Source organism: Acidimicrobiia bacterium (genome assembly GCA_035651955.1).
Taxonomy (GTDB): domain Bacteria; phylum Actinomycetota; class Acidimicrobiia; order IMCC26256; family JAMXLJ01; genus JAMXLJ01.
In genome coordinates, this window is record DASRES010000043.1 from 1 (window position 1) to 55,780 (window position 55,780).

Below are 55,780 nucleotides of genomic sequence, written 5' to 3' on the forward strand. Positions count from 1 at the left end.
CTCGACCGGCCGCCGAGCGAGACCGCCAAGGTCATCCTCGGTCGCGCGAAGGCCGCGACTGCCGCGGGAACGAAGGCGTGGCAGAGCGAGGCCGCGTTCGGTCACTGATCGCCGGACGCGACTCGCTCGTGGCGACGCCACCTGATCCGTTCGCGCTCCTGCGCACCAAGCGCTATGTCGTCCTGCTCGCGCTGGCGGCTGTGCTCGGGATCCCGATCTCGGTCGTCGCGTACTGGTTCCTCGAGCTCGTCGACTGGTCGCAACGTGAGGTGTTCACGAACCTGCCGCGCGCGCTCGGGTTCGCCCACGCGCCCGTGTGGTGGCCGCTCCCCTGGCTGGCGGTCGCCGGCGCTCTCGTCGCGCTGACCGTCCGCTTCCTTCCTGGAACCGGCGGCCATCGTCCCGCGGAGGGATTCAAGCCGGGCGGCACGCCGGAGCCGAGCGAGCTGCCGGGCGTCGCGCTCGCGTCACTCGCGACGCTGGCCTTCGGCGCGGTGCTCGGCCCCGAGGCGCCGCTCATCGCGATCGGTGGAGGGCTCGCGGCGTGCGTACCGCGGTTCGCACGACGCGACTCGCCCGCGGCGACGGTCGCAGTCGTCGCCGCGGTCGGAAGCTTCGCCGCCATCAGCACGCTCCTCGGCTCGCCGATCCTGGCCGCGTTCTTGTTGATGGAGGCGACGGGCCTGGGCGGGCCGATGCTCGAGATGGTGCTCCTGCCCGGACTGCTCGCGGCGGGACTCGGCGCGCTCGTCTTCGTCGGCCTCGACGCGTGGACCGGCTTCGGAACGTTCTCGCTCGCGCTCCCGAACCTCCCGCACTTCGCGCGCCCCGACATCGCGGAGTTCGGCTGGGCGCTCGGGATCGGCGTGGGTGCCGCGCTCGCGGGAACCGCGATCAGGTGGCTCGCGCTGTCCTTGCAGCCACGCGTGGAGCGGCGGATGCTGCTGTCGACGCCCGTCGTCGGCCTGGCGGTCGCGCTCCTCGCGATCGCGTTCGGGCAGTTCAGCTCGCACAGCGCTTCCGAGGTCCTGTTCTCGGGGCAGACCGCATTGCCGTCGCTCGTCGCACAGAGCGCGACCTACTCGGCTGCCGCGCTCGCGCTCCTGTTCCTCTGTAAGGGGTTGGCGTACGCGCTCTCGTTGAGTGCGTTCCGCGGAGGACCTGTCTTCCCGTCCATGTTCGTCGGCGCCGCCGGCGGCATCGCGCTGTCCCACCTACCCGGCCTGCCGCTCGTGCCGGGCGTCGCGATGGGGATCGGCGCGATGTGCGCCGTCATGCTCCGCTTCCCGATCACGTCCGTCATGCTCGCGACGCTCTTGCTCGCCGTCGACGGCCTCGCTGTCATGCCGCTCGTGATCGTCGCAGTGGTCGTCGCGTACGTGCTGTCCGCGCGCTTGTCGCCGACGGTGCCCGGCGTCGCGTCGGCCGGTGAGACAGCCGCGCCGGCCGCGTCCGGTGCACCGGCACGGGTGCCCGTCGGCGCACCCGGTTCGTGACGACCCCGATGGCCGCGCCGACGCGCGAGCGTCGCCCGTCGGCGGACGCGCCACACGAGGACACGGGCGAACCGTGGTCCCGCCGGCGGGTGCGGATCACCCTGCTCGCGCTGGTCGGCGTCGCTGTGGTGGGCATCGTCCTCGTCGCGGTGACCGCGGTCGTTCTCGTCCCGGATTCCCCGACACGCGCCGTCGCTCAGATCGGTGATCCGAGCGCGTTGACCGAGGGGCTGTTCGTGCGCGCGACGCTCCGTACCGCGAGCCCGGAGAGCGGCGATCTCGCGGTGCAGCTCGCGTTCGATCCGAGCGCACAGCTCACGCGCGACGGGCGGCTCGTGTCGCCGGTGGTCGTGGACGTGAACGACACGCGTGGCGCGTCACCGATCACGTTCGCCACTGGCGACACGATGGCGACGACGGACGTCACCATCGTCATGAACGGATCGCGCGTGACGCGCTATCCGTTCGACCGCTACGACGCCACGCTCGTCGTCACCGCGCGCGCCGGCACCGGATCCGCAGCACGACCGATAGCGCTGCGGGTGGAGGTCGTCGGCAACCTCACGGACTTCACCGTCAAGGAAGGTTCGAAGCCCGCGTCGTCGGCCGGCGCCGTCGTGCTCCCCGTCACGGTGCGCCGCTCGATCGGGGTCCTCGTGTGGGCGCTGATGTTCCTCGTGCTCATCTGGCTGATCGGGCTCGGTACGGTCAGCATCGTCTTCCGGATCGTCGCGCACGCGACCGTCATCCCGATCTGGTCGTGGGCCGTGTTCGTCAGCGTGCTGTTCGCGCTGCCGCAGCTGAGGAGCGGTCTGCCCGGTGACCCACCCTACGGGTCGTTCGTCGACTGGGCGGGCTTCTACTGGGTCGTGACGATCGTGACACTCGGCTTCGTCACGCTCGTCATCGCGTGGAACCACGCCGAGCGCGCCACGAACGCATCGCGTTGACGGTTGCGTCGAGACGCGCGCTGTGCAGGGCCTCGTAGGTCGGAACCGCCGCGATCCCGCCCGGGTAGGCGGACCCATCGGCAACCGCAACGTGCGGCCGCCCGAGCGGCCTACGTCGGCTCCACGGTCGCGTTGACGCTGACCGTCGCGCCCTGCGGCGCGTTCGCGAACAGCGTCACACCGAGCGTGTCGTCCAGCGTCGTCGCGAACGCCGGGTCGATCGTCGCGCTGGCCTGGTTGACGGCGACCGTATCGCCCGTGGTCTTCACGCCGGACGCCACCGAGGCGAGGTGGAGGATGGTGACGGTCTGGCCGTTCACCGTCGCGGACACGACATTGCTCCCGACGTCGACGACGGGGTCGCTGACGGTGAGCGGCGCGTTGCCGCCGGTGAACGTCGCGCCACCGCTCGTCTGCACCGTGCCCGACCGGCTCGCCTCGTCGATCTGTCCCCCGGAGATCCGGAAGCTGATCCCGCCCTGCGACGGGGAGCTCGCGGGCGCGACGGGAGCGAGCTTCACGCCCGTCGCGGAGAGCTGCGACGACAACGTCGGCGCGAGGGCGACGACCACCTGCCCAGTGGTGACGCTGACGGTGCCGTTCGAGCTCGAGTGGCCCGAGGGGCTGCTGCTCCCGCAGCCACCGACCACGCACGCGAGCAGGAACGCTGCCACGACGAACGACCCTTGGCGAGATCGGCGCACGGCGACACGATCCCCGCATGCGACGACCCGCGCATCACCCGGCGCGGATGACGACGCGGCCGGTCGATGCCGCACACGCTGGGTGGAACGTCCGTCGACACGGATGCGGGAGGTCGACGTGGTCGCCACCGAGGAACACCGCGAGCTCGTTCCGCTCGGGCACACCGACGCCGCACACGCGCCGTCGCGGGCGCAGCGTGCGCTCGCCGCCGTCGCCTACTGGGGACCGGTCGTGGTGTGGGTCGGTCTGGAGATCAGATGGCGGTGGCACCAGATGAAGGCGAGGCTCGACCTCCCCTGACCCGATCGATCACCGCGACACGGGCAGCGCGCCGCCCTCGGCCGCCTCGATCTCCTCCTTGTTCGGGAGGCCACGGAGCAGCGCGATGATCATCACGGCGAGCGCGGCGCCGATGCACGGACCGGCCACGTAGATCCACCAGCCCGTGAAGTGCAGGCCCACGATGTCGGGCGCGAGCGACCGCGCCGGGTTCATCGACGCGCCGCTGATCGGGCTGGCGAACAGCCCGTCCATCGCGATCGTCGCGCCGACCGCCAGTGCGGCGTTGTGCCCGATGCTGCGGTAGCCGGTGGCCGTGTGGAGGATCACCGTCACGAGGATCGCGGTCAGGACGATCTCCATGACGAAGGACCGCCACTCGCCACCGGGCTTCGCGATCGGGTAGTTCCCGCCCGCGCTGACGTGGCCGTACATCACCTGGAGGAAGGTCGCCGCGCACAGTGCACCCGCCATCTGCGCGACGAGGTACGGCGCGACCCACGCGACCTTGAACACGCGCCGTCCCGCGAACGCGAGCGTGACCGCGGGGTTGATGTGCAGGCCGGACAAGGGCCCGAGCGCGTAGATCATCGCCATGACGACGGCGCCGGGGGCGATGACCGCCGCGACGCGGCTGATCGGCGGACTGCCACCCACGTAGTGGTTGATCACACCCGAGCCTGCCGCGACGGTCACGAGCACGAACGTGCCGAGGAACTCCACGATCACCCGCAGCCACAGGGGGCGGTGCCGCAACGTCTCCTCTTCGAAGTGGATGAGAAAGCGCGTGCCGAGGAGGTCGGCGGGCGTGGACGAGCCTTCCGTCTGCTGCGACACGGCGTGATCGTCTCCCGACCGCATGGGGCCGCCTTCACCCGTCCGGGATGAACGTGGCGCGCGTTCATCTCTCGTGGGCGATGCGACGGCGAGCGCCGGACCCGATCCTCGTCGCAGCGGCGGTGCCAACCGAGTACCTGTCCCGACGATGCCGACACGGGACCTGCCGATGTCACGCGCGCGAAACGGCGGCCGAGGTCCGCAATCGGAGAACGAGGCACGTGGGTCCCGCCGGCGCGTCGCGAACGCGGCGGCGCAGCTACAACGGACCGGGATCGAGGCCGCAACGGCCGCACGGCGCGGCGAGCTGCAGGATTGGGCTGCCGGCAAGCGCGGGCACCTCGAGCAGCACCGCGTCGCCGGGTTCGTGCTCGTGGTGTACGAGCGGTACCGGGAGATCGACGGCCGCAACTACGCGATCCTCATCGCGACGAAGCTCTTCCTGTCGCTCCTGCCCCTCGCCATCCTCGGGTTCGCGGCGACGACGGCGTTCGCGTCCTCACGGAGCTTCGCCGAGGTGATGAACGCGCAGTTCGGTCTCGGCGGCCACGCCGCCGGCGAGGTGCGTCGCGCGTTCGCGACCGCGAACCAGGCGAAGGTGGCGGTCGGCCTGATCGGGATCCTGTCGTTCGCCTACTCCGGGTACGACGTTCCCGCCACGCTGCAGCACGTCTACGCGCGCGCGTGGCGAACGGAACGCTTGTCGGGATCCAGGGCATGGGCTCGCGGCGGCCTCTGGCTGCTGTTCTTCGTCGTGATGACCGTCGCCGGTGAGCAGCTCGCGGTCGCGCGCGCGAGCCTCCCCGTGTTCGCCGTCGCGCTGACGTGGCCGGTCGCGGTCCTCGCCGCCTTCGTCATCTGGCTGCTGACACCACGGCTGCTCCTCCACCGCGCGCTGTCGTGGCGTGAGCTCGTGCCGAGCGGTCTGGTCGGGATGGCTCTGACCGCGGCGCTGCGCGCGTTCTCACGTTGGGCGATGCCACGGTGGCTTACGGAGTACGCCCGGCCGTTCGGAGCCATCGGCGTCGCGATGGGCATGGTGTTCTGGCTGCTGCTCACCTGCTACACGTGGGTGATCGTCGCGGCGGCCACCGCCGTCATGTGGGAGCGCCGGGCCAGCGCCGCCGAGGTCGAGGCGCTCGAGCAGCCCACGGACGCGGTCAACGCTCCGCCGGACGCCCCTCCTCGTGGCGCGGCAGGCTGATCGCGGCGACAAGGCCGATCAACGCGATCGCAGCCATCGTCCACAACGCGATCGTGTAGTGGCGGTTCCCGGTGACGATCGGCGACACGAGGATCGAGCCGACCAGCGCGGTGCCGAGCGACGAACCCAGGTTCGAGACGCTCCGGGACAACCCTGAGATCTCGCCCTGGTCCTTCTCGGGGAACGCGGACTGCACGACGTTCACCGATGCCGTCAGCATGACGCCGATGCCGAGGCCCATCGCGAGCAGACCGGGAGAGAACGCGAGGACGTTCGACGTCGCCCGGGCGAGGACGACCAGCAGTGCCATGCCGGTCGCGGTGACGAGGAACCCCGCCGCGACCAACGACCGCTGGGTATGGCGCTGGGCCAGGCGCTGCGCGACCGCGGACGAGACGAGGATCCCGGCGATGGCGGGCGTCAGCACGAGTCCCGTGCGGATCGCGCTGAAGTGCCGCACCGTCTGGAGATAGACGGAGACGACGAAGAACGAGCCCTGCATGATGAGCCACTGGAGGTCCTGCGTGACGAGCCCGAGGTTGGACGTCCGGTTCCGGAACAGCCGCGTGGCGAGGAGCGGTGTGACCCCTCGACGCTCGTCGGAGCGGATGTGGAGGAAGAACCACGCGAGGACCAGCCCCCCGGCTGTGAAGTACAACCAGACAGGCGAGAGGCCTCCCTCGTGGATGACGACGGTGTTCCCGATCGTGAGGTTCGCGCGCGACTTGAACCATCCGTAGGTCCCGCTCTGCAGGACGCCGAGGACGACGAGCACGAGACCGGCCGCGGACAGGACCGCACCCGCGAAGTCGAACCGCGGCGCCGCACCTTTCAGGCTCGGGTACGAGACACGCGACGCGAGGACGATGACCGCGGCGACGATCGCGACCTGCAGCCCGAACGACGCCCGCCAGCTGATCGCGCTGGTGATGACGCCGCCGATGAGCGGACCGGCGGCCGCACCGATCCCGGCGGCGGCGCTGACCACGCCGAAGAACTTCGCTCGCGTCTCGACGCCCTCGAACAGCACGGTGATGAGGATGTAGATCGGCGGGATCATCAGTGCCGACCCGACACCCTCGAAGAGCGAGTACCCGACCATCATCATCGTCAGACTGGTCGACACGGCCGCGATGACCGCGCCGGCGCCGTACACGACCAAGCCGAGCACGAAGCACCGCTTGCGCCCCCAGATATCGGTGAGCTTGCTGCCCGGGATCATCAGCGCGGCCATCGTCAACGTGAAGAACGTGATCGCCGTCTGCACGCCGCGCACGTCCGTCCCGATGTCCTTCGCGATGCTGTCGACCGCGACGTTCATCGTCGTGCCCGCGTAGCTCGCGACGAACTGCGCGAGCGCGAGCGGGAACACGAACACCCAGGGCGACACGCGCGGCCTGGCCGCGTCGACCTTCACGGCTCGGGATCCGGGGTCAGACGATTGTCGCGACCTCGACGCGACCGGCGCCGTGGTCGAGCTGGTAGTCGAGGTTCACGGCGGCGTTGATCAGTGCGAGGTGCGTGAACGCCTGGGGGAAGTTCCCGAGCTGCTCGCCACTGAGGCCGATCTCCTCGGCGTAGAGCCCGACGTGGTTGGCATACGTCAGCATCTTCTCGAACGTGTAGCGCGCGTCGTCGAGCCGCCCGGACCGGGCGAGCGCGTCGACGTAGAGGAACGTGCACAGCGAGAACGTCCCCTCCGAGCCGCGCAGCCCGTCGGGTGACGCTGCAGGGTCGTACCGGTACACGAGGCTGTCCGACACGAGCACCTTGTCCATCGCGTCGAGGGTCGACAGCCACTTCTCGTCACCGGGTGCGACGAAGCCGACGAGCGGCATGAGCACCAGCGACGCGTCGAGCACGTCGCTGCCCTCGTACTGCACGAACGCCTTCTTCGAGTCGTTCCAACCTTTCGTCATCACGTTGCGGTACACGTCGGTACGCGCGCGTTGCCAGCGTTCGAGGTTCCCCGGACGGCCGTGCTCCGTCGCGAGCCGGATGGCACGGTCGAGCGCGACCCACGTCATCACGCGCCCGTACGTGAACGGCTTCCGACCGCCGCGCGTCTCCCAGATGCCCTCGTCCGGCTGGTCCCAGTTGTCGCAGAGCCAGTCGACGATCGCGACCAGGTCGTTCCAGCCCGCGTCGCCGACCGCGGACATCGCGAGGCCCTTGTCGAGGAGCCAGATCGAGTCGAGCGCCTCGCCGAAGATGTCGAGCTGGAGTTGCGTCGCGGCCCCGTTGCCGATGCGGACCGGCCGCGACCCCTCGTACCCCTCGAAGTGGTCGAGGACGTCTTCGTCGAGGTCGGGACTTCCGTCCACGCGGTACATGATGTTGAGCGGGAGTCCGTCACCCCGCCGCGCGTTCTGCTCCGCGACGTTCCGCAGCCACCGCCCGAACGCGGCGGCCTCCTCGGTGTAGCCGAGCCCTATGAGCGCGTACACCGAGAACGACGCGTCGCGGATCCACGTGTAGCGGTAGTCCCAGTTGCGCTCGCCGCCGACCTGCTCGGGCAGACCAGCCGTCGGCGCCGCGACGAGCCCGCCGGTCGGTGCGTACGTCATCAGCTTCAGCGTGATCGCCGATCGCTGCACCGCCTCACGCCAACGACCGCGGTACGTGCCGCGCGCGAGCCACTCCTTCCAGAACCGGATCGTGTCGTCGAACAGCGCCACCAGCTCACCGTGGCCCACGGTCGTCGGCGACGTCTGCCCGCCGGACTCGACGACGATCCCGGTGATGTCGCCCGCCCGAACCGTGAAGCGCGCGCCGAGGTCGTCGCCCTCGCGCTCGAGCGGCACGAGGCCCGTGACGTTGAGCGTCAGCGATTCCGACTCGAAGATCGCGCTCGTGTGGTCGAGCTGCAGCTTGTGTGCCTGACGGCCGTAATCGAAGCGGGGACGGATCCGTGCCTCGAGCTCGACCTCGCCGCGGATGCCGCGCACGGCGCGCACGATCCTGTGACGGTCCGTGACGACAGCAGGATTCTCGATCGGCATGAAGTCGATCACCTCGGCGACCCCGTCCGGTGACAGCGACCGCGTCACGAGCACCGCCGTATCGGGCAGGTACATCTGCTTCATGACGTGGTTCGCGCCGACCGGCGCGAGCCCGAACGACCCGCCCTTCTCGCTGTCGAGAAGCGACGCGAACACGCTGGGCGAATCGAAGCGTGGCGTGCAGAACCAGTCGATCGTGCCACCCGTCGTCACGAGCGCAGCTGTCTGCAGGTCACCGATGAGCCCATGGTCCGCAATCGGCGGATACGACGGCATGGCGAGCCCTCCTCCTCGTCCCGGTCGTGGCCGAGGTCTGCAGACCTCAGAAGCGCCGCTCGCGGCGGTCGTCTCTCCGCTCTTCGCGGCGCTGGACGCGCTCGCTGACGCGCGTCGCGGTACCCGCGATCACCGCGGTGGTGACAGCTGTCCGTGCAAGGGGTCGACGTCGCAGCATGTGCGCCACCTTTCGCCGTGGCGTGCACGTGCACGCCGCACGGCGGCCAACGTCGCAGGCGGCGTCCCCGCGCTCATCATCCGGCCCGGGTGAAAGTCCGGGCGGCGCGGCTCCGTGAGCGTCGAAATCGCCCGGAGTGGACGATGGCCCCCGAGCCACCGCCGCCCACAGTCGGGCCGTCAATCGTTGACGAGAAGGAGACACGTCATGGCACTCGCGGCCGATTGGGGATCGGGCCAGGTCCTTCTGTCGATGCTCTGGTTCTTCCTCTTCTTCATCTGGATCTGGCTGTTGATCACGGTGTTCGCCGACATCTTCCGCAGCCGCGACATGGGCGGATGGGCCAAGGCGGCCTGGAGCATCTTCATCATCGTTCTGCCGTACCTCGGCGTCTTCGTGTACCTGATCGCGCGCGGCCACAAGATGGGCGAGAACGCGGCGCGCGTCGCGCAGGAGCAGGACGCGGCATTCCGCGCGTACGTCAAGGACGCGGCCGGCAACGGGTCGAGCAGCCCCAGCGCGGAGCTCGACCGGCTCGCCGATCTGAGGGCGCGCGGCGTGATCGACGAGCCCGAGTTCGCGCGGCTCAAGCAGAAGGTGCTCAGCGCGTAACGCGACCGCGATGCAGCCCTGCGCTGCCGAAGGGGAGAGCCTTCCATGGAGACGACGATCGGGCCCGTGGAGTACGTGGTGCTCGCGTTCGCGGGGAACCACTTCACCGGCGAGGTCGCGCCCGCGCTCGCCGCGCTCACGGCCGACGGGACCATCAGCATCGTCGACCTGGTGTTCCTCACCAAGGACGGCGACGGTCGCGTCGCGATGTTCGAGGTGGAGCAGCTCGACGAGCTCGAGGCCTTCATGAGCCTCGACGGTGACGTCGGCGGGATCCTCACGCCCGAGGACGCCATGCACGCCGCGGAGGCCCTCGAGCTCAACTCTTCCGCCGCGCTTCTCGTCTGGGAGGACCGCTGGGCGAAGCCCCTCGTCGACGCGTTGCGCCGCGCGGACGGCATCCTCGTCGAGGGCGGCCGCATCCCGGCCGACCTCATCAACGCGGCCCTGAGCGCGGCGACGGCCGCGGTGTGATGCCCGTGCGCGGGCGTCGTGTCTTCCTGCTCACCGTGTCGACGGTCGTCGCGTGTGTTGCAATCGCGGCGTGCTCGAGCTCGGCGAAGAAGTCGAGCTCGTCGACGACGGCCGCGGGCAAGACGTTTTCGCTCTCCACGTCGAAGGGGCAGGTGTCGGTCTCGCTCGACGGGCACCTGCCCGACCACTGGCCGAGCACGTTTCCCGTACCCGACGGCGCGAAGCCGGCCGGCTCCGGTGCCCTGCAGGGAAGCAGCGAAGGCGTCATGGTCGGGGTCTTCACGACCGGGTCCGCGCAGGACGCGTACAACTTCTACCGGACCAACAGCCAGCTGAAGGTCGACAACGCGAGCTCGGCTGGCGGGAGCAGCGCGTTCGTCGGGACGGTGCAGTTCTCCGGCGCGTACTCGGGGGCCGTCACAACCGGCAAGGTCGGATCCTCCGAGGGATTCGTCGTGATCCTCGAATCCGGAAGGTCGTCGAGCAACGAGTCGTCGTCCTCGACGGCGGCCTAGGTGGTGCCATGGCGAGCACGAGGACCAACCGCAGGACCGCCGTCGACGTCAATCTCCGCCGGAGCGTCGAGGACCGCGTCGCGACCGGCAAGGAGGCCCGGCGGGTGGTCCCCCGATCACGGCAGGCCGAGCTGCCCGCGCCGGCGGTGGGGCGAGATCCGGTCGCGCTGCTGCGCGAGCAGGACGCGACGCGCGAGCCCGATCTCGTCCCCGTCCGGCACGGCCGCATGATGGCTTCACCGTTCACGTTCTACCGCGGTGCGGCCCGGCTCATGGCGCACGACCTCGAGGACACGCCGCGAGCCGGTCTGCAGGTCCAGCTCTGCGGGGACGCGCACCTCTCCAACTTCGGGCTGTTCGCGTCACCGGAGCGGACGTTGCTGTTCGACCTGAACGACTTCGACGAGACGCTCCCCGGGCCGTTCGAGTACGACGTCAAGCGGCTGGCGGCCAGCTTCTACATCGCAGGACGGAACAACGGCTTCACCGATGCGGACTGCCGCGCCGCGGCGTCGCAGGCGGCGAGCGTGTATCGCACCGCCATGGGCGACTACGCGGGAATGAAGACGCTCGACATCTGGTACTCGCGGGTTGCGGTCGACGATGTCGTCGCGCTCCTGGAGCAGGTGGTGACAAAGAAGCAGATGGCGCGGGTCGCGAAGACAGTGGAGCGCGCGCGTCTACGCGACAGCACGCAAGCGCTGTCGAAGCTCGGCGAGATGGTTGACGGGACCTACCGGATCGTGAGTCAACCGCCGCTCGTGGTCCCCCTCCGTGACATCGCGCACGAGTTCGGTCTCGACCCGAGCGCGGTCAACGACGCCGTTCGAACACAGCTGCACAGCTACCGGACGACCCTGCCGCCCGAGCGAGCGCAACTGCTCGACCGCTTCGAGGTCGTCGACGTCGCGCGCAAGGTCGTCGGCGTCGGGAGCGTGGGTACGCGCGCCTTCATCGCGCTGCTCAAGGGTCGGGACCAGCAGGACCCGCTCTTCATGCAGGTGAAGGAAGCGACCCGCTCGGTGCTCGAGGAGCATCTCCCCCGCAGCGTCTACCGGAACCACGGCGAACGGGTCGTCGTCGGGCAGCGGACCATGCAGGCGGCGAGCGACATCTTCCTCGGTTGGACGCACGGCCTGGACGAGAACCGGCACTTCTACTGGCGCCAGCTCCGCGACATGAAGGGTTCGGTGGAGGTCGAGCGCCTCGTTCCCGCCGGCCTCGCCACCTACGCGCGGATCTGTGGTTGGGCCCTGGCGCGCGCACATGCGCGCTCCGGTGATCCCATCGCGATCAGCGCGTACCTCGGTCGCAGCGACGCGTTCGACCGGGCGATCGGCGAGTTCTCGGCCGGCTATGCCGACCGCAACGAGCAGGACTACGAGGCCTTTCTCGCCGCGATCCGCTCCGGGGCGCTCGAAGCGATCGAAGGCGTGTGACGGAGCGAGACGAGGCGGTGGTGTGATGGCAGACCACACCGGCACCGACCGGAAGCCCGAGGTCGACGTCGCCACGCTCAAGGCCGAGCTCGCCGACGAGAAGCGGCGGGCCTCGGCGCTGGCCGCGCGCAACGCCGCACTCGAGGCGCAACGACGTGGCGACGGCGAAGACGTGGCGAAGCGACCGCGCCGCCGGCACCGCATCCTCGTCGCGCTCCTCCTCGTGATCGGCTTCGTGCTCACGCCCGTCACGATCGTCGTCCTGTACGCGCACACGCAGATCACCGACACCGGGCGGTACGTCGCGACGATCAAGCCGCTCGCGAGCGACCCCGCCGTCCAGTCCTACGCCGCGGACGAGATCACGAACGAGCTGTTCGCGAACGTCGACGTCCACAAATACGTCGTGCAGGCGCTCCCGGACCGCGCGCAGTCACTCGCCGGGCCGTTGACGAGCGCGCTCAAGAGCTTCACGCACGAGGCGTCGTTGCGCGTGCTGGAGTCGAAGCAGTTCCAGACCCTGTGGGTGGAGGCGAACCGGGCTGCGCACGCGCAGATCAACAACGCGCTCAGCGGGGCGAAGAGCTCGGCGTTGACGTCGAACACGAACGGGACCGTCTCGCTGGACCTCTCGAAGGTCGCGACGGCGGTGAAGTCCGACCTCGAGAGCACCGGGATCGGTGTCTTCTCGAAGATCCCGGCCGACAAGATCTCCGGCAAGATCACGATCTTCCACTCCGCCGGGCTCTACAAGGCACGGCGCGCCTACAGTGCGCTGAACCGGATCGCGTTCGCGCTGCCGTTTCTCGTGGTCGCCGCGTTCGGCGGCGCCATCCTCCTCTCGGCGAACCGGCGGCGCGGGTTCATGAAGGCGGCGATCGCATTCACGCTCGGCGCGCTGCTCCTCGCGATCGTCCTCACCGTCGCCCGAGGCATCTACCTCAACGAAGCGACCAACGGCGGCATCCCACACGACGCCGCGGCCGCGGTCTACGACGCGGTCGTCAAGCTGCTGCACCGCTCGATCCGCACGATCCTCGCGTTCAGCATCGCCGTCGTCGTCGCGGCTTTCTTCGCCGGACCGTCACGCCTCGCGGTGTGGTTCCGGGCCAAGGTGCGCAACGCGGCGCTGTGGCTCGGCCAGCAGAGCGACACCGCGGGATGGACCGTTCTCGGACCGAGCCCGTTCGCCGTGAAGCACAAGAGCGCGCTCCGCATCGCGATCGCGGTCGTGGGGTTCGTCATCCTCTTTGCGTGGAACCGGCCGACCCCGATGGTCGTGTTCTGGCTCGTGGTGCTCGTCCTGCTCGCGCTGGCGATCGTCGAGTTCCTCGGTCGCGAGCTGGTCCGCACCAACGACATCGGCCACGCAGAACCCGCCTGATCACCACGCGTCGCGGCCGGCAGACCGCGTACCGGCAATCACCCCGGGCGGGGTGAGCCGCCCTCACCCGTCATCCGACGATCATCACGGTGTCGATGCCAAGCAACGGCGCTTCGGCATCGCGGCGGGACAGGTCGAGGGAAGGTGGGCTGCCGTGGTCACGCTCGCTCCAGCAGATTCGAGCTTCATGCAGGCGGTCGCGCCGGCCGACGACGACCGCGACGCGACCGGTGTGCGTCGCGTGCGCCTCGTCGAGCGACTCGTCCGCAGCGCCGACCGTGCGCTGGTCGTGATGGCCGCGCCGGCGGGCTACGGCAAGACCACGCTGCTGCGCCAGTGGGCCGCCGAGGACGATCGCCCGTTCGCATGGGTCCGCGTCGAGTCCGAACACGACGATCCCGCCGCTCTGTTCGACGCGGTGATCTGCGCGCTGGACGCGGTCGAGCCGGTGCGCCACCTGCACTCGAGCGCCAGTCGCAGCTTCGACGTCGTCAACATGCTGTGGGGCATGCACATCGGCGCGGCGCTCGCGACACGGCGCGTGCCGACCGTCCTTGTCGTCGACGACGTCCACAAGCTGACGAACCCGTCCGCACTCGGCGTGCTCGGCGCGGTGTTCGAGCACCTGCCGGCCGGGACCCAGCTCGTCCTCGCCGGCCGGAGCGAGCCCGCGTTCGAGCTGCTGGGTGGGTCGGCCCGCGACGTCATGCGGCTCGGCGTCGCGGAGCTCGCGCTCGACGGGAGCGAGACCCGGCTCCTGCTGTCCGCCGCCGGCGTGAGCGTGGACAACGGCGATCTCGAGCACATCATGGCCCGCACCGAATGCTGGCCCATCGGCCTGGCGTTCGCGGCAGCGGCGCTCGTGGACGGTGGCGACATCGCCGCGATCATGGGCGCCGCGGGCGCGACGACCGGGTACTTCCGGCGCGAGGTGCTCGGCCCGCTCGACGACGCGACCGTCGAGTTCTTGACCCGGACATCGGTGCTCGACGAACTGACCGGCTCGCTGTGCGACGCCGTCACCGAACGCTCGTACTCCTTGCGGGCGCTGGAACGGCTCGACCGCGCGAACGTGTTCGTCGTCGCGCTGGACGCCCGACGTCGGCGGTACCGCTATCGCGCGCTGTTCGGGGAGTTCCTGCGCGACGAGCTGAGCCGACGGGAGCCCGAGACGATTCCGGCCCTGCACCGCAGAGCCGGCGCATGGTACGAGCAGCACGGCCCTCACGACCACGCGATCAAGCACGCGATCGCGGGCGGGGACACCGACGGCGCCGCCCGCCTCCTCTGGGGCGAGACCGGCGCAAGCATCGGTCGGGGCCGCTTCGCCGCGCTCCGCGACACGCTGACCGCGCTGACCGACGACCAGATCGCACGACACCCGCTCCTCGCGCTCGCCGCGGCCGCGATCGAAGTCGCGGAAGGTCACGCCGAAGACGCCGCCAACTGGTTGTGGCTCACAGAGCACGGTCACGGCAACGCGCGTCTCACGCCCGACGACGTGCACGAGCCGCACGTTGCGTTGCTGCACGCGCTGCTCGGTGACGAGGGTCTCGCGCGCGTCGAAGCGGACGTCGACCGTTCGTTCGACGGCGACGACGAGCGGAGTCCGTGGCGGGCACTGGGTGGCTTCTACGCAGGGCTGGTACGCCACTTGACCGGGGACGCCGACAGCGCGCGAGCGCGCCTCGACGAGGCGGCCGTCCGTTCGGCGGTGCTCTGGCCAGCGATCCATGCCGCCGCCATCGCCGAGCTCGCCCTGCTCGACGCCGACGCCGGCAGGTGGGACGACGCCTCCACGCACGCCGACCGTGCTGCGCGCTACGTCGACGAGCGCCGCCTGGGCGACTACCCGCTCGTCGCGATCGTCCCCGCTGTCGCCGCGGTCACAGCCGTCCACAACGGCGACGCCGCGCACGCGCGCCAGCAGATCGCACACTCCGAGCAGCTCGTGACGGGGTTGGGACGCGTCGCGCCTGCGTTGCGCGCGGAGGTGCGGACGACGCTCGCGTGGACGCGCCTGCAACTCGGCGACACGACCGGCGTGCGTCGGCAGCTTCGTGACGTCCGGCCTCTCCTCGCCTCGATGCCGGACGCCAACGGACTGCGCGACCGCCTCGCCGCGCTGGATGCCGACGTGCAGGCGATCACCGACACGATCGTCGGGCCGCTCGCGCTCACCGTCGCGGAGCGCCGCGTGCTCTCGTACCTCCCGATGCATCTCTCGCTGTCAGAGATCGCGCAGCGCCTGTTCGTCTCACGCAACACCGTGAAGTCCCAGGCGATCGCGATCTACCGGAAGCTCGCCGTGTCGTCGCGCGGGGCCGCCGTCACCCGCGCGCAGGAGCTCGGCCTCCTCGAGGAGTGAGCTCAGGGCCCGCTCGGTGCGGCTGATCTCCTCGAGCGCCGCGTCGAGCGTCCGTCGTGTACAGGCCGGTCACCGCCGGGAGGCCGGCGAGGTGCGCGTACGCCATCCCCTGCGGGATCAGGATGGCGGCGAGGACGACGCCGGCGACCACGTCGGAGCGCAACCAGGGCCGGCGGTACGAGCGCAACGGCGCCACGCCGAGCACCGAGCGGTCGACCCACGTGTTCCGTTCCGACAGCGCCATCGCGATGGGTCATTCGACGGCACATCGCGTGGGCGCGACATCCCCCAGCCGGGGTGAAGCACGCGGCGCCGCCGATCACCCGGTTGGGGTGATGTCGACGGCCGGGCGCAGCGGTCTCATCGACGGCGCAAGAGCGCGCGCGAAGGAGGCACGACTGGTGGGACTGCTCATGCGACCCAGACGACCGCTGATGCGACTCGCGGCGGGCGCGGCGACGGCCGGCGTCGCCTACCACGCGGGCAAGAGGCACGCCGAGCAGGACGTGTACAACGAGCAGGCGAGCGCCCCGTACGCGTCCACCGCGGCACGGACGGCACCGGCACCGTCGGTCGCACCTGCCGTGCCTGCCGGCTCGACCGGCGAGCTGGAGAGGCTCGCGAAGCTCCACGACTCGGGCGCGCTCACCGACGCCGAGTTCGGCGCGGCGAAGGCGCAGCTGCTCGGCGTGTGATCCGAAAGGAGACGATCGATGAGCCCGACGTTGACCGAGCAACGCAGTGCGAACCTCCGGCGCGCGCTGGAGGTGAGCATCGTCGGCGACGCGACACTCCTGCCGACGCTGTACACGGACGACGTGCACGGGTGGTCACCCGCGCTCCTGGTCTCCTCACGTGCCGAGCTCGCTGACGAGCTCCAGACACGGGCCGGTGCGTTCACCGACGTCGTGATGAGCATCGCTCCCGTCGACATCACCGACGGCAAGGGCTACGCGGAGTGGGCGTTCGCGGCGACGCACACCGGCCCGTTCGTCATCGACGACGACGACGTCATTCACCCGACGGGTCGCCGTGTCACGCTCCGGGGAATGACCGTCGCGGAGTTCGACGGCGCGCGGATCAAGGCGTTCCGGCAGTACTGGGACGAGATCGCGCTCCTCGAGGGGCTCGGACTCCTGCCCGAGGACTGACGCCGATGACGGCGGGCGAACGGGCTGCCCGGGGCGCCGACGTGAGCGACACGCGGGCAGCGCGCATCGCGTCGGCGATCGAGCCGTTGCGCGTCAAACCGCGCTCGAGCGTGGAGCTCGAGAGGGACTTCGATCCCCGCCACAAGGCCGACTTCGTCAAGAAGAAGGAGAACGGGATCACCGTCGTGAAGCTGTTCCTCAACCTCTCGAAGGAGGCGCAGCGCTGTCGCTTCCTGAAGCGCATCGACCTGGCCGAGAAGAGCTGGAGGTTCTCCTCGAGCGACATGCTGGAGCGCAACCACTGGGACGAGTACCAGCACGCGTTCTCCGAGATGCTGTCCGCGACGAGCACGCCGTGGGCGCCCTGGTACGTCGTAGCGGCCGACCGCAAGTGGTTCGCGCGGATCTGCGTGTCGGCGATCCTCGCCCACACCCTCATCGAAATCGACCCGAAGTACCCCACTGTCGACGGCGAGAAGTTGCTGCAGCTGCGCGAGACCAGGACGCGGCTCGAGGCCGAGGCACCCGCCGGCGCGGCACCGGATCCCGTCGCTGCGAGCCTCGCGAACGGTGACGGCGACGGCGACCACTCGGGACGGAGCAAGAAGCACGCGCGCGGGCGGAAGCCTGCACGCGTGCACCGGACCGGCGGCTGACGATGACCGTCGAGGCCCGCGCGCGGCCGCGGCCACGGTCGACGGCCGCGCCTGCTACTCGTCGACGCCGAACGCCGTGGCGGCTCGCATCGGCGTGGACGTCGAACATGGCTTGGACTGGCGCTCCGCCGACGAGTTGCTCGCGCGAGACGGTCCGAACGTCCTGCCCGAGGAAGCGGCGACGCCGGGCTTGCGCAAGCTCGTCGACGAACCGATGTACTTCGTCAGGTTGACGGCCTCCGTCCTCACACCCGCGACGTTCGACAGCAAGCAGATGAACTGGGTCGCGCTGGGACAGTTCGTGCTCGCAGTCCTCACGACCCAGATGGACGCGTCCCGATCGATCCTCGGGACTGTCGACATCAGCACGAACGAGTTCGCGTGGGCGCTCCTTCCGCCGGTCGTGCTGCTGGCCGCCTGGGAAGCCGGCAACTACGTTCTGCGACGCGTCGCGAGGGAATGAGTGACACGCGCTTCGGAGGCGCGTATGCGCGAGCGCGAGATCAAGCTCGTCGTCGACGACCCGGGCTTCACGCTGCCCGACCTGGACGGCCTCGGCGGCATGCTCACGGCGCCGGTCGTCACCACCGAGCTCGTCGCGGACTACTACGACACGTCCGACCTCCGCCTGACCCGGGCGGGCGCGAGCCTGCGCTTCCGCCCGCCCGAGGGGTGGACTGTCAAGCTCCCGGCAGACGATGACGGGAACCTGCTGACACGCGCGGAGCTCCAGCTGGGCGGCGAGGCCGGTGATCCGCCCGCCGACGCGCTCGACCTCGTTCGGGCCTGGACACGCGACCAGCCCGTCGCCGTCGTCGCGCGGCTTAGGACGCGTCGTACGCGCATCGACGTCCACGACGACGCGGGCCGCAAGCTCGCGGAGGTCGTCGACGACCGCGTCCGCGCGTACAACGGATGCTCGCCCGCAACGTCGTTCCGCGAGATCGAGGTCGAGCTCGCACCGGACGCACCCGCGCGGGTCGCGAAGCGCATCGTCCGGGAATTGCGTCGAGCGGGGGCGGGCAGCGCGGAGCCCGTCCCGAAGATCGCCCGGGCACTCGGGACGGCCGCGGCCCGTCGCAGCGACGTCGCGGTTCCGCGCCCGCCAGGAAGGCGCGCGACCGCGGACAAGGTCATCCGCGCCGCGTTGGGAGCGTCGGTCGCGCGACTCGTGCGTCACGACGCGCGCGTCCGCGTCGGCGACGATCCCGAGGACGTGCACCAGGCCCGCGTCGCGACGCGCCGGATGCGGTCCGACCTCAAGACGTTCGCGCCGCTGATGGAGCGAGCGTCGACGGACCGGGCGCGCGCGGACCTCGCCTGGCTCGGCGCACTCCTCGGTCCCGTCCGCGACGTCGACGTCCTGCGCGCGCTGCTCGAGGCGAGGTCGGCGGCCCTCCCGGATGAGGACCGGCCGGTGGCACGGCAGCTGCTCGAGGCGCTCGCGGACCGTCGCGCGAGCGCGTACGGCGAGCTGCTGTCCGGCATGCGGTCGACGCGCTACGTCCGGCTGCTCGACCGGCTCGTCGACACCGCCTCGGCCCGATCGATCACCCGCGGGACGTCCAAGCTCCGGGGTTCCGACGTGCTCCCCGCGCTCGTGAAGCACCCGTGGAAGAGGCTGCGCCGGGCGGTGCGCGACGCAGGGAGCACTCCGTCCGACGCGGAGCTGCACGACATCCGCATCCGCGCGAAGCGGGCGCGTTACGCCACGGAGGCGGTCACGCCCGTCGTGGGCGGTCGCGCCCGACAGCTGGCGCGCCGGCTGCGCGACCTCCAGGACGTCCTCGGCGCCCATCACGACTCCGTCGTCGCGAGACAGTGGCTCCACGAAGCCGCCGCGACCGCCTCGAACGAGGAGGCGTTCGTGGCGGGCGAGCTGGCGATGCTGCTGCACCAGGACTCGCACGACCTGCGCGCCCGCTGGACGACCGTCTGGCGGGCGGCCCGCGACCCCGACCTCCGCCGTTGGTTCTGACACGTTTCATCCCGTCGGGATGACGTGCGCCAGTCGGTCGTTGCGCACCATCGGTGGGTGAAGCGACTCGCGGCGGCCGGCGCGCTCGTCGCGTTCGTCGCGGCGCCCGTCGCCGCGATCGTCTTCGCGGTCACACACATCGGTCTCGTCGTCGTGACGGCGATCGCGATCCTCGCGATCGGTGCTGCGGGTTGGGTCGTCGTCACGCGCACGGGCCCGCTCCGCTTCGTCGCGGCCGCGATCGTGGTGCTCGCGCTGGCCACGATCGTGACCGCGTTCGTCGTCGTGCTCCCCGTGCTCCACGCGGTGCGCGGCCTCGTGATCGTCGCCGCCCTGGTCGTGGGCGGGCTCGGGCTCGCGCGGTACGCGCTCGGCGGCGAGCGTGAAGCGCCGCGTGTCGCGCTCGTGGAGCGCGCGGGCTCGGCCCACCATCCCGTGCTCTTCATGAACCCGAAGTCCGGCGGAGGGAAGGTCGAGCGGTTCCACCTCGTGGAGGAGGCCCGTCGTCGAGGCATCGAGCCGGTCGTGCTCGCGCGCGGCGACGACCTCCGTGCGCTCGCGCTCGACGCCGTCGCGCGAGGTGCGGATGCGCTCGGAGCCGCGGGAGGCGACGGGTCGCAGGCGATCGTCGCGACGGTCGCCATCGACCACGGGCTACCGTTCGTGTGCGTGCCCGCCGGAACGCGCAATCACCTGGCCCTCGACCTCGGCGTCGATCGTGACGACGTCGTCGCCGCGCTCGACGCGTTCGCGGACGGACCCGAGCGCGTCGTCGACGTCGGCCTCGTCGGCGACCGCGTCTTCGTCAACAACGTGTCGTTCGGTGTGTACGGCGAGGTGGTGCAGTCGGACAGCTACCGCGACGCGAAGCTGCGGACGGCAGCCGAGGAGATGCCCGAGCTGCTCGGGCCGGGTGGGCGCGCACCGGAGCTGCGCTTCTCGGGTCGGGACGGCGCACCGCGCGCGACGCGCGACCTCGTGCTCGTGTCGAACAACCCGTACGACGTCGGCACCATCGGCCGCTTCGGGACGCGTCCACAGCTCGACACCGGGACCCTCGGCATCATGAGCGTCCGGGTCGAGAACGCGCGTGACGCGGCCCGCTTCACCGCGCTGGCGGCGACCGGGCGTGCGTGGGACTTCCCCGGCTGCGAGGCGTGGACGGCGCCGTCGTTCACGCTCGACGCCGACGGTCCCGTTGCCGCGGGCATCGACGGCGAGTCGGTCCGGCTCGAGCCGCCCGTGCGGTTCCGGATGCGGCCGCGCGCCCTGCGCGTCTGGCTCGCGCCGAGCGCGCCGGTGCTTCGTTCGCGCGCCGCGCGCGCCGGCCTCCGGCGGAGCACGATCGCCGCCCTGTGGAGGAAGCTCCGCACGTCGCCGCTTCCGAGGCGCGACGGCTCTCGCGACGGGACCGACGCACCCACGGGGATCGCCGCGACCTCGGCCGCCCGCCGGCGGTGAAGAGCGCGCTGCTCGTCGCCGGTGCGCTGTTCGCGATCGTGAGCGGGGTGAACGACGGCGGCGCGCTCGTCGCGCTCGGCCTCAAGGTCCCGGGCACCCGCCCCATCGTCACCATCGCCATCCTCTCGGTCGCCGTCGTCGCGAGCCCACCCGTGTTCGGCACCGCCGTCGCGACGACGATCGCCCGGAAGCTCGTTCCGTTCCACGGGCCGGACGGCCGCACCGCGGCGCTGCTCGGCATCGTCGCCTGCGTCGCGGTCGTGGGCGTCCTCGCCCGTCTCCGGCTCCCGACGAGCCTCACGCTCGCGACGGTCGGCGGCCTCATCGGTGCGGGTGTCGGCTTCGGGTTCCATGCCTCGTGGTCGACGATCGGGCTCGTCGTCGCAGTCGGCGTGATCGCACCCGTCGTCGGCGGCTGTGTCGCCTCGCTCGTCGCGACGACGTTGCGCGTCCTCTCGGTGCCCGTCAGCGGACGGACCGTGCGTGTGGCGCACTACGGCGCGTTCGCGCTCGAGTCGCTCGCGTACGGCGCCAACGACGCGCAGCGGATGCTCGCGGTGTTCGCGATCGCGGCCGGGCTGACGACCACACGCGTCCAACCCCACGCCTGGCAGCTCGGCGCGATCTTCGTGTGCTTCGCGGTCGGCGCGATCGTCGGCATGTACCGCTACGCGCGCACGTTCGGCTCCGATCTCGTACCTGCCCGTCCCCACCACACGCCGGTCGCGGAGCTCGCGGCCGCGGGTGCCTCGTTCGGCGGCATGGCCCTCGGAGCGCCGTTGAGCATCACGCAGTCGGCGTCGGCGGGGCTGATCGGTGCGGCCGGTCCCGAGCACTGGCTCCAGGTTCGGTGGCGGCGAACGGCACGGCTCGCGCTCGCGTGTGTCCTCACCGTTCCCAGCGCGTTCGCGCTCGGGCTGGCGCTCGGGCTGGTCGGGTCGTCGTTGTGATGGTGTCGTGATGGCGTCGTTGCGCCGGCTGTGGGCGGATCTCACCGGACGATCGGACGACCGGTTCATCGAGCTGCTCGACGCGCAGATCGCGGCCGTCCTCGACGCCGTGGCGATCATCCGCGCTGCCCTCTCGGACTGGCCGGGCAGCTGCCTCGCCGACGTCGAGCGGCTCGAGACTGTCGGCGACGACCGCCGCGCCGAGCTGATCAGGGAGCTGTCGAAGTCCCTCACCACGCCGATCGACCGCGAGGACCTGTTCCGGCTGTCGCGCTCGGTGGACGACGTGCTCGACAACCTGCACGACTTCGCGCGCGAGATGGACCTGTACGAGCCCGCGAACCGCGCCGGCTTCGATGCGGTGCTCGAAGCCGTCGCGAAGGGGATGGACGGGCTGCACGAGGCGATCGCGCGCTTCTCGGCGTCACCGCAGGAGGTGCTCTACGCGAGCCGGGCCGCGAAGGACGGTGCGTCGCTCGTGCGCACGCGCTACGAGGACGCGATGGCGCGCGTGCTGCACGCCGAGCTGACCACGGACACGATGCGCGAACGCGAGCTGCTCCGCCGGCTCGACGTCGTCGGGCTCCGGCTCGGCGAGGCCGCGGACGCGCTCGCGGACGGGACGCTCAAGCGCGTGCAGTGAGCGACGCCGCGGCGAGGAGCTCGGTCCTGATCTCTCGCTCCACGAGGATCGGGACGAACTCGCGGACCGGTGCACCGTCGAAGCTCGCGAAGCGTGTCCGGACGCGCGCCTCGAGCACCGTGGGCTCGACGCGGTCGGGGAACCGCTCGTGCAGCCGGCCCACGGTGCGCAGGACGCGTGCCTCGTCGTCCGTGTCGTCTCGTCGTGACATCCCGGCTAGCCCGCGTCGGGGCCGGCGTAGCGCGCGAGCGCGTAGAACACCATGACCGCGAGACCGACGTAGAGCAGCGACCACACGGGGTAGTACGGCATCCACATGATGGCGCTGATGCCGCCGATGACCGCCGCGATGAGCCCGATCCAACGCGCGAACTGCGATTGCGCGAGGACGAGCACGCTCGCCACGACGAGGACGATCCCCACGGCGAGCCAGAGCCACGCGTACGTCGTCAGGTTCGAGCCCAGCACCCCGTCCTTCAGGTTGTCGGGCAGCGCGCCCTTGTAGCTGAACGCCCAGATCGAGTCGATGATCCGCATGAGCCCCGCGAGCCCGAGCACGGTTCCGGCGAAGAACAGCCAGCCGAAGTGGGTCCGCTCCTCGGGATAGACCATCAGCCCGTCGTCCTGGGTCGTCGAAGCGACGCGGTTCCGACCACTTGTCGTCGCCACGGAGCCCTCCTCCCGTTCGGGGTCGACCAGCCCGCGATCGCGCGGGCTCGCGCCAAATCTGGCGTGCGAACCCGCCGCGCTCATCATCCGGTCCGGGTGATCAGGCGCCGTCGTCGTCCCGGCCGGGTACGACCACGCGGGCCTCGTACGCGACCGCGACCGCCTGGGCGCGATCCCGGACGCCGAGTTTCATGAAGACCCGCTTGACGTGGGTCTTCACGGTCTCGATGCCCACCGTCAGGTCGGTCGCGATCTCCCGGTTCGACAGGCCCCGCGCGATCAGGACGAGGACCTCGCGCTCGCGCTCGGTCAGGCGCGAGACGAGGGCGGCCCGCCCGGTCGGTTGCGGCGCGTCCGCGGCGAACCGGGCGACGATGCGCTTCGTCAGCTCGGGCGTCAGGAGCGCGTCGCCGGACGCGACGAGCCGCACCGCGTCGACAAGCTCCTCCGCGGGCGCGCGCTTCAGCATGAACCCGCTCGCGCCCGCCTGCAGCGCGCGGAACACGTACTCGTCGTCGTCGAAGGTCGTCAGCACGATCACCCGCGGGGTCGGGTCCTCTGCGGAGGCGCCCATGGTGATCCTGCGTGTCGCCTCGAGACCGTCGAGGTTGTGCATCCGGACGTCCATGAGGACGACGTCCGGGTCCGTCGTCCGGGTCAGCGCGCACGCCTGGACACCGTCGTCCGCCTCGCCGACGACCGTCATGTCGGGTTCCGCGTCGAGGATGGTCCGCAACCCGATCCGCGTCGGGACGTCGTCGTCGACGACGAGCACGCGCAGCTCCATCACTTCTGCTTCAACGGGAGGCTCGCCCGCACCACGAACCCGCCGCCCTCGCCCGGCCCCGTCTCGATCCGTCCGCCCAGCACCGACACGCGCTCGCGCATCCCGATCAGACCACGACCGCCGTTCGGGGCGCGCACCGCGCCGCGACCGTCGTCCGCGATGACGAGGTGCAACACGTCGGGCTCGTACGCGACGAGCACGCTCGCACGCGCGCCACCTCCGTGCTTCACGACGTTCGTCAGCGCCTCCTGGGCGATCCGGAACGCGGATCGGGCGACGATCCGCGGGACAGGTCGCTCCGGACCGTCGACCGCGAGATCGACCGTCAGGCCCGCGTCGCGGAGCGACGCGACGAGGTCGGGCAGGTCCGCGAGACTGCGGCCCGGGTCGAGGTCCGGTGTCGCGTCGACGAGGCCGAGCGCGGCGTCGAGGTCGTGGAACGCGTCACGCCCGGTGCGTTCGATCGACTCGATGAGGTCGCGGGAGCGCACGGAGTCCACGCCGAGCATCCGGCGCGCCCCGCCGGCCTGCAGGATCACGGCGTTGAGCGCGTGCCCGACGATGTCGTGGACGTCGCGCGCGATGCGGCGCCGTTCCGCCGCCGACGCGGCGAGCCCGTCGATCCGCTGCGCGAGGCGCGCCTGCTCCATCTTGCGCAGCGCCCGTTGCGCCCGGACGCGCTCGCCGACCTCGACCGCGAGCAGGAGCGCGGAGAGCAGCGCGACTGCGAGGAAGAGCTGGAGATAGAGCAGCCGCGCGGTCGTGCTCATCCCCGGGAACACGCGATCGGCGTGACCGTGCGCGACCGCGAACTCGGCGACGAGCGCGGTGGCGAGCCCCGTCGTCGACGCGAGGGAGAACCCACCGCGCAGGGCCGACCACATCAGCACGGGCAGCACGATGTAGATGACCGGCTCGTTCCACACGAGGATCACGGTCAACGTGATCCCGGCGGCGACGAGCGGAAGCGCGACGACCTCGGCCACGGACACGCGCGGGTCGACCGACGCGATGTGCTGCTCCAGCCATGCGAGCACCGGCGTCGCGATGACGAGCACGCCGAGCGCGTCGCCGATCCACCATCGAGTCGTGATCGAGACGAACGGCTCCGTGCTGCCCGTGAGCGCCGAGACGGACCCGCCGATGAGCGCGCCGACGACGGGCCCCGCGACGACCGCGGTCGCGAGGTACGCCGCGAAGTTCGAACGCAAGGTCGACGATCGCCGCCGCGCGGCGATGAGCAGCGACGCGCCGACCCAGGGCTCGGCGGCGTTCGCGGCCGCGAAGCCGACGGCCATCGCGACACCCTGCCCGTGCCGGAGGTCGACGCTGATCTCCGCGGCCGCGACGACGAGCGCGAGCCAGGGACGCCGGTCGCGGGGGGTGAGCACGAACGCGGCGAGCGTGACTCCTGCGGCGGGGAAGAACGCGACGCCCCCTTCCGGCGAGCGCGCGAGCCAGAACGTCGACTCCGCGCCGACGACGTACAGCGCGCCGATGGCGAGCGCGATCGCCGCGAAGCGGGGTGATGCGCCGTGCAGCGCGGGTGCGCGCACGGTCGTCGGCGTCTCGACCGCCACGCGTCGTCCTTCCGTCGGGTCGGCGTCACGCTACGACGGGACGGCGCGCGATTCACGCGCCGAACGCCGCGCTCCCACGCGGACCTGCAAATCCCTCCCTGGAGGGATGTCACGGCAGGTCGCGCGGCGTAGAAAACGTGAATGGCGCGGCCGGCGCACGAGTACGAAGGCCCGTGTCCCGACGAATCTCCCCGGTTGCACCCCCGGTTGCAGCGACTCGCCGAGAAGCCAATGGCCTTCGACTTCCCCCCCAACGTCCGTGAGGACGCGGCGTCGGCCGCGCCGTCCAACGCCGCCGGCGGCCGGTCGGACACGGTGGTGCTCCACGCGACCGCCGTCCGCCTCGCGGTGATGACGGTCCGCGCGCACGTGCGGAGCGTCGCGCGGAAGGCGGCGACCCACCGGGACGTGCGCGCTGTCGACCCGGACGGCACACACCGCTGGCGCGCGATCTCCTAGGACGCCGGCTGCTCCGGCAGCATCCCGTCGAATGTCCCCATGACGTCAGCGAGGCGCCGCCACAGGGCGACGCGCTCTTTCACGTCGTCACACCTCGGAATGGCATCCACGATGTCGGCCGCCTCGCGCAGCAACCGCGACATCTCGGTCGCGGTGCGCTCGTCGAACAGTCCACCCTGCGCCGCGTCGAGGAAGCTCATCCGGTCCACGATCTCCCGAGGTTTCGTAACGAGTCTCGCCGCCCGATCTCTCCGCGCGCCGCCGAGGCGACGGCCTTCCCCCGCCGCGGCCGGCTGAGAGAGACCGCACGCTACCCGCGTCCCGGGCGGCGCCGTACGCGGTGGACAGCGTGCCCCGACACGCCCCTTCTCACCCCTACCGCGTGGTGCGCGCGGCGTCCACGGTTCTGCCGTTCGCGGATCGTCGCCACGTCGCACGAGCCGGACAACCGGGCGGAACCATCCCGCGGGACGCACCGCCCGCCACGCCGCGCGGAGCACGCGCGGTGGGCGCCGTCCGGACCGCGCACGACGTCGTCGACCTGCTCCTCCGCGGCGCGCCCGCGGTGACGTCAAGCGCCTGGCGACGAGCGCCGTGCTCGCGGCGCCGCACGCGCACGACACCGAGCGAGAGGCCCGGTCGGTCGCCGATGTCGAGCTGGGCGTGCCAGGTCGAGCGGACTCATCGCCGCCGCGCGCCGCACGGGTCGCCGGTGGCTCGCGACCGCGACGGTGCGTCATCGACGTCGCCCCCAACGAGGCTGCAGGCCGTCCGAGGCCGGGACCTCGCTTCGAACCTGCCAGCGGGCGCTGACCGGCGCAGCGCGCGACTCATGGTGTCGATCGCACAAACGTCGTGCGGCGTCAGCCGCTCAGTACCAGCGGCGGTACCAGGGCGCCTCCGCGGTGTGGACGATCGCGAGGATCACGCCCACCACGATGCAGATGATCCCGATCGTCCACAGCACTGCCGATCCGATCAGAAACCCGATGATCAACAAGATGATCCCGAGCCCGACGAGTCCCATGCTTCCCCCCACGTTCGACACCGGCGAGATGTATCGCACGCTGCATACCCACGACCGGCCATGTAGCGAACCCCACCGCAGGTTTGACCTCACCGGCGCAGGGCAACAGCCGCGTACGCGATGTTCCACGGAGGTGTCGACCACCTGCTCTCGGCGTACGGCGTGTGGGCTGTGTTCGCCCTCGTCGGCATCGAGAGCCTCGGCGTGCCCGTCCCCGGCGAGACGATCCTCGTCGCGGCCGGGATCTACGCCGGGACGACACATCACATCCAGCTCGCGTCGATCGTCGCCGCGGCCGCGGCCGGCGCGATCGTCGGCGACAACATCGGCTTCTGGGTCGGGCGCACGGGCGGGACGCGACTGCTGGCGCGGTACGGCCACCACGTCCGGCTCGACGACCGCAAGTTGAAGGTCGGCCGCTACCTCTTCGACCGCCACGGCATCAGCGTCGTGTTCTTCGGGCGGTTCGTCTCGATCCTCCGGACCTATGCGGCGTTCCTCGCCGGCGCCAACCGCATGCGGTGGCCGCACTTCCTGTTCGCGAACGCGGCCGGAGCGGTCGTGTGGGCAACCGCGTTCGGCGTGGGGTCGTACGAGCTCGGTGACGCCGCGAAGCGGCTGAGGGGCCCGATCGACGTCGTGTTCGGCGTGGTCGCGCTCGGCGCGATCGTCGCCGCCGTCGTGTACCTGCGGCGCAACGAGCGCGCGCTCGAGGAGCGCGCCGCGCGCGCGTACCCCGACTGATCGCCGACGCTCGCCGGCCGACCAGCTCTGCCCCTCAGCGCGTGCCGTACGTGTCGAGCATGACGATCGACTCGTGGAGGTCGGGTGGCCACCACGGCGGCGACACGGCGTCGTCGATCGTCGCGGGGTCGACGGGCCGGCGCTCGATGCTCGCCTGGTACGTCGCGAAGCACAGCTGCAACGTCTTGGTCGCGAGGTCGGGTGTCATGTCGGGCGCGCCGTCGCCGTCGAGCAATGCGTCGACGAAGTGGTGCGAGCTGTTGCGGAACCCGGTCAGCCAGTCGGCGTCGACGTTCGGGTACGTCGTCGTCGACCCGTCGGCGTGGTACACGATGACGGGCGCGAGATCGAGCATCTCGCCCGTCGCGCGCGTCACCCAGACGAGCCCGTCGGTGCCCTGGACCTCGAAGAACTCGTCGGCGCCGTAGTAGCGGCTCCGGATGCGCATCCGGGGCGCGTACGCGACCTCCATCGTGCCGAGCAGCGACTCACGCTCGTACTCGAAGATCGCCGCCGTCGGCGCCTCGAAGAACACGGGACCGCGACGTACGACGGCCTGCACGTTGCGCACGTCCTGGTCGAGCAGCCACAGCGCCATCGCGTACTTGTGGACCATGTCGTCGAACAGGTGACCGCCGGGGCTGTGCTCGTCGAACCGCCACATGTAGCCGTCGCCGTCGAGACCCGCCTGGAACTCGGAGTCGGTGTCGCCGACGACGGTCTTGATCCGGATCATCGTCGGCGCGCCGATCGCTCCCGACGCGACGATCTCCTTGGCCTTCACGAGCGGCGGGTAGTGCACGAAGCACTCGCTCACCCGCAGCACCACGCCAGCCTGCTGCGCGGCTTCCGCCATCCGCCGCGCGTCCTTCACGGTGTTCGCGATCGGCTTCTGGCACGAGACGTGCTTGCCGGCCGCGACCGCGGCGAGGACGTGCTCCGCGTGCAGATGCGTCGGCGTCAGGATCTCGACGGCGTCGACGTCGTCGTCGGCGAGGAGGTCGCCGAGCCGCGCGTAGACGCGGTCCACGCCCCACTTCGCCGCCTTCGCGCGCGCCTTGTCCTCGCGCGGATCGCACACCGCGACGACCTCGCTACGCGGGTGATCGAGATAGCCCGCGACGTTGAGGTCCGCGATGTTGCCCGTCCCGACGATGCCCATCCGCACGACGTCCACGGCTCCGACGCTAGCCCTCACTGACGTTCGTGTCAGGTACGGCCTACGATGCGGCGCGTGGCGGTCACGCAAGTAGCGAACCTCGCGGTGAAGGTCCGCGACCTCGACGCCGCGGGGGCGTTCTTCCGACGCGCGGGCGCGGACGTCACCACGCCTGAGGACTGGCGCGGCGGCCGACGGTGCGACGTACGCCTCGGCGTGCTCGCGATCACGCTGTTCACGCGCGCGCTGTACGAGGACGACGTCGAGGGACTGCCGGAGGAGGGCTTCCTGCACGTCGCGTGCTTCACCGACGATCTCGACCGTGAGCTCGACGGGCACGACGTCGTGTGGGGACCGGACGTCGTCTCGGGACCGACGTTCGGGACCCGGCGGATCGCGTTCGTGAACGCGCCGGGGAACATCCGGCTCGAGTTCATGGAGCAGCTCGAGGACCCGAGCTGACCCTCACCCCTCCTCGGCCGCGACCTTCGTCAGTGTCCGCAGCTCGTCCCCGAGGTGGTCGACCAGCGCGTCGATGTCCGGGATCATCTCCCGGCACGCGAGCAGTCCGAAGTCCAGGTGGCCGTTGTAGGACATCAGCGTCATGTTCAGGCCGACGCCGTCCGTGATGGCCGACAGCGGATAGATCCCGCGCAGCAGCGCACCCGCGGAGTAGAGCGGGAACTGCGGGCCCGGCACGTTCGAGATGATCACGTTGAAGGGCGGGTTCAGGCGGTTCGCGATCTTCACCCGCGTCGCGAGGCGGCTCGCCATGCCGAGCACGGAAGGCGGGGTGAACTGCGCGAAGTCCTGGAGCAGGTCGGCCGGGATCGCGTGGTGCTGCTCCTTCGCAACCTTCATCTCGTCGCGCATGAGGTGGAAGCGCCGGACCGGATCGGGCTCGTCCGTCGGCAGCGTCACGAACATCACCGAGATCCGGTTCCCGAACGTGCCGCGTTGCTCCTCGGTCCGCACCGAGACGGGGACCATCGCGAGGAGCGGGACGTCGGGCAGCGCGTCGTGCGCGAGGAGCCAGCGGCGGAGCGCGCCGGCGCACATCGTCATGACGACGTCGTTCACCGTGCCCGCCAGCCGATCCTTCACGAGCTTGGCGTCGGCGAGCGGCAACGACCCGAACGCGAAGCGACGGTGGGGCGTGATCGTCCCGTTGAGCGGCGTGCGCGGCGCGTTGGTGAGCGGGACGGACAGCAGCTCACGCGGGCGCCGGCCCGACGGCAGCGCGAGCGAGAAGTTGCGCATCACCGCGCCGAGCCTGGGCACCGCGCGGCGCGCGAGCCGCAGGCCAGTCCGGGGCTGCGAGACGAGGCCGACGAGCCCGCGCCCGAGCATCTCCCACTGCGACGGCTCGCGCTCCGGCGTCCAGCGCGGGTCGTCGGCGGGGGGCGGGGGCGGCTCGTGCGAGATGTCGAGCAGGACGCCGAGGATCTCGGCGCCGGACACACCGTCGATGCACGCGTGATGGATCTTCGTGAGCTCGGCGACGGCGCCGTCCTCGAGCCCCTCGATGAAGTACATCTCCCACAGCGGGTGCGACCGATCGAGGTGCCGGGCCGCGAGCTCCGCTGCGAGCTCGGCGAGCTGGTGCGCGTTGCCCGGCGGTGGCACCGCGATGTGCCGCACGTGGTACTCGAGGTCGAAGTCGGGGTCCTCGATCCAGTACGGGTGGTCGAGTCCGAGCGGCACGTTCACCAACCGGCGCCGGAACGGTGCGACGAGGTGCAGCCGCTCCCCGACGAGGTCACGCACCCGCTCGTACGTCATCGGCCGCTCGCCGGGTTCGAAGATCGCGAGCGACGTCACGTGCCCGTACGTCACCGGCGACTCGAACGCCAGGAAGCTGTTGTCGAGACCGGACAGCTGCCGCACGGGCCGCCCCCTTGTCGCGTGCGAAGGGTGTACCCCATCGGCGCGCCGCTGTCATCGGGTCACGGCGTTCGTGCGTCACCAAACCGCGCGCCACGCGGCTTGACGACGCATGGTCGGGATGTGCTCGACGAACGGGCGGGTGCGGGCGCACCGCCCGTTAGTCTGACCGCCGCGTCAGGTCCGGGACGTCGGAGACGGCACGAGGAGGCCGAGGGGTGGCGGACGAGTACGAGACCCTCCTGTACGAGGAGCGCGGGAACGTCGCGATCGTGACGCTGAACCGCCCCGAGGTCCACAACGCGTTCAACAGCCAGATGCAGCAGGACCTGCGCGACGTGTGGCGGTCCCTGCGCGAGAACGACGACGTGCGCGTCGTCATCCTCACGGGCGCAGGCGAGAAGGCGTTCTGCACCGGCATCGACCGCAACGAGGCGATCGGCGGCCACCTCGAGCGCGAGCGAACCGGCAACCGTCCGGTGACGGGCCGCGTCTCGACGCCGTTCATGTTCAACGACCCGGGCAGCAACATCAACCCGAAGCAGAACGACATGTGGAAGCCCGTCATCGCGGCCGTGAACGGGATGGCGTGCGGCGGCGCGTTCTACATGCTCGGCGAGGTCGACATCATCATCGCGGCCGAGCACGCGACGTTCTTCGACCCGCACGTGAGCTACGGCATGGTCGCGGGCTTCGAGTCGATGCACATCCTCCAGAAGCTGCCGCTCGGCGAGACGCTCCGCATGCAGCTGCTCGGCGTGAACGAGCGCATGTCCGCCCAGCGGGCGTTCCAGGTGGGCCTGGTCCAGGAGGTCACCCCGAAGGACGAGCTCCTCGAGCGCGCCATGTGGGTCGCGGAGGCGATCGCCTCCGCACCCGTGCTCGCGATCCAGGGCACCGTCCGCGCGGTGTGGATGGCCAACGAGCTGTCGCGCCAGCAGGCACTCCTGCAGGTGTCGACGATCGTCTCCCTCGGCACGGACACCGGCAACCTCGAGACCGGCCAGCAGGCGTTCGCGTCCGGCACACGGCGCGAGTACCGGGTGCGCTGACCCGCGCTGCGCTTCCTATGATCCGCCGGTGACGAACTACGAGACGCTCCTGGTCAGCGCAGACGACGGCATCGCGTGGGTGTCGCTGAACCGGCCGCAGGTCCGCAACGCGATCAACCAGCGCATGCAGGACGAGCTGCGCGAGGTCTGGGACAGGATGCGCGTCGACAACGACGTCCGCTGCGTCGTGCTCACCGCCGAGGGCGAGTCGTTCTGCACGGGGATCGACCGCAGCGAGGCCATCTCGGAGGCGAACACCGAGGCGATGGCGGCGGGCAACTACCCGGGATACCCGACGCCGTGGACGTACGACGACCCCGGCCGCGACATCGGCCCCAAGGCGCGCGACTGCTGGAAGCCGGTGATCGCCGCGGTGCACGGCATCGCGTGCGGCGGCGCCTTCTACATGCTCGGCGAGGTCGAGTTCATCATCGCGTCCGACGACGCGACGTTCTTCGACCCGCACGTGACCTACGGGATGACCGCGGCGTTCGAGCCCATCGAGATGCTCGCGAAGATGCCGTTCCAGGAGATCATGCGGATGTCGTTGCTCGGTGCGGACGAGCGCATGTCGGCCGAGCGCGCGCGCGAGATCGGGCTCGTCACCGAGGTCGTTCCGCGCGACGAGCTGCGCGACCGCGCCGCATGGGCCGCGCGCGTCATCGCGGACGCGCCGCCCGTTGCCGTGCAGGGGACGATGCGCGCGCTCTGGACCGGCCTCGAGGTGTCGCGCCGGCAGGGCATCGAGGTCGCGAACCTGTTCACGCGGATCGGGTCCGACGCCGAGACGCTGCGTGCAGGCCAGGCCCGCTTCGAATCGGGCAAGCGCCCGAAGTGGCGCCTCCGATGAGGCTCGCGTGGACGCGTGGGAGCTGACGGCGCGCGAGCGCGTGCGCGACACGCTCGCCCTCTACAACTGGTCCGGCGACGCCTTCCGTCTCGACGATCTCACCCGCGCGTTCTGCGAGGACGGTGAGCTCGAGATCCGCGGTCGCGAACCGCTGCGCGGCCGTGACGCCATCGTCCGGTTCCTCGGCGGCGACGCAGCACCGCGAGGCGACGAGGCGCGCCGAGCCGAACGCAGGGCACAGGCCGCGTCCGCCGGTGTGACGCGGATCGTGCGCCACAACGTCACGAACGTCCGGTTCCTGGAGCTGGCGCGCGACCACGCGCTCGTCGCGTGCTACTTCACCGTCCTCACCGAGATCGGGCTCGACCACTACGGCCGCTACCGCGACACGTTCGTGCCGGCCGGTGACGAGTGGCTGATCCGCCACCGGTACGTCTCGATCGACTGGCGCGCGCCCGAGTCCACGATGGCGGGACCGTCGTCGATCGGCTGAACTTCGCCCCGAGCAGGAGGTGGCGCCGGTGCCGTACCGCATCGTGCAGTGGACGACGGGCAACGTCGGCAAGCAGTCGGTGAAGGCGATCGTCGCGCACCCGGACCTGGAGCTCGTGGGGTGCTACGCGTGGTCGGCCGAGAAGGTCGGGCGGGACGCGGGTGAGCTGTGCGGCATCGCGCCGACCGGTGTGATCGCCACCGACGACGTCGACGCGCTGCTCGCGCTGAAGCCGGACTGCGTCGTCTACAACCCCATGTGGGTCGACGTCGACGAGATGGTGCGGATCCTCGAGGCCGGGGCGAACATGGTCAGCACGGCGGCGTTCCTCACCGGGCACTCGCTCGGTGACGGCCGCCGCCGGATCGCCGACGCGTGCGCGCGCGGCGGCTCGTCGGTGTTCGGCACGGGCATCAACCCCGGCTTCGCGAGCCTGCTCGCGATCGTGTGCGCCGGTGTGTGCGACCGCATCGACAAGGTCACGATCACGGAGTCGGCCGACACGACGGGCTACGACTCCCCTGCCACCGAGCTGCCCGTCGGCTTCGGCCGGCCCATCGACGATCCCGAGCTGCCGCGGATGACCGCGGCAGGCACCGCGGTGTTCGAGGACGCGGTCCGCGTGATCGGCGACGCGCTCGGCGTCGAGCTCGACGAGGTCGTGTGCGAAGCCGAGTACGCGCGCACGACCGAGGACCTGGACCTCGGTTCGTGGCGCATCGCGGCCGGGTGCGTCGCGGGTGTGGCCGCGTCGTGGCTCGGCAAGGTCGCCGGCCGCACGATCGTCGAGCTGCGCGTGCGGTGGCGGAAGGGGCAGACGCTCGACCCCGACTGGCCGATCGAGCTCGGGTACGTCGTCGAGATCGACGGCCGCCCGACGATCCGCACGAGGCTCGACATCCTCCCGCCACCCGACTTCCAGGCGACGACGTTCGCCGAGTTCATGGTGCTCGGGATGATCCTCACCGCGATGCCGGCGATCAACGCCATCCCCGCGGTCGTCGCCGCGCCGCCGGGCATCGTCACGTACACGGACGTGCCGCTGCCGCTCCCGAGAGGGCTGGTCCAGGGACTCGCCGGCTGATCACCGCAGCGGCGAGATCACCTCGTCGCCGAACATCGCGAGCGTCTCGGGTGGCGCGAAGTCGCAGAACCACGCGTACACGCGCTCGATGCCCCGCTCCGCGAGCCGCGTGTAGTGCTCGACGAGCTCCGCGCCCGTGCCGATCACGGGGTCGGCATAGCCGAAGCGGCGCTGCGCGAGCGCGGCGATCGCGTCGCGATCACCAACGCGCGGGACGAACGCCACCATCTCCTGGATCGACACGCGCGCGTCGCCGACGTGTGACCGCAGGTCGTCGAGCTCGTCGAGCTTGCCGACGTGGACGTTCCACCAGTCGGCGAACTCGCGCACGAGCGCGAGGGTCTTGCGTCCCGTCCCCCCGATGACGATCGGGATGCGCACGAGCGGGCGGGGTTGCTGCTGCGCACCGTGGAGCCGGTGGTAGCGGCCGTCGTAGTCGACGACGTCGCCCGTCCACAGCGCGCGCATCACCTCGAGCGTCTCGCGGAGCCGATCGACGCGCTCGCGTGCCTCGGTGGAGCCGATGCCGAACGCGGCGAGCTCGTCGGGGACCGAGCCCCAGCCGATGCCGAGCTCGAAGCGTCCACCGGACGCGTGGTCGATCGAGACGGCCTGCCGGGCGAGCACCGCCGGATGGCGGAACGCGTCACACAGCACGAGCGACCCGACGTGGATGCGCTCGGTGCACGCGGCGAGCACCGCGGTCGTGACGATCGCCTCGTACATCGGCCGGTCGGCCGCGAGCGGTGGCGTGAGATGGTCCATGCCCGCGATGCCGGTGAAGCCCGCGGTCTCCGCGGTGCGCGCACGCGTCACGAGGTCGTCGAACGAGAGCCGCATCTGCGGCAGGAAGAGATGGAACTCCATGACTGCCACTAGTCCTCCGGGGTGACACCCAGGTACTCGGCGAGGCGGCGGAGCAGCTGCGGGTCCATCGCCCGTTCGCGCAGCAGCATCTCCTGCATGATCACGCAGCCGAGCCGGCCGTCCTCGCCGCGCAACGAGCCGCCGTAGACGCCGCGCGCGCCGCCGGCCTTCATCGGCCAGAGCTCGAGCAGCATCCACTCGTCTGCCCGTACCGGTTCGTGGAACCAGACGGTGTGGTCGATGCTCGGGCCGCCCGCCGCGAGCCCCGGCACCTCGACCTGCCCGAAGCCCGAACCGAGGTCGGACACGTACGTGAGCGCGCAGACGTGCACGAACGGGTCGTCGGACAGGCGCGTCTTCGCGCGCACCCAGATGCGGTCCGAGTGGCGGACCTGTCCGTCCGCGATCCGCGTGGGCGTGACCTCGCGCACGTCGACGAGCAGCGGCGACGGGCGCGCCGGCAACGTGTCCGGTGGCGGCGCGCCACGGGTGTCGACCGCGTCGACCGTCGGTGCCTGCTCGGGCTCGTGGAACGACGCCAGCATCGAGAAGATCACCTCGCCGTTCTGCACCGCGCGCACGTGACGCGCCGAGAACGAGCCGCCGTCGCGATCGCGGTCGACGTGGAACACGACCGGGATGTCCGAGCGGCCGCGGCGCAGGAAGTATCCGTGCAACGAGTGCGGCATCCGTTCGGGCGCGACGGTCGCGCCCGCGGCCCGCAACGCCTGCGCGGCGACCTGACCGCCGTACAGCTGCGGGCGCGCGGGGTCCTCGTTCTGCCCCCGGAACAGATCGCGGTCGAGCTGCTCGAGGTCGAGCAGCGTCGCGAGGTCTCGTTCGGGCGGCACGACGACGCTACGGCGCGATGCCGATGCGCGCGATCGGCTCCGCCGGTGCCTGCCGGTGGTTGAGCGCGCGCTCGAGCGAGTCGAGGAGGACGTTGCGGATCTCGCGCGGGTCGATCAGCTCGTCGAACCCCAGCCCCTTCGCGGAGACGTAGGACGCCTCGATCTCGCGCCTGCGCAGCATCGCCGCCTCGTCCTCGTCCGATCCCCGGGCCCTGCTCATCGCGGCCGCACCCATCGCGCCCATCGTCGCACCGGGGAACCCGAACACGCCGGACTGGCCGTCGAACGGGATCATGCCCATGACCATCGAGCCGAACCCGTAGGCCTTGCGCAGCGTCACCTCGAACTTCGGTGACGTCGCGAGCGTCTGCGCGACGTACATGCGCGCGCCCTTGCGGAGGATGCCCGCCTTCTCGGACGCGCTGCCCGGCAGCACACCGGGGTTGTCGGACAGGAAGACGAGCGGCAGGTGGAACGCGTCGGCGACGTTGACGAAGTGCGCGGCCTTGTCGGCGCCGTCGGCGTCGATCGCGCCCGCCATGACGAGCGGTTGGTTCGCGACGACCGCGACCGGGTGCCCGCCGAGACGGCACAGCGCGGTGATGAGGGGCCGGCCGAAGTCGGGCTGCACCTCGAGGCACGAGCCGGCGTCGAACACGACGTCGAGCACCGCGCGCATGTCGTACACGCGACGGCCGTTGCGCGGGACGAGGTCGAGCATCTCGTCGACGAGACGGGGCGCGGTGTCGCGTCCCTCGGCATCGGGCGGGTACGACCACGCGGACGACGGGAAGTAGCCGAGGTACGCGCGCACGAGGTCGAGCGCGCGCGCGTCGTCGTCGGCGACGTTGTGGACGAGGCCGCTCGCGAGCGCGACGGCCGGGCCGCCGAGGTCTTCCTTCGTGATCGTCTCGTGGAGCGACTCGTACACGACCGGCGGGCCCGCCGTGAAGATCACGGCATGCCTGCTCATCACGGTGAAGTCGGAGATCGGGGCGACGAGCGCGCCGTGCCCGGCGGAGGACCCGAGCACCGCGGTGACGAGCGGGACGCGGCCCGAGCAGCGCGCCTGGGCGAGCATGTCGGTCGGTGTCCGGCCGTGACGACGGCCGTCGGCACGGAAGCCCGCGCCGTCCAGCATCATCACGAGCGGCACGCGGTCCGCGACCGCCAGCTCCGCGATGCGGTAACGCTTCGCGTTGGCGGCCTCGCCGATCGTCCCCGCCATCACGGTGAAGTCCTCGGCCGCGACCATCACCGGCCGGCCGTCGACCCGCCCGAACCCGGTCACGATCGCGTCCGCGGGTGCCTCCTCGCCGCCGACGAGCGTCCCGAGCTCGCGGAACGACCCGTCGTCGAGCAGGTGTGCGATGCGCGCGCGGGCGTCGAGCTTGCCCGCGTCCCAGTGCTTGCGCAGCCGTTCCTCGCCGCCCATCGCGCGCGACAGCTCGCGGCGATGCTCGAGATCCTGGAGGACGTCGTCCCAGCCTTCGGAGCTCACGGTGCTCGTCTCGTCGTCGGGGCACGAGCATCTACCGGCTCGCGCGCAACAGCGTCAAGTGTGTGCCACGCGCGCGGGTCGTCGCGTCGATCGCGCGCGGCGCTCCGGGTCAGCGCCGTTCCGGGGTCCCGGACGAGCGGGCGCCCCGCTCCTGCAGCCACGTGATGACGTTGTCCTGGCGCGTCCCACGCCCGTGCGCGGCGTCGAGCGGGGTGCCGTCCGCGTAGTCCGGGACCCAGTCGATGTCCGCACCGTGGTTCAGGAGCAGTTCCGCGGCCCGTCGCTGCCCGCCGGCGCACGCGTGCCAGAACGCTTGCGAGATCTCGTCGCGCGTCACGGCCGGATCGGCGAGCAGCTCGTCGACGCGGTCGAGCAGGCCGAGCGCCGCCGCGTGCCAGAGCTTGTCGACGCGCGCACCGCGTGCGACGAGCAACCGCGCCACGTGCCAGCACGCGTAGCCGATGGCGTTGTCAAGCGGCGTGCCGATCGAGCCGTCGGGCATCTCGATGTCCGCGCCGCCGTCGATGAGCGCTTCCGCGACGTCGACGTCGTCGCTGCTCGCCGCCCAGTGCAACGGCACCTCCGACCCCTTGCCCGGTTCGCGCGCGTTCGGATCTGCACCGGCCGCGATCAGCATCCGCACGACCTGCGGCCCGTTCGGGAAGTACCCGGGCCAGTCGGTTGCGACGTGAAGCGGCGTGCGAGTGCGGTACCGCCCACCCAGCGGCACCGACACCATGTGCGGATGCTCGGTGACGAGCCGCCCGAGGGCGTCGAGGTCGCCGCCACGGATCGCGAGGAAGAACGCGTCGGCGATGTCGGCGTGGGCGTCGTCGTCCGTCCGGTCGCCTGTCGGGGTCGCAGGGTCGTCTTCAAGGGCTTCGAGCGCCGAGTCGTAGTCGTCGTAGCGGCGGATCTCGACGATGCGCTCGTCGCGCACGACATAGAGATGGAAGAGGCTCTCCCGCTGCGAGCGGTCCCCGCTGCCGGGCCAGTCGACGCGCAGCTTGCACAGCACGCCGTTCGGACCGGCACGGCACTCCTCGACGCGGCCGTCGACGCCTTCGTCCAGCAGCCGTGAGAACGTGCCGACGACCTGATCGCGGCCGCGGCACTTGTTGACGGCGTCGTCGTCGCCCCAGCGGGCGTCGTCCGCGAGCAGCGAGCCGAGCAGGTCGAGGTCCTTGGCCGCGAACGCGCGCTGCAAGCCGTCACGGATGGAGTCGGTCGTGTTCGCCACGGGCCCCGAGTGCAGCACCGTCGCGTCCGCCCATCAAGCAACGACTCGAGCGTGACGGGCCGCTGTCCGGCGCAGCGATGAGTTCGGATCGCGTCGGTCGTCTCATTGGCATGGAACGCGAGCGCGTCACCGCGTCGACGACGATCGAGGCCGCGCCGGAGGTCGTGTTCGCAGTGCTCGCCGACCCGTCGGCCCACGCGGACATCGACGGCACGGGCTGGGTGCGCGGGTCCCTGGACGGCGAGCGCATCACCGGCGCCGGCCAGGTGTTCCGCATGGCGATGTACCACCCGAACCATCCGGACAAGGACTACGAGATCGCCAACCTCGTCGAGGTGTTCGACGCGCCCCGGGCCATCGCGTGGAAGCCGGGAACGGAGTCGGCCGAGACCGGGGAGCTCAGCTTCGGCGGCTGGACCTGGCGCTACGACCTCGAGCCGGCCGGCCCGTCGCGGACGACCGTGACGCTGACCTACGACTGGTCCGCCGTTCCGGACCACGTGCGCGAGTACCTGCGGTTCCCACCGTTCGGCCCCGACCACCTCGGCAACTCGCTGCAACACCTCGCGCGGCTCGTCGCGTCGGCGACTGCGTGACAGGGAGTCGGCGCGCCCGTCGCGTGCGACCGTGATCCGCGACCGGCACCGGCATCGAATCCTGCAGCAAGTCCACGCGCGACATGAGGGGGTTGCCGTGTCTGCATCCGACGAGGCCGTCGTCCGCCGCTTCTACGACGAGATGAACAACGACCGCAAGAACGAGCTCGCGCCCGAGCTCTTCACCGACGACCACCGCATGCACGATCCGCAGGTCCCGACCGCGGACGGGCCGCAAGGCATGGCGGACACCGTCGCCGTCTACCAGCAGGCCGTCGAGGGTCACTGGGACATCGAGGAGATGTTCTCGACCGGCGATCGGGTCGTCGTCCGCTGGATCGGCAGCGGCAGGCACGTCGGCGAGCTCAACGGCATCCCGGCGACCGGCAAGTCCGTGCGCGTCGACGCGATCACGATCCACCGGATGCGCGACGGCAAGATCGCCGAGACGTGGGAGGTGTGGGACACGCTCGGCCTGCTCCAGCAGATCGGCGCCGTGCCCGGGTAGGTCGCGGTCACTCCGCTTCGCATCACCCCGAAGGGGCGGTGAGCGTCAGGCGCCGGTCGATCTCGTAGCGCATGACCTGGCAGTCGGTCGCGGGGTGGTCGTACCGACAATTGAGCGCACCGCGGAGGTACTCGCGGGCCTGGCAGAGCTGGTCGATCTCCTCGTCGAGCGCATGCAGTCGTGCGCGGGCCACGGCCTTCCACTCGGCCTTCGACGGTGCATCGAGCACCGCCGCGATGTCGTCGAGCGAGAGACCGGCGTCCTGCATCATCCCGATGAAGACGAGGCGACGCAGCGTCTCGTGCGAGTACCGGCGCTGGCCGGACCGGCGCGCATCCGCGGCGAGAAGCCCACGGCGCTCGTAGTACCGGATGGCGGACGGTGCGACGCCCGCCCGCTGCGCGACCTCGCCGATCGAGAGCAGCTCCATGCGACCACTTGACTTGAACTCGGGTTCAACTGTCAACGTCGCCGCATGGCTCATGAGACGACCGCGCCGAACCACCACGCCCACTTCCCGCCGTTCACCGGGATCCGGGGGTACGTCGCGGCGCTGACCATGATCACGGGGCGCAGCGGGAACGCCGATCTCGCGATCGAGCTCACACGGATGCGGCATGGTGACGTCGTCGTGGACATCGGCTGCGGGCCCGGTGCCGCGGCGCGGCGTGCCGCATCCCGCGGCGCGGCCGAGGTCGTCGGCATCGATCCGTCGCGGCCAATGCTGCGCGTCGCCCGACTCCTGACGCGCAGTCGCGCCGTTCGCTACGTCGAGGGCGAGGCCGAGGCTGTGCCGCTCCCCGACGGCTCGGCGACGGTCGTGTGGTCGCTCGCGACGGTCCACCACTGGGACGACGTCGATCGCGCGCTCGAGGAGGTGCACCGCGTGCTGCAAGCCGGCGGTCGCTTCCTCGTCACCGAACGCGCGCGTTCCGAGGACGCGCAGGGACTCGCCAGTCACGGGTGGACGACGACGCAGTCGGCCGCGTTCGCCGACGCGTGCCGAGCCCACGGGTTCACCGGCGTGACGGACGCGCGGCACGGCACAGTGCTCACGGTCGCCGCGCAACGCTGATCCCACGGACTCGACGTGCCAGCGCGGCAGCGCGTCAGCCGTGCAGCCTCGGCCGGTAGACGAGCTCGTGGATGTCGCGGTCGAGGACCCGGCTCTCGACGAGCTCGAGGTCGAAGTCCTCGGCACCGCGGAAGATCGGCTGCACTCCGGTCCGCCCGGTGATCACGGGAAAGAGCGTCACCTGGAGGCGGTCGACCAGGCCGGCCGCCATCAGCGCCCGGTTCGTCGACAAGCTGCCGTGCGAGCGCAACGGCACGTCGGATTCCTCCTTGAGCCGGCGGACGACGTCGACGGCATCGCCGCTCTCGATCGTCGCGTCCGGCCAGTCGAGCGGTCCTTCCAGGGTGGTGGACACCACGATTGCCGGCAGGCTTCGCATCCGCGCGACCCATGGATCACGCAGCGCGGAGTCCTCGGTGCTCGCGGCGAACATGCTCGCGAACGCGCGATACGTGTTGGCCCCGAAGACCATCCGCTGCTCCTCGCGGTACGACGCGAGGCGGTGGTCGAGGAGCTCGGGACCTTGCTTGCCCCAGTATCCCGTCCAGTCCCCCTCGGCAGCGCCGAAGCCGTCGAGGCTCGAGAAGACGTCGAACGTGTAGGTGGCGGTCATGGCTCGCTCCTCGCGTGCGGTCGATCGGGAGCGCCCGGTGCGTCCCTCACCATCTCCACGAACGCGACGGCCGGAATCGACAGCCCGATCAAGCGGTTCGTCTCCGCCGGACCGGCGGTGGCCGGGTGTTCGTGACGGGCTCGGTGGGCACGACGAACACCTTCAGGACGCGGGCGTTCGATGCCACGAGCGGCACGCTCGAATGGAGCGTCCCGACGATGCCGGTCGATCCGGCGGTCAGCGGCGGCAAGGTGTACTCCGTCGACCGGTCCGGCGTGCTGACGGCGTTCGACGCGTCGACCGGTGCGATCGCGTGGAGCGCGACCGTGGGCACGGTCTCGTCGGCCCCGGTCCTGTCGGGCGGCCTGGTGTACGCGGGTGGTCCGAAGCAGAGCGTGTACGCGTACGACGCGAGCACCGGAGCGCTCGTGTGGTCGGTGTCCGAGAGCACCGATCCGGCGTCGATGTACGCGACGCCCGCGATCGCGAACGGCGTCTTGTACGCGTTGAGCTACCCGACGACGGCGGTCCCGGTGTCGACGCTTCGCGCGTATGACGCGTCGACCGGCGCGCCGCGTTGGTCGAAGTCGATCGGCACCCCAGCGTGGGCCGTCGCGGCTGCGGGCGGCCGGCTCTTCCTGCAGTGCATCGAGGACGTGCGGGCGTACGACGCGTCGGACGGCACCTTCCTGTGGAGCTTCTTCACCGGGCAGAACGACACCGCGTCGAGCACACGGCCCGCGATCGACGGCAGCACTGTGTTCGCGCTCGTCACCGGGAGCTCGCTGTACGCCTTGGACGCGGCGACCGGAACCGAGAAGTGGCACACAGCCGCGAGCGCGTTCAACTCACCGGCGGTCGCGAACGGCGTCGTGTACACGACGGCGTACGGGACCAGCCAACCGCCGCGGGTTGGGCTCGCGGCGGACGACGCGGGCACCGGGACGAGACTCTTCTTCTCCGCCGGCCCCGGCAGCGGCAGCGCGGACGTGTCGCCGATCGTCGCCAACGGCCGCGTGTACGTCGGAGGCAGCGACGGGAACCTCTACGCGTACTCGCTGTCCGGCAGCTGAGCGCAGCACTCAGACGGTTGGGGCGCGGCGCGACGAGTCGTGCGCGCGGTGAGCCCGGCGCAACGAGGCGCGGCGCGCGCGGCCGAGCGCTGTGGCGAGCGCCATGGCATGATCGCCCGACTCGCTGAGCCGTTCGACGGCACCGGAGGACCGTTGCCGTGAGCGTCGGCACCGACGCGACAGTCGAGGCGCACCCGACACCTCCGGGCCCGCCCGCGCGCAGGGCGGTGACGACTGGACGCGTCCGTGCACCCGTAGCCGCGCTCGTCGGCGTGCTGCTCCTGCTGCCGCCAATCGTCGCGGTTGCTGCGCTGGCCGGCAGACCGTGGCACCCGGTCGACGACTTTGCCGTACTCGATCTGCGACTGCGGGACGTGTTCAGCGTGCACACGCCGCTCACCGGGTTCTACAGCCGATACTTCAACCATCCCGGCCCGTTGATGTTCTGGCCGATGGGCGTGCTGTCCGCACTCGCTGGCCACGCGCCCTGGGCCACCCGCATCGCGGGCGCGGTGCTCGAGGGCGTCGCGCTCATGTGGCTCGTCGTCGCGACCGCTCGGCGCGATCTGCGGATGCTGCTCGCGGCCGCGACGGTGACGGGACTCACGTACTTCGCCTTGGCGGGCTGGTTCTTCCGGCAGACGTGGAACCCGCATGTCGCGCTCATCTCGTTCTTGCTGTTCGTGTTCCTTGCGCTGCTCGTCGCGACCGGTTCGTTCCGGCAACTGATCAGCCTGTCGATCGTCGGAACGTTCCTGGTCCAGACGCACGTGGCCTACACCGGCATGGTCGTCGTCGCGACGCTGTGGGCGCTCGCGATGGTCGTCGTCGACACCCGCCGAGCAGGCCGTCCACCGACGCGCTGGCAGTCGACAGTTGCGATCTCGGCCGCGGTGTGGATCGCAAGCTGGATCCCGCCCGTGGTCGACGTCTTCGTACGCCCCCCGGGCAACCTCGGCAAGATCGTGCGCTACTACACGCGCGGCAGCACGCCGCATCTCGGTTTGACGAAGGCCGCTGGGCTCATGGCGGCAGAGTTCCGCCCGGTTCCGCCGTGGTTGCACGGCCACGAGCACCTTCAGGTGTTCACCGGCTTCTCCGAGCCCGCCTCGTTGGGTTGGCTCCTCGTGCCGTGCGCGCTCTTGATCGTCGGGTGGCTCGCAGCGCGCCGGACACGATCGACCTCTGACGCCCGAATGGTCGTGCTCGCGGCACTGCTGTTCGTGTTGACGATCGTGTCGATCGCGCGTGCCGACCAGGCACGTGGGTACGTCTTCTACTGGCGCATTCCCGTCGCAGCATTCATCGTGGTGGCGTCCGTCTGGTCGGTCGCGCGACTCGCCGCACCGCTCGTCCCGCGGCTGGTTCGTTGGATGGCCGCGTCGAGCGCGGTCGCCCTCGTTGCCGCGGCATCCGTCACTCTCGCCGCAGCGGTGCCATCGGCCGGCTCCACACTCCTCGATGCACGCGAACCCGCACTGCGCCAAGTGATGCGGCAGGTCGAACGTCATCCACCGCACGGCGTGGTACTCGTTCGCTTCGTCGGCACCAGTGACGCCAGCCTGTTCGACGGCGTCGTGAATGCCCTCGCCCGCGACGGTGTCGACGTTCGCGTCAACCCGGACCTTGCGCGGGCATTTGGTGCGCAACGCGCCGCGAAGGCGTCGCAGGCGACGTTCGTGTGGTACGTCACCGAACAGGGCTCGTTCGTGCTTCCCTATCTCACCGAGCCAGGCGCGCGGCTGATCGCGACGACGTCGCCGCTGCCCGCCGCGGAAGAAGCCGAACTGTCACGTCTGCAGCAGGAGATCCGTGCCGAGCTCACGCGTGCTGGTCGCCCGGCCCTTGCCGACGACCTCGACAACACGCTGCTCGGGTTCCAACTCACCGGCGTACCCGGCCTCGACCACGCGGCTGTCGACCGAATCGCGGCGCTGAACGAAGTCGTTCAGCGGCGTGGTGGCTGCCGCTGCGCGATCGTGTCGGTGCCCGCGCGCGATGTGACGAGCTGAGCAGCACCTGAGCGCAGCACGTTCAAGTCGCGACTCGGCCGGGCTGGTAACGCAGCGCGACCGCCCCCGACCGGAACTCCTTGCGCCCCACGAGCCTCAGTTCGAGTCGCTCGCGCAGGCCGGCGAACAACGTCGGCCCGTGGCCCGCCACGATGGGCTGCACGACGAACTCGTACTCGTCGATCAGGCGCAGATCCGCCAAGGCCAACGGAAGGGTCACGCCTCCCACGTACAGACCCTCGCCGGGCTCCCGCTTCAGCTGCCGAACGGCTGTCTCCAGGTCACCGCGCACGAGCTGCGCGTTCCAGTCGACCTGGTCCAGGGTGCTCGACACGACGTACTTCTTCGCCCTGTCGATCGTCCGGGCGAACGGAATCATCCAATCGGCCATCCAGTCGGGCCACGTTCCCGTCGCCGGCTGCCGCCACGCCTCCTCCATCATCTCGTAGGTCACCCGACCGAAGAGCAGGGCATCGGCTCGTTCCAGCTCATCGGCAAAATGGCGATGCAGCTCTTCGTCCGGGATCCCCTCCCGGTGATCGCAGCAGCCGTCGAGCGTGACGTTGATCGAGTATCGGAGCGGTCGCACGGTTGCTCTCCCTTGCTGCAGTCGCACAGAGGTAGCGGACCGCGTTCAGACGGGCGACGCCGCGATTGCTCATCGGTCGCCCAGGTCGGTCGGACGCGGCTGGTAGGCCGCAACGATCGCGTAGCCGTCCAGCTAGGTGCGCAGCGGTGCGGTCGCGAACTCGACCAGGCCCTGCTCGGGCGGAACCGCCGCCGAGAACCCGAGCACGCGACGTGCGCGCTCGACGGACGCGAACACGTGGCGCACATCGCCGAGCCGGTACCCGCCGACGACCTCGGGCGCCGGCGCGCCGTCGAATGCGCTGGCGAGCGTCGACGCCATCTCCAGGACCGTGATCGGCCGACCGCTCGCGACGTTGCACGTCACGGAGATCTCCGGATCAGCCTCGATGGCGAGCAGGTTCGCGCGTGCGACGTCCGACACGTGGACGAAGTCGCGACGCTGGTGCCCGTCCTCCAGGACCCGCGGCGCGCGGCCGTCCTCCAACGCGCTCCGGAAGATGCTCGCGACGCCTGCGTACGGTGTCCTGCGGGGCATGCGCGGTCCGTACACGTTGTGGTAGCGCAGGACGATCGTCGGCGTCGCGTGCTCGCGACCGAACGTGGTGACGAGGTGCTCCTGGTGCAGCTTCGTCGCTGCGTACACGTTGCGTGGATCCGCGGGCGCGTCCTCGCCGATGGGCTCGGGGACGAGCACCCGACCGCACGCCGGGCACGGAGGCTCCCAGCACGCGCGGTCGAGACGGGAACGCGGACGCGCGTCCACGCGGACCACGCCGTGCCTCGGACAGCGATACCGGCCCTCGCCGTAGACGACCATGCTGCCGGCGAGGACGACGCGCCCGTCGAACCGTCGGTCGTGCAGTGCGGCGAGCAGGCTCGCGGTGGCAACGACGTTGTTCGTCACGTAGTCGACGGCATCGGAGAAGTCCACGCCGAGCCCGACCATCGACGCCTGGTGCGACACCGCGTCGACGCCCTTCACAGCTCTGCGCACGACGTCGGGATCGGCGAGATCGCCCCAGACGTACTCGGCGCGTGTGTTGAGGTAGCTCGGAGTGTCCCGGTGCGCGAGCGGATGGAGCGCGTCGACACCGACGACCTCGTGACCGGCGTCGAGCAGCGAGTCGACGACGCACGATCCGATGAACCCCGCGGCACCGGTGACGAGCACCCTCACGCGACCGGGTCCATGGGGAGACGGACGGTGAAGCGGCAGCCGCCATTCTCGTTGCGCACGCTGACGTCGCCCTGGTGGGCTTCGACGAGACCGCGCGCAATTGCGAGGCCGAGCCCGGCACCCGGGCCCTGCCGCGCGGGATCCACGCGGAAGGCGACGTCGAACACACGGGGGAGGTCCCCTTCCGGGATGCCGCCGCCGTGGTCGATCACGGCCACAAAGGCCTGCCCGGCGTCGACGCCCGCCTCCACGACGACCGTTCCGTCGCTCGGCGTGTGCCGGATCGCGTTCTCGAGGATGTTGCGAAGCGCGCGCAGGAGCTCGGGTGCGGACGCGCGCAGTTCGGGAACGGCTTCGCGCATCACACCGTGGAGGCGGACGCCGCGCGCGTCGGCGATCGGCGCGGCACCGGCGAGCGCGTCCGACACGACGTCGGCGAGCGACACCCGCTCCATCTCCAACCGCAGGACGCCGGCCTGGCTGCGGCTCAGCTCGAAGAGGTCGTCGACGAGCCCCGCGAGCCGGTCGGCCTCCTCGCGCACGCGCGCGTGGTACTTCGCGACGGTGTCGGGGTCGTCGACGACGCCGTCCTCCAGTGCCTCGACCATCGCCCGGATCCCGGCGAGAGGTGTCCGCAGGTCGTGCGAGACCCAGGCGACGAGCTCGCGCCGTGACGCGTCGATGGCACGTTCGCGTGCACGCGCCTCGTCGAGCCGCGCCGACATGCTCGCGAGCTCGTCGTGCAACCGAGCGAGCTCGGTCGGCGCCACCGCGCGGTCGTGCACCGTCACGCCGTCACCGTCACCGATCCGGCGCGCGACGTCCGCGAGCGACGTCGACGCGTCGACGACGCGCCCGCCGAGCACGATCGAGGCGGCGACGGCCATCGTCCCCGCAGGTACGAGGACGACGATCAGCATCGAGAGGTCGTGGTCGGAGATGAACATGGCGCGCGCGGCAACCCACGCGCCTACGCCGACGGTCACCACCGTGACGACCGCGATCGCGATCACCTGCGCACCGACGGAACGGACGCGCAACAGTGACAGCAACAGCGCGCCGACGAGTCCCGCGGCCAGCGCGGTGCCCGCGGCGATCGCGACGAGCTCCACCGCGTCACGCGCCGACATCGCGGTCAGCGCGCCGACGACGAACGTCAGCGCCCCGCCCACGGCGACGACGGCCGCGAGCGGACGCGTGCGAACCGCGTGCCCGCGCGTCACGTGCCTGTGCGTCACGGGTCGAACCTGTACCCGACGCCCCACACGGTCGTGATCCGCGTCGGCGCCGACGGGTCGTCCTCGAGCTTCTCGCGGAGGCGGCGGATGTGCACCGTGACGGTCGACGTGTCGCCGTAGGTGTATCCCCACACCCGCTCGAGCAGCTCCTCGCGCCGGAACACCCGGCGCGGACGCTGCGCGAGGAAGCACAACAGGTCGAACTCCCTCGCCGTCAGCGCAACGAGCTCGCCGCCTCGCCGCGCCTCGTGCGCGGCAGGGTCGACGACGAGATCACCGGCGACGATCGACCCGCTCTCCACCGCCCGGATCGTCGGGCTGCTCGCGCGACGAAGGACGGCCTTGACGCGTGCGGTGAGCTCGCGGGGTGAGAACGGCTTGCTCACGTAGTCGTCCGCGCCGACCTCGAAGCCCGCGATCCGGTCGTCCTCCTCGCCGCGCGCGGTGAGCATGATCACGGGGACCGGGGTGGAGGCGCGGAGCCGCCGGCACACCTCGAGGCCGTCCAGGCCGGGAAGCATGAGGTCGAGGACGACGATGTCGGGCGGCTCGGCCTCGGCGCGCGTGAGTGCCTCGTACCCGTCGCCGACGCCGACCACGTCGAACCCCTCGCGTTCGAGGTAGCGGACGACGACGTCGGCGACGTTCCTGTCGTCCTCGACCACGAGGACACGTGGGCGCGGCGCGCCGTCGTCGAGCTCCGTCGCGGGCTCCACGGGGCGACTGTACGGCGGTTCGGCTCGGGCCCGCGGGCGATCCCGCCGAGTTTCGAGAATCGTAAGCAGGAAGCCGGTACCGGCGATGCCGGCATGTGGTTGGTTGCCGGCATGCCCGATGTCGTGCTGCCCGTGCTCGACGAAGTGCGTGCGTTGCCGTCCGTGTTGGCACGCGTTCCCGCGGGCTACGAACCCATCGTCGTCGACAACGGTTCCCGCGACGGGTCGGCGGACGTCGCACGCACGCTCGGCGCGCGCGTCGTCGTGGAGCGGCGACGCGGCTTCGGTGCCGCATGCATGACCGGACTGCTCCACGCGCGCGCGGACGTCGTCTGCTTCATGGACTGCGACGGATCGCTCGACGCGCGCGAGTTGCCGCTCGTCGCCGAGCCCGTCGCCGACGGCGAAGCCGATCTGGTTCTCGGGACGCGGCGACGGTCACGAGACCTGCCGCTCCATGGCCGGGTCGCGAACGCGCTCCTTGCCGTGGAGGTGCGCCGTCGGACGGGCACACGCGTCACCGACCTCGGGCCGATGCGCGCGGCGCGTCGAGAAGCGCTGCTCGCGCTGGGCGTGCAGGACCGCCGGTTCGGGTGGCCGCTGGAGATGGTGTTGCGCGCGGCGATCGCGGGATGGCGCGTGCGCGAGATCCCCGTGACGTACGCCGCGCGGATCGGGCACTCGAAGGTGACCGGCACCATCCGGGGAACGGTCCGCGCCACACGCGACATGGCGCGCGTCCTGGCGGCATGTGACGACCGGCCGACGGAGCGAGCGCGGTGAACGCGCGCGACGTCGCACTCGTCGTGCTCGCGAAGGCGCCGTGTCCGGGCCGGGTCAAGACGAGGCTCTGTCCACCGTGCACGCCGGGCGACGCCGCGGCCCTCGCGGCGGCGGCACTCGCGGACACGCTCGCGACCGTCGCCGCAACGGATGCGCGCCGTCGCTTCCTCGTGCTCGACGGCCGCCCGGGACGGTGGGTGCCGCCCGGGTTCACGGTCGTGCCCCAGGAAGGCCACGGCCTCGGGGAGCGGCTCGGCGCCGCGTTCGCCGCGGTCCGCGGCCCGGCGGTGCTCGTCGGCATGGACACGCCCCAGCTCACACCGTCGCTGCTGGGCGCGGCCGCGGCATCGCTCGCGCGACCGGGCCGCGACGCGGTCCTCGGTCTCGCGTGCGACGGCGGCTACTGGTGCATCGGTCTGCGAGAGCCCGATGCACGCGTCTTCGCCGGCGTCCCGATGAGCACTGCGAGCACCGGCGACGTGCAGCTCGCGCGTCTCCGCGAGCTCGGGCTCGTGGTCGAGCTGGTGCCGCGCCTGCGCGACGTCGACGTCTTCGACGACGCGCTCGCCGTCGCCGGCGAGATCCCGGGGTCGCGGTTCGCGTCGACCCTCGCGTCCATCGCCGGTCAATGGGTGACATGAGCACCGTGCGCGCGGGGGTTCAGCTCCGTGACGTCCGGGGCCGGCTCGTCGCCCTCCCGGTCGAGCGGTGGTTCGGCCCGATCGAGACGATCGACCTGCGCGTGCTCGACCTCGTGCGCGGCGGACCGGTGCTCGACGTCGGGTGCGGGCCCGGCCGTCACGTCGCCGCACTCGCCGAACGCGGCGTACCCGCGCTCGGCATCGACATCACCGCGAGCGCGCTCGACGTCGCGCGTGGCCGCGGTGCGTGCGTCATGAACCGCTCGGTGTTCGACCGGATCCCCGCGGCCGGCCGGTGGGCGAGCGTGCTGCTGCTCGACGGCAACGTCGGCATCGGCGGACAGCCCGGCGTGCTGCTCCGCCGCGTGCGCGACCTGTTGCGACCGGGCGGGACCGTGATCGTCGAGCTCGACCCGCCGTCTGCGCGACACGCGGCGCGGCTCGTGCACTTCGAGGTCGAAGCCGTCGCCGGGCCGTGGTTCTCGCTCGCCATCGTCACGATCGACGACATCGCGGCGCTCGCGCGCTCGTCCGGCTTCACGCCGGCACGCGTGTGGCGGGACGGGCGGCGATGGTTCGGGATGCTGCGACGCGAGGAGCGCGCGGCATGAGGTACGACGTCGCCGGTCGCGCCGAGCGTCTGCAGCGCCGCTTCACGAGCCCATTGCACGAAGAACGCGCCGCCGCGCTGCTCGGCCTCGCGCTGGGCGTGTCGTTCACGGTCTGCTTCGCGACCGGGCTCTACTCGCATTGGGCCCAGCACCCGCCGTCGTGGTTCGTGCTGCCCGCCCGCCCAGCCGGCTTGTATCGCGTCACCCAGGGACTCCACGTCGCGACCGGCATCGCGACCATCCCGCTCCTGCTCGCCAAGCTCTGGACCGTCTTCCCGAACCTGCTGCGATGGCCCGCGTTCGAGGACGTCGCGCACGCCGTCGAACGCGTCAGCCTGCTGCCGTTGATCGGTGGCTCACTCCTCCTGCTGTTCACCGGCCTGGCGAACATCAACGGCTGGTACCCCTGGCGGTTCAACTTCGTCGTCACGCACTACTGGACCGCGTGGATCACGATCGGCGCGCTGATCGTTCACGCGGGCGCGAGGTGGACGACCACCTGGCACGCGCTGCGGCCCCAGGTACGCACGTCCGGGGACGCCGCGACCCTGGACCGTCGCGTGTTCCTCGCGACGCTCGGCGGCGCGGTGGCGCTGGTGACACTGGCGACCGTCGGCGAGACGGTCTCGCCCCTGCGCAAGCTCGCGTTGCTGGCGCCCCGCCGTCCCGACACGGGCCCGCAGGGATTCCCCGTCAACCGCAGCGCGATCGCGGCGGGCGTGACGACGAGCGCGCGCGACCCGGCCTTCCGACTCCGGGTCGAAGGCAACGTTCGACGGCACCTGACGCTCACGCTCGACGACATCGCCCGTCTCCCGCGCGCCGACGCGACGCTGCCGATCGCGTGTGTCGACGGCTGGAGCACCTCCCAGCGCTGGACCGGCGTGCGCGTCCGCGACCTGCTCGACATCGCGGGCGCGCGCCGAGGTGCCACCGTGCTCGTGGAATCGCTGCAGCAACGGCGCAGCTACCGGTCGTCGGAGTTGAACCACGTGCAAGCGCGCGATCCCGACACGCTCCTCGCGACGCACGTGAACGGCGAGCCGCTGCACCTCGACCACGGCTATCCGCTGCGGCTCATCGGGCCCGACCGGCCCGGTGTGATGCAGACGAAGTGGGTCACACGCTTGGTCGTCCGATGAGCGCGCGCGGCGCGCCACGCGGTCGCGCCTTCTGGGTCGGGCTCGGCGCCGGTCTCGCCGTGATGGCCTACGGGTTCGCAGGCCTGCTCGCGCACGCCGACGCGACGCGGCCCTCGCAGGCGCTCACCTGGCTCGTGGGTGCCGACGTGCTCCACGACGCGGTGTTCGTGCCGCTCGTGCTTACCATCGGCTGGCTCGTCGGGCGGCTCCCGGCGCCGTTGCGCTGGCCACTGCGCGCGAGCCTCGTCGGCACCGCGCTCACGGTCGCAATCGCATGGATCCCGCTGCGCGGATACGGACGGATCACCGACAACCCGTCGCTCGCGCCACTCGACTACGGCGTCGCGATCGTCTCGGTGGTCACCGGCGTGTGGTGTGTCTGCGCGTTGTGGGCCGCGTTCAACGTCGTCGCGGCGCGGCGATCTCGACGCCCGACGGGCGTGGAGCGGTGATCGCGACCACCCACGACGTGGTTCCGGTCACCGTCGAGGAGAACGCGTGCCCGTCCGAGGCACGGACGGTCGTCGCGCTCGGCGCGTGGACGGCGCTGATCGCGGTCGCGTCGTCGTGGGGCGCCGTGCTCCTGCACGCACACGTCCACATGCAGATCGGCGCGCCGCCCCTGACCGGCGCAGTCGCCTGGCGACCGGATCCCGCGCTCGGCGCGGTGACCGCGCTCGGCGTCGTCTGCGCGTGGACGCTCCCCGGCGCGCTCGAGCGTCTCCGTTGGCGCGTCCTGCTCGTCGCGACACCCGCGATCGCGGCCGGCTGGACGATCGCGATCAACGCGGTCGACGGATGGTCCGCGCTGACGACACCCGTCCACACGGAGTACGCGGCGACCGCGGCTGCTATCACGAGCCCGGGCCGGTTCCTCCACGACCTGCTCGCGCACCCGTCGTCGTTCAACATCCACACACGCGGGCACCCACCCGGCTTGCCGCTCCTGCTCTGGGCACTGCGGCCGCTCGGCGTCTCGAACACGGCCACCGTCGCGACGCTGTACGTGCTCGTCGGTGTCGCCGCGATCCCGGCGGTGCTCCTCGCGGTGGCCGACGTCTCGGGACGCCCCGCCGCGCGCGCCGCCGCGCCGTTTTTCGTGCTGTTTCCCGGCGCGATCTGGGTCGCCACGAGTGCCGACGCGCTGTTCAGCGGCGTCGCGGCATGGGCCGTCGCGCTCGTCGTGCTCGCCACGGGCCGTCACGATCGTCGCGGCGACGTCCTCGCCGTCACCGGCGGCGTGCTGTTCGGGATCACCGCGTTCCTGTCCTACGGACTCGTCCTCCTCGCGGTCGTTCCCGTTGCGGTCAGCGCGTGGCGGCGGCGTGTACGGCCACTCGTGCTCGCTGTACTCGGTGCGGCTCCGGTGTTCCTCGGGTTCGCCGCCGCAAAGTTCTGGTGGGTCGACGGTTGGCGCGTCACCCGACACGCGTACGCCGCGGGCGTCGCGCGCCGACGCCCGTACAGCTACTTCCTCGTCGCAGACATCGCCGCGTTCGCGCTCGTCGTCGGCCCCGCGGCCGCGGCCGGGCTCGCGTCGTTGCGCCAGCGCGGGATCGCGATCGTCACGAGCGCGGCGTTGCTCGCCGTCGCGCTCGCTGACGTCAGTGGCATGTCGAAAGGCGAAGTCGAGCGCATCTGGCTGCCGTTCGCGCCCTGGGTCCTCGTCGCGACCGCGGCGCTGCCGCCCACGCGGCGCGGGCGCACGACTCACGCGCTGCTGCTGCTCCAGGTCGCGACCGCGGTCGGGATCCAGGCACTCGTCCGCTCACCCTGGTGACGCCCGACGACGCGATGTCGTCCCCGGCTGTCAGCGGCGCTTCCCGTCCGCGTCGACGCGGTACACGAGCTCGACGACGCCCTTCGGCCAACCGCGCTCCTCCATGAACGTGAGCGACACGTCCGGGCGGACATCGGGCGTCAGCGCGCGACCCGTCCCCGTCAGGATGGGCAGGACCATGAGCCGGAGCTCGTCCAGCGCTCCGAGCGCGCGATACGTCTCGATCGTCTTCGGGCCGCCGACCAGGTGGACGTCGCCGCCGCGGTTCTCCCCGCGTACGCGCTCCAGGAGGCGCGCCGGATCGCCGTCGACGACGACGTGCTCCGGGCTCCCATCCGGGACGCGGCGCCCCAGCACGTACACCGCAAGGTCTCCCCACGGCCAGAACGGTGCCGCGAGCGCGGGCTCGAACGTCGTCCGGCCCATGAGCACCGCGTCACAAGAAGCCTGGAGTTCGTAGAACCCGAGGGCGCCGGCATCCCAACCGGGGAACGCGAGCTGCACCGGCAAACCATCCGCGGTCGTGCCGTGACCGTCCAGGCTCGTGCACATGCGAGTCAGGATCTTCATCAGCTCTTCTCTCCCGAGAGCCACACATGGTCGGTGTCCGGTGACGTGCTGTCGGCGCCGCGGTCGACCCGAGCCAGTCTGGTTATCCTCGCCCGGTGAACGATGCGCCGCGCCTGCACGACTACGGATCCGACATCTACACCGAGGCCGACGGCAGCGACGACACGCTCGCCAACCTCGGTCCCCTTCGGCCGATGGCCGGGATCTGGACGAGTGCGGACGGGGCGGACGTGCATCCGGTCGGTCCCGGGTCGGACGTCACCGGGCCGGTGATCGACCACGACGAGCACAATGTCTTCGTCGAGCGGTACGAGCTACAACCGATCGACCCGCAGACGAACGGACCGCAGCTCTTCTACGGCCTGCGCTATCACACCCACATTGTGAAGCCCGGCGAGGTCGAGACGTTCCACGACCAGGTCGGCTACTGGCTCTGGGAACCCGCGGCCCGCACCATCGTCCACACGATCGCGATCCCGCGCGGTCAGGTCGTCCTCGCGGCGGGCACGGTCGAACCCGACGCCACCGAGTTCGAGGTCAGCGCAGCAGCCGGCTCCGAGCAGTACGGCATCCTCTCGAATGCCTTCCTCCACCGCGCCTTCGAGACCGTCAGCGTCCGCGTGCATGTCACCGTGCACGGCGACGGCACGTGGTCGTACGAGGAGCACACGCGGATGCGGGTCGAGGGCCGCGACGGTCTGGTCGATCACGTCGATCGCAACACGCTGAAGCGGATCGCCGAACCGACACGGAATCCGGTCGCCGCCGCGAGTCGCCACGCCCCGCGCTCTTGACGTCCGGCCGGTAACGCAGAGGGCCGGTGCGCGTGCACCGGCCCTCTGCGGTTCTGTTGGTTGGTGGCGGGGGCGGGATTTGAACCCGCGACCTTCGGGTTATGAGCCCGACGAGCTACCAGACTGCTCCACCCCGCGGCGTGCCGGTCACGCTAGCACCGGCGGCCGCAGGCCTGGAAGTCCGGTCGGAGCGCGTCCTCAGACCGCGCGGACGTTCTGAGCCTCTTCACCCTTGCGGCCGGGCGCGACGTCGAACTCGACGCGCTGACCCTCCTCCAGCGTGCGGTACCCCGTGCCCTGGATCGCCGAGAAGTGCACGAACACGTCGTCGCCGCCCTCACGGGAGATGAAGCCGTAGCCCTTCTCCGCGTTGAACCACTTCACGGTGCCTGTTGCCATGGTGTTGCTCCTTGTGCATTGGTGTGTTCCCTCGGCCGGGCTCGGCACGACGGAGAGGTCCACGCGCGAACGCGACGTGGATGGACAGCGCGCATCAGCGCAACGGGGGAAGATCCGGGGACTCGGGGGTCGCTGTTCCGCACCGGCACGCTCACTCGGCTGATCATTGCTCCAACCAGCGGTGGTGCCAGGTGGAACTCGAAGCGCCCCGTGTCGGCGCCGCTCGGCAGCGTAGCCGGTCGGCGGCCGCGCGGGTCGTCACGGACTCCCGAGAGGCGGTGCTCAGTTCCGGTTTCCGGGACTCAGTGCCGCAGCCCTTCGCTCGAGACGACGAGCGCGTAGGACCCGAGACCGAGCAGGCGGCGCGCGTCGAGGGGACGGTCCTGTGCGAACAGGGCGACGAGCGCGCCGTCGTGGGGGTCGAACTCGCCGTCGGCCACCGCGCCGAGCTCGTCGCCGCCTTCGGTGAGGACGCGCTTGCCGACGGGCACGCCGCGGCCGCTGACGGCGCGCTCGTCGTCGTCCGTCGCCGGCTCGTGCCAGGCACCGTCGGAGCCGACGATCACGGCGTCGGGCCCGAAGCTCGTGACGTCGGCGCGCGACACCACGCCCGTCTTCCGACCGACCTTGACGACGAGCGACGTGACCCTCGGTGG

62 protein-coding genes, 1 tRNA gene and 1 pseudogene (1 of these 64 cut by a window edge) are annotated in these 55,780 nt (G+C 71.1%); 37 read left to right on the top strand and 27 right to left on the bottom strand.

Going from position 1 to position 55,780, the window contains the following annotated elements:
• Positions 1-77: 77 nt before the first annotated feature.
• The gene (locus VFC33_10255; protein ID HZR13621.1) at positions 78-1,496 is read left to right on the top strand and encodes a chloride channel protein; all 1,419 of its coding nucleotides are present in this window, start codon (positions 78-80) and stop codon (positions 1,494-1,496) included.
• 8 nt (positions 1,497-1,504) lie between these two features.
• Entirely contained in the window at positions 1,505-2,446 is a 942-nt protein-coding gene (locus VFC33_10260; GenBank protein ID HZR13622.1) for a DUF4436 family protein, read from the top strand.
• A 110-nt stretch (positions 2,447-2,556) separates the two neighbouring features.
• Here the strand turns inward: VFC33_10260 and VFC33_10265 are convergent, their stop codons facing one another.
• Positions 2,557-3,120 (bottom strand): hypothetical protein, encoded by a 564-nt coding sequence (locus tag VFC33_10265; GenBank protein ID HZR13623.1) that lies wholly within the window; start codon positions 3,118-3,120, stop codon positions 2,557-2,559.
• Positions 3,121-3,268: 148 nt separating this feature from the next.
• Here VFC33_10265 and VFC33_10270 point away from each other — a divergent pair, with 148 nt between their 5' ends.
• The gene (locus tag VFC33_10270) at positions 3,269-3,451 is read left to right on the top strand and encodes a hypothetical protein (GenBank protein HZR13624.1); all 183 of its coding nucleotides are present in this window, start codon (positions 3,269-3,271) and stop codon (positions 3,449-3,451) included.
• Between the two features lie 9 nt (positions 3,452-3,460).
• Here VFC33_10270 and VFC33_10275 read toward each other — a convergent pair whose 3' ends face one another.
• Entirely contained in the window at positions 3,461-4,267 is an 807-nt protein-coding gene (locus VFC33_10275; protein HZR13625.1) for an aquaporin, read from the bottom strand.
• Between the two features lie 169 nt (positions 4,268-4,436).
• Between VFC33_10275 and VFC33_10280 the strand changes: the two genes are divergently transcribed.
• Entirely contained in the window at positions 4,437-5,471 is a 1,035-nt protein-coding gene (locus VFC33_10280; GenBank protein ID HZR13626.1) for a YhjD/YihY/BrkB family envelope integrity protein, read from the top strand.
• Here VFC33_10280 and VFC33_10285 read toward each other — a convergent pair.
• Both VFC33_10285 and VFC33_10290 read right to left on the bottom strand, forming a co-directional pair.
• Entirely contained in the window at positions 5,428-6,888 is a 1,461-nt protein-coding gene (locus tag VFC33_10285; GenBank protein HZR13627.1) for an MFS transporter, read from the bottom strand. The two genes, VFC33_10280 and VFC33_10285, sit on opposite strands and share 44 nt — an antisense overlap.
• A 16-nt stretch (positions 6,889-6,904) precedes the next feature.
• Positions 6,905-8,749 (bottom strand): glycoside hydrolase family 15 protein, encoded by a 1,845-nt coding sequence (locus tag VFC33_10290; protein ID HZR13628.1) that lies wholly within the window; start codon positions 8,747-8,749, stop codon positions 6,905-6,907.
• Positions 8,750-9,134: 385 nt separating this feature from the next.
• Between VFC33_10290 and VFC33_10295 the strand changes: the two genes are divergently transcribed.
• The 6 genes from VFC33_10295 to VFC33_10320 all read left to right on the top strand — a co-directional run bounded on the left by VFC33_10295 (position 9,135) and on the right by VFC33_10320 (position 15,719).
• Positions 9,135-9,539 carry an SHOCT domain-containing protein gene (locus VFC33_10295; GenBank protein HZR13629.1) on the top strand — a complete coding sequence of 135 codons (405 nt, stop codon included), beginning with the start codon at positions 9,135-9,137 and terminating at the stop codon, positions 9,537-9,539.
• Between the two features lie 45 nt (positions 9,540-9,584).
• Complete coding sequence (locus tag VFC33_10300) at positions 9,585-10,013, top strand: DUF6325 family protein (GenBank protein HZR13630.1); 429 nt, start codon at positions 9,585-9,587, stop codon at positions 10,011-10,013.
• Positions 10,013-10,528 carry a hypothetical protein gene (locus VFC33_10305; protein ID HZR13631.1) on the top strand — a complete coding sequence of 172 codons (516 nt, stop codon included), beginning with the start codon at positions 10,013-10,015 and terminating at the stop codon, positions 10,526-10,528. The genes VFC33_10300 and VFC33_10305 overlap by 1 nt, the downstream gene beginning before the upstream one ends.
• Positions 10,529-10,536: 8 nt before the next feature.
• The gene (locus VFC33_10310) at positions 10,537-11,967 is read left to right on the top strand and encodes a DUF2252 domain-containing protein (protein HZR13632.1); all 1,431 of its coding nucleotides are present in this window, start codon (positions 10,537-10,539) and stop codon (positions 11,965-11,967) included.
• A 25-nt stretch (positions 11,968-11,992) separates the two neighbouring features.
• Positions 11,993-13,351: a hypothetical protein gene (locus VFC33_10315; protein HZR13633.1), complete on the top strand. Its 1,359-nt coding sequence runs from the start codon at positions 11,993-11,995 to the stop codon at positions 13,349-13,351.
• A gap of 187 nt (positions 13,352-13,538) precedes the next feature.
• Positions 13,539-15,719 (top strand): LuxR C-terminal-related transcriptional regulator, encoded by a 2,181-nt coding sequence (locus VFC33_10320; GenBank protein HZR13634.1) that lies wholly within the window; start codon positions 13,539-13,541, stop codon positions 15,717-15,719.
• 52 nt (positions 15,720-15,771) lie between these two features.
• On the opposite strand, the pseudogene VFC33_10325 reads toward VFC33_10320, so the two are convergent.
• Positions 15,772-15,963: pseudogene (locus tag VFC33_10325) on the bottom strand (SulP family inorganic anion transporter).
• A gap of 157 nt (positions 15,964-16,120) precedes the next feature.
• Here VFC33_10325 and VFC33_10330 point away from each other — a divergent pair.
• Genes VFC33_10330 through VFC33_10365 form a run of 8 tightly spaced genes read left to right on the top strand, consistent with a single transcriptional unit; the run spans position 16,121 to position 22,558 of the window.
• On the top strand, positions 16,121-16,414 hold the full coding sequence (locus VFC33_10330; GenBank protein ID HZR13635.1) for an SHOCT domain-containing protein: 294 nt from the start codon (positions 16,121-16,123) through the stop codon (positions 16,412-16,414).
• Between the two features lie 18 nt (positions 16,415-16,432).
• Positions 16,433-16,870 carry an ester cyclase gene (locus VFC33_10335; GenBank protein HZR13636.1) on the top strand — a complete coding sequence of 146 codons (438 nt, stop codon included), beginning with the start codon at positions 16,433-16,435 and terminating at the stop codon, positions 16,868-16,870.
• 41 nt (positions 16,871-16,911) lie between these two features.
• Entirely contained in the window at positions 16,912-17,526 is a 615-nt protein-coding gene (locus VFC33_10340) for a hypothetical protein (protein HZR13637.1), read from the top strand.
• Positions 17,441-17,989, top strand: a complete 549-nt coding sequence (locus tag VFC33_10345) for a cation-transporting P-type ATPase (protein ID HZR13638.1) — start codon at positions 17,441-17,443, stop codon at positions 17,987-17,989. The genes VFC33_10340 and VFC33_10345 overlap by 86 nt, the downstream gene beginning before the upstream one ends.
• 24 nt (positions 17,990-18,013) lie before the next feature.
• Positions 18,014-19,504: a CYTH and CHAD domain-containing protein gene (locus VFC33_10350; protein HZR13639.1), complete on the top strand. Its 1,491-nt coding sequence runs from the start codon at positions 18,014-18,016 to the stop codon at positions 19,502-19,504.
• A gap of 57 nt (positions 19,505-19,561) precedes the next feature.
• Complete coding sequence (locus VFC33_10355; protein ID HZR13640.1) at positions 19,562-20,965, top strand: diacylglycerol kinase family protein; 1,404 nt, start codon at positions 19,562-19,564, stop codon at positions 20,963-20,965.
• Positions 20,962-21,915, top strand: a complete 954-nt coding sequence (locus VFC33_10360; protein HZR13641.1) for an inorganic phosphate transporter — start codon at positions 20,962-20,964, stop codon at positions 21,913-21,915. Before VFC33_10355 ends, VFC33_10360 begins: the two co-directional genes overlap by 4 nt.
• 10 nt (positions 21,916-21,925) lie before the next feature.
• On the top strand, positions 21,926-22,558 hold the full coding sequence (locus VFC33_10365) for a DUF47 family protein (protein ID HZR13642.1): 633 nt from the start codon (positions 21,926-21,928) through the stop codon (positions 22,556-22,558).
• Here VFC33_10365 and VFC33_10370 read toward each other — a convergent pair.
• The 4 genes from VFC33_10370 to VFC33_10385 form a co-directional block, all read right to left on the bottom strand.
• Entirely contained in the window at positions 22,542-22,769 is a 228-nt protein-coding gene (locus VFC33_10370; GenBank protein HZR13643.1) for a hypothetical protein, read from the bottom strand. The two genes, VFC33_10365 and VFC33_10370, sit on opposite strands and share 17 nt — an antisense overlap.
• Positions 22,770-22,774: 5 nt before the next feature.
• Positions 22,775-23,227 carry a hypothetical protein gene (locus tag VFC33_10375; GenBank protein ID HZR13644.1) on the bottom strand — a complete coding sequence of 151 codons (453 nt, stop codon included), beginning with the start codon at positions 23,225-23,227 and terminating at the stop codon, positions 22,775-22,777.
• Positions 23,228-23,327: 100 nt separating this feature from the next.
• Positions 23,328-24,014: a response regulator transcription factor gene (locus tag VFC33_10380; protein HZR13645.1), complete on the bottom strand. Its 687-nt coding sequence runs from the start codon at positions 24,012-24,014 to the stop codon at positions 23,328-23,330.
• On the bottom strand, positions 24,014-25,594 hold the full coding sequence (locus tag VFC33_10385; protein HZR13646.1) for an MASE1 domain-containing protein: 1,581 nt from the start codon (positions 25,592-25,594) through the stop codon (positions 24,014-24,016). The genes VFC33_10380 and VFC33_10385 overlap by 1 nt, the downstream gene beginning before the upstream one ends.
• A 231-nt stretch (positions 25,595-25,825) precedes the next feature.
• Between VFC33_10385 and VFC33_10390 the strand changes: the two genes are divergently transcribed.
• On the top strand, positions 25,826-26,053 hold the full coding sequence (locus tag VFC33_10390; protein ID HZR13647.1) for a hypothetical protein: 228 nt from the start codon (positions 25,826-25,828) through the stop codon (positions 26,051-26,053).
• On the opposite strand, the gene VFC33_10395 is transcribed toward VFC33_10390, so the two are convergent.
• The gene (locus VFC33_10395; protein HZR13648.1) at positions 26,050-26,253 is read right to left on the bottom strand and encodes a hypothetical protein; all 204 of its coding nucleotides are present in this window, start codon (positions 26,251-26,253) and stop codon (positions 26,050-26,052) included. The genes VFC33_10390 and VFC33_10395 overlap by 4 nt on opposite strands.
• Positions 26,254-26,924: 671 nt before the next feature.
• Positions 26,925-27,080, bottom strand: a complete 156-nt coding sequence (locus VFC33_10400; GenBank protein HZR13649.1) for a hypothetical protein — start codon at positions 27,078-27,080, stop codon at positions 26,925-26,927.
• Positions 27,081-27,200: 120 nt separating this feature from the next.
• Here VFC33_10400 and VFC33_10405 point away from each other — a divergent pair, with 120 nt between their 5' ends.
• Positions 27,201-27,824: a DedA family protein gene (locus VFC33_10405; protein HZR13650.1), complete on the top strand. Its 624-nt coding sequence runs from the start codon at positions 27,201-27,203 to the stop codon at positions 27,822-27,824.
• Positions 27,825-27,858: 34 nt separating this feature from the next.
• Here the strand turns inward: VFC33_10405 and VFC33_10410 are convergent, their stop codons facing one another.
• Complete coding sequence (locus tag VFC33_10410; GenBank protein ID HZR13651.1) at positions 27,859-29,001, bottom strand: Gfo/Idh/MocA family oxidoreductase; 1,143 nt, start codon at positions 28,999-29,001, stop codon at positions 27,859-27,861.
• 57 nt (positions 29,002-29,058) lie between these two features.
• Between VFC33_10410 and VFC33_10415 the strand changes: the two genes are divergently transcribed.
• Entirely contained in the window at positions 29,059-29,445 is a 387-nt protein-coding gene (locus VFC33_10415) for a hypothetical protein (protein HZR13652.1), read from the top strand.
• A 3-nt stretch (positions 29,446-29,448) separates the two neighbouring features.
• On the opposite strand, the gene VFC33_10420 is transcribed toward VFC33_10415, so the two are convergent.
• The gene (locus VFC33_10420) at positions 29,449-30,870 is read right to left on the bottom strand and encodes a wax ester/triacylglycerol synthase family O-acyltransferase (protein HZR13653.1); all 1,422 of its coding nucleotides are present in this window, start codon (positions 30,868-30,870) and stop codon (positions 29,449-29,451) included.
• Positions 30,871-31,085: 215 nt separating this feature from the next.
• On the opposite strand from VFC33_10420, the gene VFC33_10425 reads away from it, so the two are divergent.
• The 4 genes from VFC33_10425 to VFC33_10440 are packed head-to-tail and all read left to right on the top strand — an operon-like array spanning position 31,086 to position 34,346.
• Positions 31,086-31,919, top strand: a complete 834-nt coding sequence (locus VFC33_10425) for an enoyl-CoA hydratase-related protein (GenBank protein HZR13654.1) — start codon at positions 31,086-31,088, stop codon at positions 31,917-31,919.
• A gap of 28 nt (positions 31,920-31,947) precedes the next feature.
• Positions 31,948-32,769: an enoyl-CoA hydratase/isomerase family protein gene (locus tag VFC33_10430; GenBank protein HZR13655.1), complete on the top strand. Its 822-nt coding sequence runs from the start codon at positions 31,948-31,950 to the stop codon at positions 32,767-32,769.
• Between the two features lie 7 nt (positions 32,770-32,776).
• Entirely contained in the window at positions 32,777-33,262 is a 486-nt protein-coding gene (locus VFC33_10435; protein HZR13656.1) for a nuclear transport factor 2 family protein, read from the top strand.
• A gap of 28 nt (positions 33,263-33,290) precedes the next feature.
• Positions 33,291-34,346: a dihydrodipicolinate reductase gene (locus VFC33_10440; protein ID HZR13657.1), complete on the top strand. Its 1,056-nt coding sequence runs from the start codon at positions 33,291-33,293 to the stop codon at positions 34,344-34,346.
• On the opposite strand, the gene VFC33_10445 is transcribed toward VFC33_10440, so the two are convergent.
• The 4 genes from VFC33_10445 to VFC33_10460 form a co-directional block, all read right to left on the bottom strand.
• Positions 34,347-35,213 carry an LLM class flavin-dependent oxidoreductase gene (locus VFC33_10445; GenBank protein ID HZR13658.1) on the bottom strand — a complete coding sequence of 289 codons (867 nt, stop codon included), beginning with the start codon at positions 35,211-35,213 and terminating at the stop codon, positions 34,347-34,349.
• A gap of 8 nt (positions 35,214-35,221) precedes the next feature.
• Positions 35,222-36,064 (bottom strand): acyl-CoA thioesterase domain-containing protein, encoded by an 843-nt coding sequence (locus tag VFC33_10450; GenBank protein HZR13659.1) that lies wholly within the window; start codon positions 36,062-36,064, stop codon positions 35,222-35,224.
• Positions 36,065-36,071: 7 nt separating this feature from the next.
• Positions 36,072-37,565 (bottom strand): carboxyl transferase domain-containing protein, encoded by a 1,494-nt coding sequence (locus tag VFC33_10455; protein HZR13660.1) that lies wholly within the window; start codon positions 37,563-37,565, stop codon positions 36,072-36,074.
• A gap of 109 nt (positions 37,566-37,674) precedes the next feature.
• Complete coding sequence (locus VFC33_10460) at positions 37,675-38,805, bottom strand: ankyrin repeat domain-containing protein (GenBank protein ID HZR13661.1); 1,131 nt, start codon at positions 38,803-38,805, stop codon at positions 37,675-37,677.
• Between the two features lie 110 nt (positions 38,806-38,915).
• Between VFC33_10460 and VFC33_10465 the strand changes: the two genes are divergently transcribed.
• Both VFC33_10465 and VFC33_10470 read left to right on the top strand, forming a co-directional pair.
• Complete coding sequence (locus VFC33_10465) at positions 38,916-39,401, top strand: SRPBCC family protein (protein HZR13662.1); 486 nt, start codon at positions 38,916-38,918, stop codon at positions 39,399-39,401.
• 97 nt (positions 39,402-39,498) lie between these two features.
• A complete protein-coding gene (locus tag VFC33_10470) occupies positions 39,499-39,909 on the top strand; it encodes an ester cyclase (protein ID HZR13663.1) in 411 nt (136 codons plus the stop codon).
• A gap of 22 nt (positions 39,910-39,931) precedes the next feature.
• On the opposite strand, the gene VFC33_10475 is transcribed toward VFC33_10470, so the two are convergent.
• A complete protein-coding gene (locus tag VFC33_10475; GenBank protein HZR13664.1) occupies positions 39,932-40,339 on the bottom strand; it encodes a MerR family transcriptional regulator in 408 nt (135 codons plus the stop codon).
• Positions 40,340-40,384: 45 nt separating this feature from the next.
• On the opposite strand from VFC33_10475, the gene VFC33_10480 reads away from it, so the two are divergent.
• Positions 40,385-40,984 (top strand): class I SAM-dependent methyltransferase, encoded by a 600-nt coding sequence (locus VFC33_10480; protein ID HZR13665.1) that lies wholly within the window; start codon positions 40,385-40,387, stop codon positions 40,982-40,984.
• Positions 40,985-41,018: 34 nt separating this feature from the next.
• Here the strand turns inward: VFC33_10480 and VFC33_10485 are convergent, their stop codons facing one another.
• Positions 41,019-41,597: a dihydrofolate reductase family protein gene (locus tag VFC33_10485; protein ID HZR13666.1), complete on the bottom strand. Its 579-nt coding sequence runs from the start codon at positions 41,595-41,597 to the stop codon at positions 41,019-41,021.
• 143 nt (positions 41,598-41,740) lie between these two features.
• Between VFC33_10485 and VFC33_10490 the strand changes: the two genes are divergently transcribed.
• Both VFC33_10490 and VFC33_10495 read left to right on the top strand, forming a co-directional pair.
• Positions 41,741-42,670, top strand: coding sequence for a PQQ-binding-like beta-propeller repeat protein (locus VFC33_10490; GenBank protein ID HZR13667.1), 930 nt, complete (start codon positions 41,741-41,743; stop codon positions 42,668-42,670).
• A 158-nt stretch (positions 42,671-42,828) separates the two neighbouring features.
• Entirely contained in the window at positions 42,829-44,682 is a 1,854-nt protein-coding gene (locus tag VFC33_10495; protein ID HZR13668.1) for a hypothetical protein, read from the top strand.
• Positions 44,683-44,704: 22 nt separating this feature from the next.
• Here the strand turns inward: VFC33_10495 and VFC33_10500 are convergent, their stop codons facing one another.
• The 4 genes from VFC33_10500 to VFC33_10515 all read right to left on the bottom strand — a co-directional run bounded on the left by VFC33_10500 (position 44,705) and on the right by VFC33_10515 (position 48,404).
• Positions 44,705-45,271 carry a dihydrofolate reductase family protein gene (locus tag VFC33_10500; GenBank protein HZR13669.1) on the bottom strand — a complete coding sequence of 189 codons (567 nt, stop codon included), beginning with the start codon at positions 45,269-45,271 and terminating at the stop codon, positions 44,705-44,707.
• A 132-nt stretch (positions 45,272-45,403) separates the two neighbouring features.
• Entirely contained in the window at positions 45,404-46,450 is a 1,047-nt protein-coding gene (locus tag VFC33_10505; GenBank protein ID HZR13670.1) for an NAD-dependent epimerase/dehydratase family protein, read from the bottom strand.
• A complete protein-coding gene (locus VFC33_10510; GenBank protein ID HZR13671.1) occupies positions 46,447-47,688 on the bottom strand; it encodes a HAMP domain-containing sensor histidine kinase in 1,242 nt (413 codons plus the stop codon). Before VFC33_10510 ends, VFC33_10505 begins: the two co-directional genes overlap by 4 nt.
• A complete protein-coding gene (locus VFC33_10515) occupies positions 47,685-48,404 on the bottom strand; it encodes a response regulator transcription factor (protein ID HZR13672.1) in 720 nt (239 codons plus the stop codon). Before VFC33_10515 ends, VFC33_10510 begins: the two co-directional genes overlap by 4 nt.
• Before the next feature lie 111 nt (positions 48,405-48,515).
• Here VFC33_10515 and VFC33_10520 point away from each other — a divergent pair, with 111 nt between their 5' ends.
• The 6 genes from VFC33_10520 to VFC33_10545 are packed head-to-tail and all read left to right on the top strand — an operon-like array spanning position 48,516 to position 53,361.
• Entirely contained in the window at positions 48,516-49,187 is a 672-nt protein-coding gene (locus tag VFC33_10520) for a glycosyltransferase family 2 protein (GenBank protein ID HZR13673.1), read from the top strand.
• Complete coding sequence (locus VFC33_10525; GenBank protein ID HZR13674.1) at positions 49,184-49,828, top strand: TIGR04282 family arsenosugar biosynthesis glycosyltransferase; 645 nt, start codon at positions 49,184-49,186, stop codon at positions 49,826-49,828. Before VFC33_10520 ends, VFC33_10525 begins: the two co-directional genes overlap by 4 nt.
• Positions 49,825-50,439, top strand: a complete 615-nt coding sequence (locus tag VFC33_10530; protein HZR13675.1) for a methyltransferase domain-containing protein — start codon at positions 49,825-49,827, stop codon at positions 50,437-50,439. The genes VFC33_10525 and VFC33_10530 overlap by 4 nt, the downstream gene beginning before the upstream one ends.
• Positions 50,436-51,581 carry a molybdopterin-dependent oxidoreductase gene (locus VFC33_10535; protein HZR13676.1) on the top strand — a complete coding sequence of 382 codons (1,146 nt, stop codon included), beginning with the start codon at positions 50,436-50,438 and terminating at the stop codon, positions 51,579-51,581. The genes VFC33_10530 and VFC33_10535 overlap by 4 nt, the downstream gene beginning before the upstream one ends.
• Positions 51,578-52,033 carry a hypothetical protein gene (locus tag VFC33_10540; GenBank protein HZR13677.1) on the top strand — a complete coding sequence of 152 codons (456 nt, stop codon included), beginning with the start codon at positions 51,578-51,580 and terminating at the stop codon, positions 52,031-52,033. Before VFC33_10535 ends, VFC33_10540 begins: the two co-directional genes overlap by 4 nt.
• Complete coding sequence (locus VFC33_10545; GenBank protein ID HZR13678.1) at positions 52,030-53,361, top strand: hypothetical protein; 1,332 nt, start codon at positions 52,030-52,032, stop codon at positions 53,359-53,361. The genes VFC33_10540 and VFC33_10545 overlap by 4 nt, the downstream gene beginning before the upstream one ends.
• A gap of 30 nt (positions 53,362-53,391) precedes the next feature.
• Here the strand turns inward: VFC33_10545 and VFC33_10550 are convergent, their stop codons facing one another.
• Positions 53,392-53,931 carry a dihydrofolate reductase family protein gene (locus VFC33_10550; GenBank protein HZR13679.1) on the bottom strand — a complete coding sequence of 180 codons (540 nt, stop codon included), beginning with the start codon at positions 53,929-53,931 and terminating at the stop codon, positions 53,392-53,394.
• Positions 53,932-54,026: 95 nt separating this feature from the next.
• On the opposite strand from VFC33_10550, the gene VFC33_10555 reads away from it, so the two are divergent.
• Positions 54,027-54,725, top strand: a complete 699-nt coding sequence (locus VFC33_10555) for a heme-binding beta-barrel domain-containing protein (protein HZR13680.1) — start codon at positions 54,027-54,029, stop codon at positions 54,723-54,725.
• Between the two features lie 61 nt (positions 54,726-54,786).
• On the opposite strand, the gene VFC33_10560 is transcribed toward VFC33_10555, so the two are convergent.
• The 3 genes from VFC33_10560 to VFC33_10570 all read right to left on the bottom strand — a co-directional run.
• Positions 54,787-54,863 (bottom strand) — tRNA-Met (locus VFC33_10560).
• Positions 54,864-54,923: 60 nt separating this feature from the next.
• Entirely contained in the window at positions 54,924-55,124 is a 201-nt protein-coding gene (locus tag VFC33_10565; protein HZR13681.1) for a cold-shock protein, read from the bottom strand.
• Between the two features lie 302 nt (positions 55,125-55,426).
• A protein-coding gene (locus VFC33_10570; protein ID HZR13682.1) for a PRC-barrel domain-containing protein crosses the window boundary here: on the bottom strand, positions 55,427-55,780 show its 3' portion. 96 nt of this gene lie beyond the right edge of the window; the window shows 354 of its 450 coding nt (coding positions 97-450); its start codon lies off the right edge, out of view; its stop codon occupies positions 55,427-55,429.

Coding starts and splice junctions, on each gene's coding strand:
- VFC33_10335 (HZR13636.1), top strand. CDS start 16,433: ATGAGCCCGACGTTGACCGAGCAACGCAGTGCGAACCTCCGGCGCGCG.
- VFC33_10365 (HZR13642.1), top strand. CDS start 21,926: ATGGCGTCGTTGCGCCGGCTGTGGGCGGATCTCACCGGACGATCGGAC.
- VFC33_10520 (HZR13673.1), top strand. CDS start 48,516: ATGCCCGATGTCGTGCTGCCCGTGCTCGACGAAGTGCGTGCGTTGCCG.
- VFC33_10305 (HZR13631.1), top strand. CDS start 10,013: ATGCCCGTGCGCGGGCGTCGTGTCTTCCTGCTCACCGTGTCGACGGTC.
- VFC33_10295 (HZR13629.1), top strand. CDS start 9,135: ATGGCACTCGCGGCCGATTGGGGATCGGGCCAGGTCCTTCTGTCGATG.
- VFC33_10280 (HZR13626.1), top strand. CDS start 4,437: ATGTCACGCGCGCGAAACGGCGGCCGAGGTCCGCAATCGGAGAACGAG.
- VFC33_10550 (HZR13679.1), bottom strand. CDS start 53,931: ATGAAGATCCTGACTCGCATGTGCACGAGCCTGGACGGTCACGGCACG.
- VFC33_10300 (HZR13630.1), top strand. CDS start 9,585: ATGGAGACGACGATCGGGCCCGTGGAGTACGTGGTGCTCGCGTTCGCG.
- VFC33_10390 (HZR13647.1), top strand. CDS start 25,826: ATGGCCTTCGACTTCCCCCCCAACGTCCGTGAGGACGCGGCGTCGGCC.
- VFC33_10540 (HZR13677.1), top strand. CDS start 51,578: ATGAGCGCGCGCGGCGCGCCACGCGGTCGCGCCTTCTGGGTCGGGCTC.
- VFC33_10565 (HZR13681.1), bottom strand. CDS start 55,124: ATGGCAACAGGCACCGTGAAGTGGTTCAACGCGGAGAAGGGCTACGGC.
- VFC33_10485 (HZR13666.1), bottom strand. CDS start 41,597: ATGACCGCCACCTACACGTTCGACGTCTTCTCGAGCCTCGACGGCTTC.
- VFC33_10445 (HZR13658.1), bottom strand. CDS start 35,213: ATGGAGTTCCATCTCTTCCTGCCGCAGATGCGGCTCTCGTTCGACGAC.
- VFC33_10370 (HZR13643.1), bottom strand. CDS start 22,769: ATGTCACGACGAGACGACACGGACGACGAGGCACGCGTCCTGCGCACC.
- VFC33_10315 (HZR13633.1), top strand. CDS start 11,993: ATGGCAGACCACACCGGCACCGACCGGAAGCCCGAGGTCGACGTCGCC.
- VFC33_10475 (HZR13664.1), bottom strand. CDS start 40,339: ATGGAGCTGCTCTCGATCGGCGAGGTCGCGCAGCGGGCGGGCGTCGCA.
- VFC33_10395 (HZR13648.1), bottom strand. CDS start 26,253: ATGAGCTTCCTCGACGCGGCGCAGGGTGGACTGTTCGACGAGCGCACC.
- VFC33_10260 (HZR13622.1), top strand. CDS start 1,505: ATGGCCGCGCCGACGCGCGAGCGTCGCCCGTCGGCGGACGCGCCACAC.
- VFC33_10310 (HZR13632.1), top strand. CDS start 10,537: ATGGCGAGCACGAGGACCAACCGCAGGACCGCCGTCGACGTCAATCTC.
- VFC33_10320 (HZR13634.1), top strand. CDS start 13,539: ATGCAGGCGGTCGCGCCGGCCGACGACGACCGCGACGCGACCGGTGTG.
- VFC33_10480 (HZR13665.1), top strand. CDS start 40,385: ATGGCTCATGAGACGACCGCGCCGAACCACCACGCCCACTTCCCGCCG.
- VFC33_10465 (HZR13662.1), top strand. CDS start 38,916: ATGGAACGCGAGCGCGTCACCGCGTCGACGACGATCGAGGCCGCGCCG.
- VFC33_10400 (HZR13649.1), bottom strand. CDS start 27,080: ATGGGACTCGTCGGGCTCGGGATCATCTTGTTGATCATCGGGTTTCTG.
- VFC33_10290 (HZR13628.1), bottom strand. CDS start 8,749: ATGCCGTCGTATCCGCCGATTGCGGACCATGGGCTCATCGGTGACCTG.
- VFC33_10535 (HZR13676.1), top strand. CDS start 50,436: ATGAGGTACGACGTCGCCGGTCGCGCCGAGCGTCTGCAGCGCCGCTTC.
- VFC33_10350 (HZR13639.1), top strand. CDS start 18,014: ATGCGCGAGCGCGAGATCAAGCTCGTCGTCGACGACCCGGGCTTCACG.
- VFC33_10380 (HZR13645.1), bottom strand. CDS start 24,014: ATGGAGCTGCGCGTGCTCGTCGTCGACGACGACGTCCCGACGCGGATC.
- VFC33_10405 (HZR13650.1), top strand. CDS start 27,201: ATGTTCCACGGAGGTGTCGACCACCTGCTCTCGGCGTACGGCGTGTGG.
- VFC33_10530 (HZR13675.1), top strand. CDS start 49,825: ATGAGCACCGTGCGCGCGGGGGTTCAGCTCCGTGACGTCCGGGGCCGG.